The 57,671-nt window shown below is 67.3% G+C and carries 34 protein-coding genes (2 of these 34 only partly in view); 19 read left to right on the forward strand and 15 right to left on the reverse strand.

Annotation, left to right across the window (positions count from 1 at the left end; all coding sequences use genetic code 11):
- Positions 1-102, reverse strand: partial view of an HNH endonuclease gene (locus tag H0264_RS14620; RefSeq protein ID WP_181584465.1) — the 5' end (the start) only. The gene continues 597 nt to the left of window position 1, outside the view; only the first 102 of its 699 coding nucleotides appear in the window; the start codon lies at positions 100-102; the stop codon falls past the left edge of the window.
- Positions 103-723: 621 nt separating this feature from the next.
- Between H0264_RS14620 and H0264_RS14625 the strand changes: the two genes are divergently transcribed.
- The 4 genes from H0264_RS14625 (at position 724) to H0264_RS14640 (ending at position 9,597) form a co-directional block, all read left to right on the forward strand.
- On the forward strand, positions 724-2,703 hold the full coding sequence (locus H0264_RS14625; protein ID WP_181584466.1) for a hypothetical protein: 1,980 nt from the start codon (positions 724-726) through the stop codon (positions 2,701-2,703).
- On the forward strand, positions 2,693-3,613 hold the full coding sequence (locus H0264_RS14630) for a hypothetical protein (protein WP_181584467.1): 921 nt from the start codon (positions 2,693-2,695) through the stop codon (positions 3,611-3,613). The genes H0264_RS14625 and H0264_RS14630 overlap by 11 nt, the downstream gene beginning before the upstream one ends.
- Before the next feature lie 19 nt (positions 3,614-3,632).
- Positions 3,633-9,116 (forward strand): DEAD/DEAH box helicase, encoded by a 5,484-nt coding sequence (locus tag H0264_RS14635; protein WP_181584468.1) that lies wholly within the window; start codon positions 3,633-3,635, stop codon positions 9,114-9,116.
- Between the two features lie 337 nt (positions 9,117-9,453).
- A complete protein-coding gene (locus H0264_RS14640) occupies positions 9,454-9,597 on the forward strand; it encodes a hypothetical protein (protein WP_181584469.1) in 144 nt (47 codons plus the stop codon).
- A 230-nt stretch (positions 9,598-9,827) separates the two neighbouring features.
- Here H0264_RS14640 and H0264_RS14645 read toward each other — a convergent pair whose 3' ends face one another.
- Positions 9,828-11,789, reverse strand: a complete 1,962-nt coding sequence (locus H0264_RS14645) for a UvrD-helicase domain-containing protein (protein WP_244976188.1) — start codon at positions 11,787-11,789, stop codon at positions 9,828-9,830.
- A gap of 268 nt (positions 11,790-12,057) precedes the next feature.
- Here H0264_RS14645 and H0264_RS14650 point away from each other — a divergent pair, with 268 nt between their 5' ends.
- On the forward strand, positions 12,058-13,665 hold the full coding sequence (locus H0264_RS14650; RefSeq protein WP_181584470.1) for a GIY-YIG nuclease family protein: 1,608 nt from the start codon (positions 12,058-12,060) through the stop codon (positions 13,663-13,665).
- A 28-nt stretch (positions 13,666-13,693) separates the two neighbouring features.
- On the opposite strand, the gene H0264_RS14655 is transcribed toward H0264_RS14650, so the two are convergent.
- Together H0264_RS14655 and H0264_RS14660 are read right to left on the reverse strand one after the other, a co-directional pair.
- On the reverse strand, positions 13,694-14,950 hold the full coding sequence (locus H0264_RS14655) for an McrC family protein (protein ID WP_181584471.1): 1,257 nt from the start codon (positions 14,948-14,950) through the stop codon (positions 13,694-13,696).
- Complete coding sequence (locus H0264_RS14660) at positions 14,943-16,829, reverse strand: AAA family ATPase (RefSeq protein WP_220139981.1); 1,887 nt, start codon at positions 16,827-16,829, stop codon at positions 14,943-14,945. Before H0264_RS14660 ends, H0264_RS14655 begins: the two co-directional genes overlap by 8 nt.
- A 15-nt stretch (positions 16,830-16,844) precedes the next feature.
- Here H0264_RS14660 and H0264_RS38250 point away from each other — a divergent pair, with 15 nt between their 5' ends.
- From H0264_RS38250 to H0264_RS14705, 10 genes are all read left to right on the forward strand, one after another.
- On the forward strand, positions 16,845-17,129 hold the full coding sequence (locus tag H0264_RS38250; protein ID WP_220139982.1) for a hypothetical protein: 285 nt from the start codon (positions 16,845-16,847) through the stop codon (positions 17,127-17,129).
- Between the two features lie 253 nt (positions 17,130-17,382).
- A complete protein-coding gene (locus tag H0264_RS14665; RefSeq protein ID WP_181584473.1) occupies positions 17,383-17,625 on the forward strand; it encodes a hypothetical protein in 243 nt (80 codons plus the stop codon).
- 517 nt (positions 17,626-18,142) lie between these two features.
- Positions 18,143-20,857: a phosphoenolpyruvate synthase gene (locus H0264_RS14670; protein WP_231086852.1), complete on the forward strand. Its 2,715-nt coding sequence runs from the start codon at positions 18,143-18,145 to the stop codon at positions 20,855-20,857.
- Entirely contained in the window at positions 20,850-24,275 is a 3,426-nt protein-coding gene (locus H0264_RS14675; protein WP_181584474.1) for an AMP-binding protein, read from the forward strand. Before H0264_RS14670 ends, H0264_RS14675 begins: the two co-directional genes overlap by 8 nt.
- Complete coding sequence (locus H0264_RS14680) at positions 24,272-24,547, forward strand: acyl carrier protein (RefSeq protein ID WP_181584475.1); 276 nt, start codon at positions 24,272-24,274, stop codon at positions 24,545-24,547. Before H0264_RS14675 ends, H0264_RS14680 begins: the two co-directional genes overlap by 4 nt.
- Entirely contained in the window at positions 24,544-25,635 is a 1,092-nt protein-coding gene (locus tag H0264_RS14685) for an SDR family oxidoreductase (RefSeq protein ID WP_181584476.1), read from the forward strand. Before H0264_RS14680 ends, H0264_RS14685 begins: the two co-directional genes overlap by 4 nt.
- Positions 25,632-26,525 (forward strand): nucleoside-diphosphate kinase, encoded by an 894-nt coding sequence (locus tag H0264_RS14690; protein WP_181584477.1) that lies wholly within the window; start codon positions 25,632-25,634, stop codon positions 26,523-26,525. The genes H0264_RS14685 and H0264_RS14690 overlap by 4 nt, the downstream gene beginning before the upstream one ends.
- Complete coding sequence (locus H0264_RS14695) at positions 26,522-27,496, forward strand: ScbA/BarX family gamma-butyrolactone biosynthesis protein (RefSeq protein WP_244976189.1); 975 nt, start codon at positions 26,522-26,524, stop codon at positions 27,494-27,496. Before H0264_RS14690 ends, H0264_RS14695 begins: the two co-directional genes overlap by 4 nt.
- A complete protein-coding gene (locus H0264_RS14700; RefSeq protein WP_181584478.1) occupies positions 27,496-28,128 on the forward strand; it encodes a nitroreductase family protein in 633 nt (210 codons plus the stop codon). Before H0264_RS14695 ends, H0264_RS14700 begins: the two co-directional genes overlap by 1 nt.
- On the forward strand, positions 28,125-29,066 hold the full coding sequence (locus H0264_RS14705) for a UbiA family prenyltransferase (protein WP_231086848.1): 942 nt from the start codon (positions 28,125-28,127) through the stop codon (positions 29,064-29,066). The genes H0264_RS14700 and H0264_RS14705 overlap by 4 nt, the downstream gene beginning before the upstream one ends.
- 6 nt (positions 29,067-29,072) lie before the next feature.
- Here the strand turns inward: H0264_RS14705 and H0264_RS14710 are convergent, their stop codons facing one another.
- Together H0264_RS14710 and H0264_RS14715 are read right to left on the reverse strand one after the other, a co-directional pair.
- Entirely contained in the window at positions 29,073-29,798 is a 726-nt protein-coding gene (locus H0264_RS14710) for an ABC transporter permease (RefSeq protein WP_181585553.1), read from the reverse strand.
- Positions 29,799-29,827: 29 nt separating this feature from the next.
- Positions 29,828-31,105, reverse strand: coding sequence for a glycosyltransferase (locus tag H0264_RS14715; RefSeq protein ID WP_181584480.1), 1,278 nt, complete (start codon positions 31,103-31,105; stop codon positions 29,828-29,830).
- Between the two features lie 118 nt (positions 31,106-31,223).
- Between H0264_RS14715 and H0264_RS14720 the strand changes: the two genes are divergently transcribed.
- From H0264_RS14720 to H0264_RS14735, 4 genes are all read left to right on the forward strand, one after another.
- Complete coding sequence (locus H0264_RS14720) at positions 31,224-33,797, forward strand: cytochrome P450 (protein WP_181584481.1); 2,574 nt, start codon at positions 31,224-31,226, stop codon at positions 33,795-33,797.
- 108 nt (positions 33,798-33,905) lie between these two features.
- Positions 33,906-34,175, forward strand: a complete 270-nt coding sequence (locus tag H0264_RS14725; RefSeq protein WP_181584482.1) for a DUF2277 domain-containing protein — start codon at positions 33,906-33,908, stop codon at positions 34,173-34,175.
- 66 nt (positions 34,176-34,241) lie between these two features.
- A complete protein-coding gene (locus H0264_RS14730; RefSeq protein ID WP_181584483.1) occupies positions 34,242-35,150 on the forward strand; it encodes an RNA polymerase sigma-70 factor in 909 nt (302 codons plus the stop codon).
- A gap of 55 nt (positions 35,151-35,205) precedes the next feature.
- Positions 35,206-35,670 (forward strand): flavodoxin family protein, encoded by a 465-nt coding sequence (locus H0264_RS14735; protein WP_181584484.1) that lies wholly within the window; start codon positions 35,206-35,208, stop codon positions 35,668-35,670.
- Here the strand turns inward: H0264_RS14735 and H0264_RS14740 are convergent.
- From H0264_RS14740 to H0264_RS38595, 9 genes are all read right to left on the reverse strand, one after another.
- Entirely contained in the window at positions 35,656-36,420 is a 765-nt protein-coding gene (locus H0264_RS14740; protein ID WP_181584485.1) for an AAA family ATPase, read from the reverse strand. The two genes, H0264_RS14735 and H0264_RS14740, sit on opposite strands and share 15 nt — an antisense overlap.
- A gap of 58 nt (positions 36,421-36,478) precedes the next feature.
- Positions 36,479-37,522, reverse strand: coding sequence for an FAD-dependent oxidoreductase (locus H0264_RS14745; RefSeq protein ID WP_181584486.1), 1,044 nt, complete (start codon positions 37,520-37,522; stop codon positions 36,479-36,481).
- Positions 37,523-37,616: 94 nt separating this feature from the next.
- A complete protein-coding gene (locus tag H0264_RS14750) occupies positions 37,617-37,880 on the reverse strand; it encodes a GlsB/YeaQ/YmgE family stress response membrane protein (protein ID WP_181584487.1) in 264 nt (87 codons plus the stop codon).
- A 151-nt stretch (positions 37,881-38,031) separates the two neighbouring features.
- Positions 38,032-38,883 (reverse strand): alpha/beta fold hydrolase, encoded by an 852-nt coding sequence (locus H0264_RS14755; protein WP_231086839.1) that lies wholly within the window; start codon positions 38,881-38,883, stop codon positions 38,032-38,034.
- A complete protein-coding gene (locus H0264_RS14760) occupies positions 38,880-40,439 on the reverse strand; it encodes an MFS transporter (RefSeq protein WP_181584488.1) in 1,560 nt (519 codons plus the stop codon). The genes H0264_RS14755 and H0264_RS14760 overlap by 4 nt, the downstream gene beginning before the upstream one ends.
- The gene (locus H0264_RS14765; protein WP_181584489.1) at positions 40,436-41,605 is read right to left on the reverse strand and encodes an FAD-dependent monooxygenase; all 1,170 of its coding nucleotides are present in this window, start codon (positions 41,603-41,605) and stop codon (positions 40,436-40,438) included. Before H0264_RS14765 ends, H0264_RS14760 begins: the two co-directional genes overlap by 4 nt.
- Entirely contained in the window at positions 41,602-42,510 is a 909-nt protein-coding gene (locus H0264_RS14770) for an SDR family NAD(P)-dependent oxidoreductase (protein ID WP_181584490.1), read from the reverse strand. Before H0264_RS14770 ends, H0264_RS14765 begins: the two co-directional genes overlap by 4 nt.
- A 4-nt stretch (positions 42,511-42,514) precedes the next feature.
- The gene (locus tag H0264_RS14775; RefSeq protein WP_181584491.1) at positions 42,515-43,879 is read right to left on the reverse strand and encodes a phthiocerol/phthiodiolone dimycocerosyl transferase family protein; all 1,365 of its coding nucleotides are present in this window, start codon (positions 43,877-43,879) and stop codon (positions 42,515-42,517) included.
- Positions 43,876-57,671: the 3' portion of an amino acid adenylation domain-containing protein gene (locus H0264_RS38595; RefSeq protein WP_420832061.1), read on the reverse strand. It continues 97 nt past the right edge of the window; only the last 13,796 of its 13,893 coding nucleotides appear in the window; the start codon falls outside the window, past its right edge; the stop codon is at positions 43,876-43,878. Before H0264_RS38595 ends, H0264_RS14775 begins: the two co-directional genes overlap by 4 nt.

Here is a 57,671-nt window from a genome sequence, read left to right on the forward strand (position 1 = left end):
CACCGACGCATTCAGCTGCTTCATCGTGAACCTATTGCCGACACCCACGTTGGCGATAAAACTCGCCACCCGAATGATCGACGACGGCTGCCGCTCCGCCATTCCTGCACCATCCCTCCCGCCCGCAGGCGATCAACCGTGTTACCGGCAGCTACCGGCAAGGTAGTTGTACCACATGCGGCGATTGTCTGGCAATGTTAGGCGTATGTTCGGCGCCGTTCGGCAACATAGGTGGCTCTCGTTGGGAGACGTGGGTGGCGGTAGTGCAACCGCCGCCGCGCAGAACGGCGGAAGTTCGGACACGCGCAAGCCGACGCATTAGTTCAGCAGCGGTGCCGACGCATTCCATGCCGGACCGGAAGTCGCTGCACCCCAATCGGATCCAGTGCCGAGCGGTTCTATCGGTGAGCTTCGATGCGATGTCTCAAGCGACCAGTTCGGCCCTCTGTAACGCCCTGGGGCAGCAGGCCGAAAGATCTTGATACTGATGGAGATTCGTGGGAACCATCGGAGGCGGTGGGTGGCTCGAATCGGCAATCGGGGGAAGGGGATTCGCTGGTGCGCAGGCTGTTTCCTGTGGGTGCCGGAAAAGTGTCGGCTACCACAACTACTGTCACCCACGTGCCAAGATCCGCTGATCTGTGCTTGCCACCCGCGTACCTCCGCTGGCAAGAGCGGCTTGTCCGAGAGTTCTTCGAGGGACGGGATGGCCAGCCTGTCGTGATGTTCGTCGACTTCGATGAGCTCCAGCGGTTAGGAGATCCGGGCGAGGACTCGCTGCGCTCGCTGGCAGATGCCGTCAGGTGCGTAGTCGACATCAACCGCGGTGCGTCGATGTTCTCCCAGGTACTAGCCGCCCATGCAGCCTGGGGGGCGGGGGCGCGTGACCAGCCGCCACCAACGCTACCGGTTCTTGTGCTCAGTGTGCTCGCCGCCTCGGAGATGCGAAGCGATGCTGCTGGGGCACGTCACAGCTATTACATTCGACTGGCCCAGGCACTACTGCCGGACGGTTCCGAGGCAGAGCTTGAGACGGTCCGGATGTATCTGCGTGACCGTGGCGCCTTCACCCAGGTAGCCGAGATGTGGAAGCAGATCCACTCCTGGATTGGCGAGCAGGGAGAATCGTTCGGGACCTCGACGATTCCGGAGAATCCGGAGCCGAGTCGCATCGGATACCCGCTGTCGCAGGCGTTGATCAGGCGCAGCGACCGGGCGGTGCTGACGCGGTTCTTTGACCGCATGGACCTGACGTCGGGCGTTGTCCACTCTCCCGACGCGCTGCTTGACCTGCTGAAGGTCTGGACTCACGGTCGCTCGCGAGGCTTCAGCGACCGCTTCCTGGAGGTCCTCGACGACCCGGACATCGTGGACTACCTGCGCCCGCTCATTTACAAGCTTGCTATCTCCTGGGATGGCAAGGTCATCACAGCCGAGGGACTCCGGCGACTGGAGATTCGCCTCACCCTTGACCTCGACCGGCACAGAGCTTGGTGGGTGATCCCTGCTGTGGCTCAGGTGCCGGGGGACACCCTGGCGGGGAAGACCGGCGGTGCGGCATTCAGCGTCAGCATTACGCCTGACCCGTACAGCTCGATGTTTGAAGCAAAAGGGTTGCCACCAGTAACTCCAAAGACCATTACCAATGGCCTGGCGGCGCGTGGCAGCCGTTGCATGGCAGAGTTCCCGCCGTCACAGTTCTTGGTGCTGGCAGATAACGCTGACGCCGGAGGCTGGACTTCTGTCGATGCCATCCAGGCGTATGAGGAACACGTTTTCCTCACCGTGTGGGACATCCAGACGACGGTCGAGCGCGCCTTGAAGGAAGCAGCGGACTCCGGTTGGAAGCGCATGAGTGACCAGATCGCCTCCGAGATACTCCACGGCTACTCCATCTACTACGGGGTCACCTTCTCCGATCATGAAGCGTTGGAGTCGGCGATGCGGCTGCTACCCGCCTCGCTCGCCGCCAAACTCCGCCCTGGCGCCACGGCACGCCCGCGCCTCATCAATGGGTTGCCCCTCCATCGCAAGTTCAGCCGGAACACCTACCTGGCCGGCGGCGAGCCTGACCTGGAATTGCCCGTCGGTGCGGATCCACGCGATGTTGAAGTGGTGCTCGACCAAGACCGGACCCAGCGCTTTCGCGCGTCCGTGTTCCCTATCCCGTTGTGCCGGTCCGGTCCCTACGGGGAAGGCAGCCACTCCGTCAGCGCTGATGGGGAGACGCTCACGTTTGTGGTGCGCCGAAGCGCCGGAAACGCTTACGAACCTCCGGGGGTTGGCAGGCTGTCCTGGAGGAACGGTGATCTGGTGTCATCCGATGAGCGGGGTGCCGTCTGCGGCGCCTGGACAGCCGAGCCCGATGAGCCGGAAATCGTTCTGGTCAGGCGTGGCGCGGTGGAGAACTGGGTGATTGACCGCACCGGACAAGTGGCTGCGCTTGAGGAACCGGCGATGCCCAACTTCGCACCGGGAGTCCCCTTCATGTACTTCGAGGTCCGCCGAGACCGCGGTGCGTGGGTGCTGCAGAAGCGTTCCACCGGATGGCAGGTGATACGCCTGCGGCCAGCGGAACCGGCCTTCCGGGGACTGGGTGCCGACGACCACCGCATCTGGGGCGAAGCTGTCGCCTCGCTCCGATCCACCGACCGGTTATGGGCGTTCTACGTCAGTGCCTGGGAGCGTGTCAATGGACGCTGACCTGTTGCTCACATGGATGAGTGAGATGGGCTCCGGCGACATCCGTGATCTTCGCCAACGTGTCGCGTGGATGGCCCGCACTGCCGACCGCAGCCCGAAGCCATACGAGACAGCCCAATGGCTGCGGGACGTGTCCGCTCTCGGCCATGCCGAGATCGATTGGCAGGGCGGCACGTGGGCGGTCGCACCCGCCGTTGCGGCTCTGCTCCCAGCCACCGGCGGCACAGCGGTGCTTGCCGGAAGTAGACGGATCGGCCTCGTCGAGCGGCTCGAAGAACTGGCAGCTGTAAATATCGAACACCCTGCGAGAAGTAATGACGGACCATTGCCCGTTCCAGCGTCAGTCTTCGTGCAGGCGGACAGCGTCGAGGAATTATGCGTCCTGCTGGCGGAAGCCGGCGTGGAGTACGTCGGATACGCGGCCCGAACCATTGCGAGGGGTCTTCGCCCGATCGCTCGCGGGCGCCCTGCTGGGCCTCCCGCAGAAGGTGACAAGGTCAAGCATTTTTCTTCGAACAGAGACGAGATTCGGGTCCGCCCGGGCCTGTTCATGAGTGACGGACTGTACGAGCTGCAGGTCCATGGACGGCCGAGCTACCGCTACCGCGCGAACGGCAGCTGGTATCACACCGATTACGCCACCGGCACCTTGCTCGACTGCGCCGACCGCGGCATCAATGTCTTCCGCTGGAGACCGGAGCGCGTGGCGGAGAGCGAAGAGATCGGCACGGCGTTCATCGATCGGAGCGCCACGCTGCCGCCGCTGCAGGCCCGCGTGTTGGTGCTCTGCAGCGGTCTGGCCACACAGTACGGCGACCGTGCGCGTACTGCGATCTATCGAAACGTCCCCAAAGACATCGCGCTGCTGGTGGCAGAGTCCGTCCACCAACCGGTATCCATTCTCAGCTGAGAACACCCTGGAGGAATTGATGGCTTCCCTCGAAGACGAGGCACGCCGCGGTCTTGACGTCATAGGCACCTTCGACCGGCTGAGGGAGGCATACTTCCGGTACTACGACACGCCCTTCGGTTTGAACGACGAGCGGCTTCAGCGAGAGCGGCGCGAGCTTTTCGACCGTGACAACGGCGCGTTCCGCATGCCGCTCATCGAACTGCGGCCCGAGTACGTTAGTGCAGAACGGACACTGGCCGAGTCTGCCGCGATCGCTGGCGCGCCGCCGGAACTCGCCGAGTTCGCCAGCTGTGGACTGATCCCGCCCGGGCGTTCGCTCTACCTCCACCAAGAACACGCTCTTACGGCCGGCTTGACGCCAGGACAGAACATGGTGGTAACAGCGGGGACGGGATCAGGAAAGACCGAGTCGTTCTTCCTCCCGGTTCTGGGGTCGCTCCTCACAGAGTCTGCGGGCTGGGGCGGGAAACCGGCATCGTTCGATCCATGGTGGCGCACCGATGGCTCGGATTTCGCCTCGCAGCGCGACGGTGAGACGGGCAGGCCCCAGGCTGTGCGGGCTTTGATTCTGTACCCGATGAACGCTCTCGTCGACGACCAACTGATGCGAATGCGCCGAGCGTTGGACAGCGACGCCGTCCGTGCCTGGCTCGACACGCACCGCCGCGGCCACCGCTTCTACTTCGGACGCTACACCGGGGCGACTCCCGTAACTGGCCAACGGACGACCAAGAACGCACTGAATCGACTGCGCGAGGTACTCCGTACATCCGAACAACGGGGCCTCCGCGCGGAGCAAGTCTCGGCGGAGACCGGTAATGACGACATCCGCTATTTCGTTCCACGACTCGACGGCGCGGAGATGCGTTCGAGGTGGGACATGGCCGATGCCCCACCAGACATCCTGGTCACGAACTACTCGATGCTCAACGTGATGTTGCTCCGTGACAGCGACAGCCACTTCTTCGACTCGACCAGAGCTTGGCTCGATGCCAGCCCTGACCACCGCTTCACCGTGGTCGTCGACGAACTCCACATGAACCGTGGAACCGCCGGCACCGAGATTGCCTATCTGCTACGCAATCTCACGCAGCGGCTAGGTCTGACCGAACGGCCCAGCCAACTGCGCATCCTCGCGGCTTCAGCCTCAATCGATGCCGAACGTGACCAGCAGTACCTCCAGGAGTTCTTCGGAGTCGATGCAGCCAGTTTTACGTTCGTGCAAGGCAGCCTTGCAATGCCCACCTCAGCGGTCACGGGAACAGCCGCGCACGTCTCGGCACTGCTCGCTGCCGAGGGAAACGCGGCAGGCGACCTCGCACGGAAAGAGGGTCTAACGGACACGCTGCGCCGGGCCTTCCTCAACGAGGACGAAGACGGTACCGAAAAGGCGGTAGCACGCTCGCTGAACGACCTTGCACACCGGGTCTTCCCCGGGGAGCAATCCAGCGATTCCGAGAACGCGCTCACCAGAGTTCTCTCCGCGTTGGCCTCCGCCCCGCAAGACACCGACCCCAAAGTGCGGGCTCACTACTTTTTCCGGAACGTGCCTGGAGTTTGGGCGTGTAGCGATCCCAGCTGCTCCGCGGTGCCGCAGGACGACGAGCCGCGGCCTGTCGGTCGGCTGTTTGCCGAGCCCATAACTCGTTGCAGCTGTGGTGCCCGCGTATTGGAATTGCTGTACTGCCAGAACTGCGGTGACGTGCTCCTCGGCGGCTTCACGCCCGAGGGACAGGCGCAGTCGACACGGGTCAACACGCTGCTATTGGCAGACGTGCCCGAGCTCGCCAAGCTGCCGGATCAGGTCAGATTGGAACGCACTGCCGACAACTACCTTGTGTACTGGCCGAACCCGGCCAAAGGTCTGGACGCTCTTGAGCACCACGAATGGACGCGTGACAGCAAACGCGTGCATTACCAATTCCGGCGGAGCGAATTGACACCGGCCACGGGCGGCATCCGCAATGTGGGAACCCCAGGTGGCCACACTGGCTGGACGTTTCACGCAATCGTGCGACCTGAGGCACGCAAGTTCCGCGATCCGGCAACGATCAGCCCTTTCCCGACCCAGTGCCCTTCGTGCGGCGACGATTGGGAGATCCAGTACGGAAAGGGAGGGCAGCGGCTCTCTCACACCGATCCCCTCGCCCAGCGCTCACCGATCCGCAGCATGCGGACCGGCTTCGAGAAGATCAATCAAGTTCTCACGACCGAGCTGGCCACCGATCTTGACGCCGACGACCGCAAACTCATCATGTTCACCGACAGCCGTCAGGATGCCGCCAAACTGTCGTTGGGCCTCGGACTGCGCCACTACCAGGATCTTCTGCGTCTGCTGCTCCAGAGCCAGATGGCGGCGCTGCGTGACACCTCCGCCGACGTGAACCTTGCCCGGGCACACTTTGTCGACGGTGAAAAGTCCCCTGAATCCTGGGCAGCGGTGGACCGGCTTAGGAAGCACGATGCCGTCGTATTCGACCAACTGCGCGACATCTGGGACGGGCGCCCCGGCACCCGCTCCACGGACGAGCCCGCTCTCAGCGCCCGGTTGGAGCAAGGTCCCAGCATCGCGGCGTCATCCGGAGCCATTGCCGCACACCTGCTCAGCATGGGTCTGAACCCGGGTGGCCCACATGCCAGTCTGGCGCACACCTCCAATGGACGGAAGTGGACCAGTCTCTACGACTGGGACGCCACCCCTCCCATGCTGCGCGCAAACCTGTCCGCGGAGCAGGAAGCGCTACGAGCCGACATCAACCACTCACTCCTTAGGGAAGCTCTCGACGGCCTCTTCTCGGGCGCCGGCCGTGACTTCGAATCGCTTGGGCTCGGCTGGCTCGCCCTCAGCGGCGACAACGACCCTATCGACATTTCGCCAACGTCCGCCCTGGCCTACACCCGCGCCAGCCTGCGCGTCCTGGCAGACCTCCGCCGATTCGACGGGCTCCGGTCGCCCCGCGACGAGCCGCCACGGCAGCTGCGCAACTTCTGGCGCGCCATCGAAAGCCACGGCGGCCCAAGTGAGGCCGAGCTGCGCAGCAACTTCCGGGACGGCTGCGGTACCACCGTCCGCGACTACTTGATTGATCCAGACCGTGTCGTCCTGCGTCGTGCAGGCGAGGGGGGCTGGGAATGCGGAACTTGCGGCCGTCTGCACCTGTCCCGTGCCTGCGGCTACTGCACACACTGCTGGCGCCCCCTGCCTGCCGACAGCGTCGCAATCAGGCCGGAGAACGACTACTACGGATGGAAAGCTGTCCGGAACGCCGGACGCTTTCGCTTCAACTGTGAGGAGCTCACCGGCCAGACAGACCGCATCGACGCGCAGGCGCGTCAGGCTCGATTCCAGGGCGTCTTCCTCTCAACGGAGCAGCACGCCGAGGTGCCACTAGCTGACGGCATCGACCTTTTGAGCGTGACCACGACGATGGAAGCTGGTGTAGATATCGGCGCGCTATCGGCGATCGTCCTTGGCAACATGCCACCCACACGATTCAACTATCAGCAGCGTGTCGGACGAGCCGGGCGTCGCGGCAATCCAATCGCCATTGCCCTCACCGTTTGCCGGGGCCGCAGCCACGACGAATACTACTTCGACCAGCCTGACCTCATCACAAACGCCCCGACACCCAAGCCCTACCTCGCGCTGCAGCGTCACGAGATCTTCAGCAGGTCTCTCCACTCCGAAGCTCTCCGCCTGGCCATGCCTGACGTGGAGAAGGCGGCCATCGCCGCGGGTGCAGAGTTCACCACGACCATCAACATCCATGGGGCCTTCGGCCTCGTGGCCGACTGGGCAGTCATAAGGCCATACCTCGAACAATGGCTGCTCGACAACCGTGACCTGATACACCGTACGGCTGCCGCGCTTGCCAATCAGACGCAGCTCTGCCCGGACGCGGCTAACCTCGCGGACAAATGCATCGCTGAGCTCCCCGGCCTGATCGACAAGGCAGCTGGCCCAGGTGCAATGGGGCACGACGAACTCAGCCAGCGGCTCGCGGAACATGGTGTTCTACCGATGTTCGGCTTCCCCAGCAGCGTGCGCTACCTCTACCTCAAGCGACCAGACCGGAGCTACCCCTGGCCACCTCCCGACGTCATCGATCGCGACTTCGCAATGGCGGTTGGCCAGTTCGCTCCGATGAACGAGATGGTGCGCGATAAGCGGGTTCACACCGCTGTCGGCGTGGCTGCATTCGAGCCGCGCGGGCGCCGCCCGCAGCACCCCCGGACGGATGCTCTTGGAATCGACCGACCCATCTACCTCTGCCGGTCCTGCTCCTTCCTTTCCGACGAGGACCTCGGCGACATCGACACCTGCCCACTGTGCGACCACGGCCCCGACGGGTTTTCCCGGATGCAACTTCGCGAACCCCTGGGATTCCGCGCCAAAGACCAAGGAGACTTCGACGGGAACTTCTCGTGGTCACCGCGTGCGATGGCTGCCCGCGCTTTCGCCGACCTGGGTCAACTCCACTCGGCCAGGCCAGGTTTCATATCCGCCTACAGCGGTCCTGGGCGCAAATTCGTGATCAACGACAATGGAGGCAAACTCTTCCGTTTCAAGGCCGCAGTGTCGGACCGGCTCGACTGGGGTGGCTACGTCGCCGTCGAAGCGGTCGAGAAGGGTCTGCTCCCATCTACGGTTGTGACCGGAGACCCGTTGGAAGTCGCGCTGGGTGCCGTGCAACACACAGATTTCCTCTTCATCGGGCCACAGACGGGCACGCTGACGAGCCAAGGATTGCGGCTCAACTTCTCAGCTGGTTTGCAGCCCACTGGCGTCACCGAGCTGACCGACGGACGCCGCGCTGCGTGGTACTCCCTGGCGTTTCTATTGCGCAAGGTCGCAGCAGCCCAGCTCGACATTGAGCCATTAGAACTTGTCGCAGGTATCTACGCGGGCCTGGATAGCAACAACGAGCCCGTGCCGTACGCGTTTATCGCCGACACGCTTGAGAACGGTGCGGGTTTCGCGACGCATCTTGGCGGCGAGGCCGAATTGTCAGCTCTTCTAGAAGCAGTCGAGCGAGACCTCGCTCACCTGGCCGAGGAGAACCACGCCACGTTATGCTCCGCCTCCTGCTACAAGTGCCTGCGCGACTACGGGAACATGTCCTACCACGCACTCTTGGACTGGCGCCTGGCACGAGATCTGCTCAATGTGCTCCGGAATGGCCAACTCGTTTTGGACGAACAGCGACTACAGTCCGCGCTGGCGACGTGGGTGCATGGGTACGGCGCCACGGTGCTAGCCAGCATCCCCGGCGCTGCCCGCTTCCAGCACCCGAGACTCGGCGATCATGTAGTGATCGTCCGTCACGCGTTGGAAGCATCGGAAAGTGATTTCATGACCGAGCGTTTGGCCGAAGCGCTCGTCCACGTCGAGCGTGAGGAAGTGGGCATCGGCGGCATCGTCTTCGTCGACGACATCACACTCGACCGTAATCCCGGGAGAGTCTTCGAGCTCTGCGCAGAGATAGGAGACAGCGTGTAGACCAGTGCAGCGTGCCCGGTGCCAGGGGTTGCAGCCGACTGTGCGATCAGAAAGTATCCACAAACACGTTCTACGTCTCGTAGTTGCGCGTTGTCGGCGATTGTGTTGTCAATCCGGCTTTCGTTGGAGCGCAATGGATTTGCATGATGATTGACAGCATCGGATTGTCTATGGCAGCGAGACAAACAAGTCCTCGGCAGGTTTCTGGTTCGAGTCCAGATGGGGGAGCGGAATAGAGCCCCTGACCAGGAATTATGGTCAGGGGCTCTATTCGTTCATCCCGCTTGCCGGACTATGCGCCAGAAACCCCAAGAATTCGCCGCTGAATGTTTGTCGAATGGTTCTGTCGAAGCTCGGCCAAGTCGAGCAAAGCGTCGCAATGATGATTGCGGGCAGTGGCGTGTTCGTCGGTTGCGCGAGCTGGGTTTGGCAGGTGCTGTCTCTGCGTGGGATCGGTACGGTCTGTCTGCTGCGGGTGTGATGAGCCGGAGGTTCCGGTACGGAAAGGCCGCGAGATGATCACTGTCCTATGGCATCTCGATCGTCAGGACGGGCAGCATTTGGAGGCTGGCCTTTCGACGAAGAGGTCTGTATCGTGCCCGAGCCGCTCGGGTTCCCGACCATCTTCGGCGGCGTCAATTCCCAGAACCACGAGCTACTTTGGGCTGGATCCCACTACGGCACGGGTTGCATCGGGCTGGGGGAGGCGCATCAGTCGGTCAGGTATGCGACCCACAGGAAGTCCCGAGGTCGGCTCATCGCGACCAGGGACTGACGGGCAAGCAACTCGGCGCGGTCACGAGCACCGCCGGTGAGTTCGCTGAGCGGAACGTCGGGCTTTTCGGTGATATGGAAAACAGCAGCGAAGTCCATGCCCTTCGACCGGTGGACGGTGCCGACTTTGATGGCATCGTGTTGAATGCCGTCGTATTTGTCCAGCGGCAGGGGCGACAGACCGGCCCGCTCCAGCACATGCTGATAGTGCAGTGCGTCTCGACGGCCTCCGACGATGACGGCAGCGTCGGAGGAGGAGTAGCCGGACTCGTTGATCGCGCGAACGAGTTCTTCGTCGATCTCGGATCGGCGTACCGACTTCACGACCACTTTGCCGCCGGGCAGGACGACCTCGCTGTCGCGCAGGACGAATCCTGGACCGCCATCGAGGTCATCTACGGTGTTGCTCGCTTCGACGCGCTGGGCGAACCGCAAGACGGCTTCTCGATTGCGGTAGTTCGTTTTCAGGACACGACCGCGGCCACCGGGAAGCGGAATTCCGGCATCGGACAGCTTCCACCCGCCGGCGTACACCTGCTGCTGCCCATCACCGACCAGTAATAGCTGAGCATCCGAGCTGCCACCAGAGATCTGGTGCACCAGCTTCAGTTCCATCAGCGTGAAATCTTGCACCTCGTCGACCACGACCAGGGCGTAGTCCTCGGTGTCGTCGAGCGGACGATCGCGCAACTCGTTGATCGCCTTGCGGATGACGTCGTTGAAGTCGTCGATTCCGCGCTCCTGCAACCGTGCCCGATACGGCTTGTAGAACAACCACCACACGTTCTCTCGTTGTTTCGGTCCGAGAGAGACGCCTTCTCGGCCGGAGCGAGTGACCTCCTTGTAGGCGTCGAGGGTCTCCAGGCCGCGCCCCTTGATGACGCGATCGACCTCGTCCTTCCAGTACTGATAGTCGGTGTCGCGGATGTCGCCGAGTACGTGCCGGGCTCTGGTCCATGCGCGGGCGAACGCGTCCTCGTACGCGTCCTCGTCGCCCAGGGAGTAGGAGACGCCGCGGCGCGTGAGGAATCGTGTCGTCCACTTGTGCAGGCCGATGAACTCGGTACGGTCGAGTGCCTGCGGAGCCAGCCGGGTGAACGCCGATTCATGGTATGCGGGAAGGGTTCTCACGAAGCTGGTGAACAGCAACCGCCCGGGATAGGTCTTGGCGAAGCGCGCCATGCGGTGCAGCGCCACTACCGTCTTGCCGGTGCCCGCGGGACCGCTGAGGCGGGCCGGGCCGGTGAAATTGATGTTCACCAGGCTGATCTGATCGGGGTCCAGGAATGTCATCCACTCCTGGAACGGCCGGCCGAGTACCTTGCCTCGCTCGTCTTCACGCAGCTCGCTCGCCCCGAAAAGTCCTTCCGACACAACGGTTTCCGCGGTCGGGGCGTCGTCTGCGCTGATCCACTCGAACCGGTTGCCTCGGTTCGTGACCGTCGCGGTGATCTCGCGGATCCACCGGGTCGGCACGATGTTCTCGCGACCGAGCAGCATTCGACGCATCGTGGCCTCGTCGACGGACACGAAGGGATCGTGCGCGGCGGTATCCGCTGCGTGCGGCATGAGGAGCACAACTTCGAGCATGTGCGGCACGTACTGGCTGCGCCCGAACACCAACCCGGCGAATACCTCTTCCGCATGCTTGCGAATCCCCCTCAGCCACTGCCGATCCGGCACGCTGTCGGTGAACACCAGGGCGTACACGCCGGTCGGTCCGACCGCGAATGCGGCTGCACGATCTCGGCGGGACGGTCCGCGATCGATCAATACGTGCCAGCGGCTCTCCATCAGCGGAATCGACAGAAACCGGCGTTGCTCAGCGGTCAAAGACGGAATGTCGACCAGCTTCCGCTCAACCCAGGTCCGGCGTCGTTCGCGGTTGATATCGGGCATCAGTTCCCCCTGGATCCTCGAACCCAACTACCGATCAAGATAGCGAACGAGAACCTTGCAATGGGTTGAATTGCACTCTGCTGGTAGGGATTTCAACCAGCTCGTGGTCGGTTCTCGGTCGAATGAGCCGAGCTGTGCGGCAAGGTTGTGGCTGGATGGACTGTTTGATCGGTAGGGTCCCCGGGCGAAGCAGGCGACTTACTCTCGGGATGGTGAAATCTGTTGGGCCGCAATGACAGTGTCGGTGAAGGTTCGTATGCTCGCCCTCATGACTCATGCGTCCGGGGCGGTGGCCGACAACTGGGCTGATTCCCAAAACTTTCTTCCCTCAGTGGATTTCGTCGACGTACGCACGGTGGCCTTGCCGTCGGGGCAGCCGGTGCTCAGCGGCTGGTACCTACTGCGGTTCCAGGACGGCACCTTCTACCTGGGTGAATCGGTAAATCTGCGAGGGCGAATGGCTGGACACCGGGCGAAATGGGGTGAGGAGATCGCTAGCGTGCGGATCTGTCCGCGGGTGGCTTCCAAGCAGGAGCTGAAGCGGCGCGAGCGGATCCTCACACACGAACTCGAGGCGCTGGGTGTGCGGCTGCGGAATGTGGTCAACGCCAGCGTTACCACTGGTCGTAATGCTCTCGACGAACTGCTGCCGGTGGCCGAGCAGGAACGGTGGCTGGGCGACCCGAGAGCCTACAACGCTGCCGATGTGACTCCGCTGAAGGCGATGGCGGCGCAGGAGATTCGGTACTCGACTCCTGCCCGGAAGTACCACGAGAAGCCGGATGCAGTGGGGGTGACTGCGTTGCTGTGGACGTTTCTGGACTCGTCGGTACCCGTGCCTCGGGCGACCGAGTTCCAATACTGGTCGGTCAGCACGGGAACCTACGGAGGCAAGCGCCGATTCTGCGTGAGTGTTGGAGCCATGGAGGTGTTCGTCGTAAACGACGACCTGACAGGTTTCCTCAATGTCCGTCGCAGCGCGCTGGTTCCTACTCTCGAGGCCGAGAGGGAATTCGGGCGCCGTCACCCTCGGGTGCGGCTGCGGCATCGTGCCTATGACGATGCCGGCAGTGATGTCATCTCGATACAGTGTCCGACTCGCGACAGTCTCCAGCGGATCGTCGACGATCCCGCGGTTACCGCCGCGGCTGCGCGGCTGATCCTTGACGTGATGCGCAAGCACTGCTGCTCCTATACCCGTAACCACTGCCCGCAAGTGGTTCAGTCGGTGTATCCCGAATATCCACGACAAACGCTGCCTCACACCGAGACTCCCGTAGATGCTGCGGTCGTAGAGTCGAGGTCGTCCACGCCGCTGTTCCCGGACACAGTAGACAGTGGTGACCACCCGTCGGCAGACGATTTGCCCGTGGTGTCCGAAGCCGACGATCTCGGCGACGTCGTCTGCTATTGGCTGGTGACGCCCGGTTCGAAAAAGTCAGGCCGAAATCAGCTGCGGGACTTCCTGGCCCGGGGCGAGTGGCGGATGGACCCTCACCTTCGCTTCGAAGCCAAGGTGGCCGATATGCTGCCGGGCGAACGTATCGCGGTGCGGACTCGACGCAACACCGGCGACGAGGATGTTCCCTTCGACCGGCGCGGAAATTTGGTGTCGGTCATGGACTTTCACCTGACCGGCACGATCACCGCCAATCCGGGGGACGGCTGCTCGGTCAAGGTGGACTGGGATCGGCCTCCGCGGCGGCCATGGTCATATTTCCTGTACACCAACCAGGATGTCGTGTGGACGCTCGCCCGCGGGTTGCACCCCATCTCCGACGACGTGATCGGCTTCGTGTTCGACGGCAAACCTCAGCAGAACATCGACGTTCTCCGCAACCACCCGTTCTGGGCCGACCGTTTCGGCGACCGGTGACGTCCCCTCTCGGCCAAACCGACGGGCCTCAGCTCGGGTGAATCGTGATGTCGTTGCCCCAGAGCGCCGCACGAATCCAGTCGACTGCCTGGACTGGTTCGGCGCGGGTGTCGATTCCCAGCACTTGGATGGTGCCCAACTGCCGGTCGTTGCCGTTCACCCGTAGCATGCGGCGGGAGCTGCCGCCCGGCTGCGGGTGAACGATCGCGGCGATCGGGGTGTGTTCGGGGCAGTAGCCGGCGATATACGTGAGTAGCTGGTGGACGTCGGCGGCGCTGACGGTGCGGGTGGCGTAATGCTTGTACTTCGCGTCGGCGGGAAACAGCGCCTCGTTCGGTGTGCCGGTGTGCAGTCGCAGCAGCACGTCGGGTCGGAACGGCGGCCGCGAGGATAGGTCCCCGCGGGTTGCGAGCCCGAGTGGTCCGCTCGACGAGATGGCGGTGCCGCCGAGCGGGGCGGCGGCGTCGCTGAGAAGGCGGTGCACGACGGCTTCCCATAGTCGGGGCATGTCCAGCAGCAGGCTGCTGGCCGAATGTCCCTGCTCGGTCAGCAGATTCGTGACGCCGCCCGCGTGCAGGATCAGTCCGGCCCACTGGTGTGCGGTGCAGTAGCGGTGATTGACACGGCTGTAGGTTGCGCGATCGAGCAGGCGGACCGCCTCGCCGGGGAGGGCCGTTGTCGGGAACTCCGTTGCGGTGGTGCCGAGTTGGTGCGCAAGGTGGTCGTCGGTCGCCAAGGCGCGTGCGGCGCGCAGGGCCGCGCCGCAGACGCGGTTCTCCCAGATGTCGATATCGCGGTCGAAGGTGCGCATGTGCAGCTTGTCGACCATGCCATACCGCCTGGTGACCTGGGCTGCCACGTCGAGGCGGCCGCGCAGCACGGCGTCCACGGCGGCGCGGCGCAGGTAGTCGCGGCGCAGACCGTCCCGCAGGAGGTTTCGGCATTCGGCGAGCAGTGCCGCGGCGATGACATCAGTGAGGCCATGTCGACCGGAAGTCCAGCGGTGGATGGCGTCGGCGGGGATGGGCGTGTAGGTGGCATAGCACAGCCACCGCAGCAGCGAAGCCTCGTCGAAGGCGATTTTAGGGGTGATGATCAGGCGTAGTCGATCGAGTCCGAGGACGCCGACAGTCGCACTCGCGGTGAGGCGCCAACCGGTGCGGTCGGGTGCCACGGTGAATCGCTTGGACGCCTGCAGAGCGTGCAACCGCCCGAGGTCGCTGTCGGTAATTTGGTCGGTACGCACCGAGACCGATTCGTATTCGGCCAGGCGTATCTCAATCATCGAGTTCGCCGCTCCCAGTGGTGAACTCGGCGGCGAGGGAGGTGGCGAGGTCATTCACCGCGATCTGCGCGGGCCGACCGGTATCGGCGTCGACCAGACGCCCCAGGATGCGGCGCAGCAGTTCGGTGCGGCCCAGGCAGTAGTCCTCTATCAGGGGGACTATGTCGTGGTAGAAGGCGGCGGCCAGTTCCTCATCGGTGGAAACGGGCTCGTCCCCGCGCAGCAGGTAGGCGTGTCCGATCTGGTGGTCCGCGTCCAGGCACGTGGTGATGCGGGCGTTCAGTGCTTCGAGGAAGGTCGCCAGGTCGAGGGAACCGATACTGCCGGAAAGGGCTTCGGGATTGGGACCGATGTGCAGGAAGGCGAAGCGGCGACGGATCGCGGCGTCGAGGTGACTGACGCTGCGGTCGGAGGTGTTCATGGTGCCGATGATCCGCACGTTGGGCGGGACGATGAATTCGCGCTTGCTGATCGGCAACCGAACGGGAATTCCACGCTTGTCGGGCTCGAGCAGCGTGATCAGTTCGCCGAAGATACGGGGCAGATCACCGCGGTTGATCTCATCGATGATCAGCAGAAAGGTGCGGTCCGGGTCCTTGGCAGCCGCCGTGCACAGCTCCTGAAACAACCCGTCGGACAATACGAGCTGCAAACCGGGGTCAGTGGACAGGTGATCGGGCTTGTAGCCTTCGACGAAGTCCTCGTAACCGTAGGAGGGGTGAAAGGTCACCAGACTGACTCGGCCTGCCGTCAGCATCTCGGAGACCGCTTGGGCACGATCGGGTGTGTCGATCGAGGCCGTGCGACCGTTGGCGGCGAGTGCGGTGTTGAGCGCCAGGCGAGTCTTTCCCGTGCCGGGCGGTCCGTGCAGGATCACCTGGCTCTTACGATCGAGAGCCGCCAAGACTGGAATCACCTCCTCGGGTACGGGAACCGCTGGAAGGCTTTTGGTTTCGAGCAGGTGGGCTGATCCCATGTCGAGGATGGACAGGAAAAGTCTTTCGGGGACCTTGGCGAAGGTCGGGACCCAGCCGCGCTGTGGTTGCGAGAGTTCCTGCGCATAGCTGGTGTCCCAGTCGACGGGCACGACATGCATTGATTCAGTGCGTGTTTCGTCGAATCGATAGCCGCCGGTGACAGTGCCGACGGCGAGTATGTGGGACATGCCGCGATTGGCGACGATGCGGTCGCCAGGTTCAAGGTCACGGAAGGCCAACAGGTTTCGCGCCTTGGCCATGTTGCCGCCGGTGGTTTCGGGCCAGTGCTCATCGAAGGCGTGCTTGAGCTCGGTGTCGCTGGTGTACTGGCTCAGGTCGCCGACCTCGTCCCAGCCGACGCAGATGAATCCTCCTGCGCGGCAGTCTTCCCAGTGGTGGGCGTTGCGGCCGGGTGCGATCTTCCAGACGGTGCGTTTGCTCGAGCGGGGATCGAAGTCCTGGTATAGCAGCAGCATCACCTCGTGCGGATTCCAGTCGCGCAGTTCGGGTTCGCGGTTGACCAGTTCGCGCAACTGGCGGTTCGCCCGCCACGCGGGTGCGTTGGGTTCGGGTGTGCCGCCGAACAATTCGATGAACGACCGCAGGTGCGAGACCGAGAAGATCGGCAGGAAATGCTGCGGGAAGTAGGTGGACAGGGTTTTCGTCACCAGTGCCTGCCCGGATCGCAGGATCTCGAGCTCGTCGAGCGCGGCGAAATCGCTTCGTGAGGCGGCGTCGAACGCGGCGACGAACTGGTCTCGGAGCCGTTTCCAGGCCGTGTCGGCATCGAGACCGTGAAGTGCCGGAGCCAACCGCCATTCGCCCGAATTGTGGCGGTACATAATGTGCTTGGTTGCGCTGCCGCCGCTGATGCTGCCGAGGTTCGGGGTCCAGAACTCCATCAGCTTGCAATACGGGTGGTCATCCCCGTCGCTGCCCATCCCCAGGGCGTATCTGCGGAGCGGCAGGCCCTGCCATGCTTCGAGCGGGAACTGTGCCAGGACCTGCTGGCGCTGCTGGTGGACCAGTGCGAGGTGCTCAGAAGTACTGTGGCGGTCGAATTCTGCGATCGCGGTGTGAAGATCCATGGTTACCTCATCGTATCGATTCTGCGGCAGTCAGCTGCTCATTGGTCAAATCTGCTGAACGGCAACGAAGATGCGATGCGCGACCATATGGCCGAGCCCGGAAGGGCAGACTGAACTTGTCACCTTCGGTTCTGGCTGCCCTTCATCGGGTGATCTCCAGAATTCAATGTGCTCCGAAAGTTGCTGTCCTGGAACTGCTCTGAATCGCCGAGGGGGCCGGGCGTGAGTTGCCACCAGCGCCGGTGACTGGTCCCTGTTCGGCCTTGGCCGAATTACGTTCAGTCACTGCCGGATTCCGCTTACTTTGTTTGAAGACCCTGCCGAGCGAGGTGCCTTCCGCGCCATCGAGATGAACAGGAGTGCGCCCGTGACGGCCGACTCGGCTTCTGGCCATCGCTACGTACTCACCGTTGTCGATCTCGGCGAAACGTGGCTCATCGAGGACACCCTCGGGTGCTCTCTCTCCTACCCCAAACTGGGGGATCCCGCAGAGCAGGCTGCCACGCTCGAAAATCAGCTGTTCAACCACCTACTCGAGTGGTCCTCCGCGATCGCGGCCGCACTCGCGGCGGCGGTCACCGGCGAACCGGGTGCGGATCCGAACAGTTGAGCGCACCGCGATGAGCTCCTGGACTTGTGTCGGTCTGAATCGCTTTCGGTCCAGGGAAGTCGCGGGTCGGGCGGGGTGCTTTGCCCTGGTGAGGGGGTTGGGTCGGCTTGTGGGGTGGGTGATCGTGACGCGGGTTACAGCGGTTGGGAACTTCTCGTGGGTAACCGGGTGGCGTCGGTGGGCGATGACATTAGAGACCGAACGCGTAGCGGAGCCAGCCCATCCAGACGTCCGCCGGGGCGCCGATCAGGTACTGGTAGGCCGCGTTGGAAAGGCCGTTGATGATGTTCATGGGGCTGTCCTTTCGTTGGGGGGCGTGTGGTGCGCTGACGTCTGGTGATCGGGGGTGGCAAATGTGTCGTTACCTGGGGTTGTGGGGTGCGCATGGGTGGGGTGGTTGGGATAGCCCACAGAAGATTGGGCTGTTTCCCAAGTGAAGCATGAGGTATTCAGACAAGATCCTTTGATCTTGTGCAGCACCGGCCGGGGCTCTGGCCGGGGTGATGGGAGAGTGCTAGTGCAGGTGCTTGGTCCGTGGTCGGATGCGACGGTTGTGGGGGAGCTGGGGGGCGGGAAGGCGCGGGGGTTGCACGCGCTGGGGGGATTCGGGTTTCGAGTGCCGGAGTGGGTGGTGCTGGGGACCGACATCTTTGGGGGGTTCGCGGAAGAGGCCGGGCTGGGGGAGGCGCTGGCGGAGTTCGCTGGGATCGAGGACGTGGAGGCGGCTGTCGCGCGGGGAGCGGCGCTGGGGGAAGCCATTGTTGGTGGGGCGCTGCCGGATTCGGTGCGAGGGCTGATTCAGGACGCGTGGGAACGGTTGGGGGACACGGCGATTGCGGTTCGGTCGTCGGTGGTGGGGGAGGACGGGGCGGAACATTCTTATGCGGGGCAGTTCGATACATTTTTGAATGTCCGGGGTGTCGAGGCGACGGTGGCTCGGGTGCGGGAGTGCTGGGCTTCGGCGTATTCGGAGCGGGCGGTGCGGTATGCGTTCGCGCGGGGGGTGCCGCGGGCGGGGGCTCCGGCGGTGGTGTTGCAGCGGTTGATCGCGGCGCGGGCCAGTGGGGTGGTGTTCACCGCTAATCCGGCCAATGGGGCGGGGGATGAGCTGGTGATCAGTGCCGTGTACGGGCTGGGGGAGGGGCTCGTGTCGGGGGCGGTCGACGCGGACTCCGTCATTGTGGACAAGAGCAGTGGGGTGGTCGTCGATCTCGTTGTGGGAGACAAGGATCGGCGGTATGACGCGGTGGGGGCGCAGGGGAGTGAGATCCTCGAGGTGGAGGCCGCGGATCGGGAGCGGGCGGTGCTCGGCGAGGCGGAGATCCGGGAGCTGACCGAGCTCGGGCGGAAGATCGAAATCGACAGGGGCGCACCGCAGGACATCGAGTGGGCCATGGACGAGGACGGGGTGTGGCTGCTCCAGGCGCGAGCCATTACGGCCACCGGTACGGGAGTGCGCGCGGATGCCGAGTTGCGGGGCGCGGGGGAGGAGGTGCCCGAGGGGGAACTGCGAATCTGGGACAACTCCAACATTATCGAGAGTTTCAGCGGGATCACCTCGCCGCTGACCTACACGGTCGCGGCGGATATTTACGGGCGCGTGTATCAGGGGTATGCGGCCTCGCTGAAGGTGCCGGCCGAGCAGCAGCGGGATGTCGAACGGTGGACTCCCGTGCTGCTGGGGTACTTTCACGGGCGGGTGTACTACAACCTGCTGCACTGGTATCGGATGGTGGGGATCGCGCCCGGGTATCCGCTCAATCGCAAGGTGCTCGAGGCCGCGCTCGGGGTGGATGAGCCCCTCGAAGACGAGATCGCGAAGACCTTGCGGCCGTTCGAGTTTCGGAGCAAGCTCGCTCGGCTGCGGTCGCGGACGGTGACCACGGCGGCGTATATACAGCGGCTGCGCGGGATCGATGCCATGGTCGAGGAATTCGCAGCCGAGTTCTATCGTGTTTACGACGAGTACGACGCGCTCGATTACACCACCATGGGGGGAGACGAGGCGTACACGGCCTATCGCGCGGTCGATCGTGATCTGGTCGAGCGGTGGGGGCCGCTCATGGTGCTCGATGCGATCTTGTTGACTACCACGGGGCTCATGTACCTGCTCACCAAGCTGTTCCTGCCCAAGGCTCCGGAGTGGTTCCTGTACGCGGTGGTCGGGCCCGGCGCGGATGTGGAGTCGGCCGAGCCGGCGCGGGCCATGACGGCCCTGGCGCAGACCGTGCGGGCCGACCAGGAACTGACCGCGCTGGTGGAATCGACTGCGCCGGAACGGATCTACCCGCTGCTGGCGGAGGGCGGGCATATCGCGTTCCTGGCCGAGGTCGACGACTACATCGATCGTTACGGCTACCGCAGCCTGGACGAGCTCAAACTGGAGACGCCCGATCTGCGGGAGGATCCGGCGAGCCTGTTCATCATGTTGCGCAGCGCCCTGGGCCGATTGGGCGACACCGTCACCGCGAGCCGGGGTGACGAGGCGGACGAATACCTCGATGCCCATCTGCGCGGGCCGCGCCGGCGGATCTATGAACGGTTGCGCGCCAAGGTGTCCCGGTGCGCGGCGCATCGAGAGCGGCTGCGGTTCTGCCGGACCCGCGCCTTCGGCATGATCAAGCGGATGATTCGCGTGATGGGCCGGGATCTGGTGGCGCGCGATGTGCTCGACGAGTTCTCCGACGTGTTCTACCTGACCGTCACCGAATTGCGCGGCTGCTATGAGGGTTCCGACACCGCTGGGCTGCGCGATATCGTGAGCGCTCGGAAAGCCTTGCGCGCCAGGGATTCCGCGCTGGTAGCCCCGCCGCGGTTCCGGACGCTGGGCGGACGGTTCGGGCGGGCGGGGCTGGCGGGGCAGGGCTGGGTGCCGGTCACCGACACCGCCGCCGCCGAGGTCGGCACGGTGCTGGCGGGCACGCCGTCGGCGTCGGGCGTGGTCGAGGGCGATGCGGTGATCGTGGACGAGCCGCGCGATGTCGCGGGCGGCATTCTCATCGCCTACCGGACCGACCCGGGGTGGGTGGCCGCGCTGCCGTCGGCGGCGGCGCTGGTGATCGAGCGGGGGAGTCCGCTCACGCATGTCGCGATTGTGGCGCGTGAGCTGGGCGTTCCCACCGTGGTGCAAGTCAAGGACGTAACGAAGAAGATCCGGACCGGGATGCGCATTCGTGTAGACGGCGTGAACGGTACGGTGACGGTGCTCCCCGAAGGAGAATCGCATGAGTAATGCGACTTCAGCGAAAGACGTTGGTACGGTGCGCGATTGGCTCGTGAACCCGTCCACCGCAGCCGGTCTGTACCTGGCGGACGAAGCCGACGGGTGGGAGTACCGCAGCTACCGTGAGATCACCGACCAGGTGTGGTCGATCGCGGCGCTCATGCGGGCGCGCGGGGTCGCGGGCGGCGATGGCGTGTGTGTTGTCATGCCCACCGGATTTCCCTGTGTGTCAGCGTTTTACGCGGTGTGGGCGTGCGGCGGGGTGTTCACGCCCATCGCGCCGCCCATGTACGGGGATCTGGATCAGATCGTGGCGCACATCGCCGGGATTCTGGAGCAGGCGCAGCCGACGCTCGTGGTGACCTCGCCGGAGTTCGAGTCGTTCGTGCGGCGGGCGGCGGTGGATTCCGGGTTCGGGGATGCGCTGCTGGTGGTCGACGCGGCAGCCCTCGAACCGGCGTCCGAGCCGCGGGAGCTGGCTCCGGCGGGGGAGGTCGCGCTGTTGCAGTTCACCTCCGGATCCACGGGTGCGCCGCGCGGCGTGCGGGTCAGCTGGCGGAATCTGGCCAATAACGTCGACATGATCACGCGGCTGCTCGATTTCCGGCCGGGTGAGGGCATGGTGTCGTGGCTGCCGCTCTACCACGATATGGGGTTGGTCGGCGCGTTCCTGAATATGGTGACCAATCAGGGGAATCTGTACCTGATGCGGCCGGATCAGTTCGTGCGCGATCCCGTGCGCTGGCTGCGCGCCATGGCGGTCACGCAGCATTCGCCGTCGCCGTCGTTCGCACTCGGCTATGTGGCGCACCGGGTTCGGCCGGAGGAGATCGCGGATCTGGATCTGTCCGGATTCCGGACGCTGGCCATCGGCTCGGAGCCGGTGGAGACCTCCGATTTGCAGTCGTTCGCGAAACTGACAGCACCCCAGGGCTTTTCGATGAGTGCCTTCACGCTGGCCTACGGGCTCGCGGAGGCCACGCTCATGGTGACCTCCTCCGCGCGACAGCAGCCGATCACGGCGCTGCGCATCGACAATCCGAGTCTGCGCTTCGGGCAACCGGTTCCGGTGCTGGAGCAGGCCGTCATCGATGACACGCATCGGGTGGACGGCGCGGGATGGATTACCGGACTGGGCTTCTCGACACCGGAGTGCACCGTCACGGTGGTGGACGACGAAGGGTGGGAGCTGCCGGATGGTGTGCTGGGCGAGATGGTCGTCGTCGGGGATTCGGTGGCGCTGGGGTACTCCGGGGAACCGAGCGCCGGGTCGTCCACACGTATCGAGGACGGTCGCCTCTACAGCGGTGATGCCGGATTCCTCTACAACGGTGAGGTTTTCGTGCTCGGCCGGATGGGATCGAGCCTGAAGGTGCGCGGCCGTTCGGTCTTCATGGAGGACATCGAATCCCGGGTCGCGCAGGAAACCGGGCTCACCAAGGGCAAACTCGCGGCCGTCGGCATCAATGAGGCGGGTGAGCAGGGGATCGCGCTTTTCGCCGAAACCGCTGCCGGAGAATGGATTCACGAGGCGCGCAAGATCATTCGCAGCCACCTCGGCCCGGCGCAGACCGCGCACATCGTGACCGGCCCGCGCGGGCTCATCCGCCGCACCTCCAGCGGCAAGCCGCGCCGCCGCCACATGTGGCAGCTGCTGCGCGACGGTGCGCTCGCCGGAGCGGTGGTGCACGCGGCCGAGGTCGCCGTCGACACCGCTCAGGACAGCGTCGTGACCGCGAGCGGATTCAATGACGCGCCACCTCGACCGGGCATGTCCGCCGAACGCGTACGCCAGCTGCTCGAGTCCGCACTCGACGCCGTGGCGGTGCCCGCCGACGCGGCCGTGCTGTTCGAGGGTTCCCTCGCGGAGGGCTTCGGCAACGAGGGCTCCGACATCGACTTCCTGGTGGTGTCGCCGGGTGACGAGGAGATGCCCACGCTGCCGACGGTCCTGTTCGCCGACGGCCGTCGCGTGGAGGTGCGCACCCGCTCGGTCGGCCAGCTGCGCCGGCAGCTGACGGATGTGGTGACCGCGCCGGATGAGGATCTGCTCAACCGCTGCCAGCGTTTCCTGCGTGCGACCATCGTGCGTGAAGGGGCGGTGGATATCGCGGCCCTGCGCGCATCCCTCGATTACCGCACCTTCGCTGATCTCGCCGCCGACTGGTGGACCGGCCGTGCCGCACACGCACTGCGGTACGCGATCGCACTGCGCGCCTTCGATGCGCACGCGGAGGCCGTCGAGTGGGCCTGCGACGGCCTGCTGCAAGCCATGAAGGGCTGGGCCGCGCGCCGGGGCGAAACCTATATCGAGACCAAGTGGCTGCCCAGCCAGCTCGATCGCATCGGCGCACACGATCTCGTCGACTGGTACCGCCAGGTCGGCTCGGTCGCCACCTGGCCCGAGGATGACACCGAGCGCTGGAAGCAGCTGCTGGACTTGGCATTCGCGCTCGGGGTCCAGGATGTCGCGGACGACCCGCACAAGGTGCTGTTCGCACGGAGGCCGGGTGTGACCACCTGGTCGCTGGGCGGCCGGGTGCATGTGTTGCGGGCGGATTCCGAGGTGTTCGTGCTGTCCGAGAAGGCCGGGCGCGCTTGGCGTTCGGTGGTGTTCCGGCACTCGGTGCGGGACGTGCTGGCGCGGTCCGCGCGGAATATCGGGGCGGAGCTGGCCGAGTTCGTGCGGCTCGGGTTCGTCGGATTGCAGTGGCGCGGTGGGGAAGTCGTCGAACCCGCGCTGGCCATGTGCAAGACCGTGAAACCGTATGCGCCGGTGCCGGGTTCGGCCGCGCCCGCGCTCGGGTTGACCGGGGCCGCGCTCGACGGCGCTATCGCCACGCTGGTGCCGATGTCGGCCACCCGGTTCACCGAATGCGGGCTGAACCTGGTGTGGGCCAATGTGGTGCTGGAGAACGCCAGGGAGGACCTGGTCGGTGCGGTGAAGAACGGGCAGGGCGGGGTCGCCGATATCGCGGCGCACCGGCTCATCGCCATGAGCGTGCGAGTGCTGGTGTCCGCGTTCGGGATTTATCCGCTGCCCGCGGATGTCGCGCCCGCCGAGACGCTGCGCCGGCTGCTGCCGGTCTCGGCCGCCAGCCGCGACGCCATCCTGGAATCGCTGGATGCGGCTCGGCGCGTGCGCTTCTCGGAGGTCATCGCCACCGGTGGTGACACCCTGGCAGCTCTCACGGTGCTGGATGATTTCGTGCTCCTGGTCCGCCGGGTCGCCGGTGGCGCGGACGCCGCGACCGGATTCCCGGCCTCCTTCGACTCCCGCGAGCAGTGGGAGCGCACGCTGTCCATCGGTTACGACTGGCTCCGGATCGCCGGTTACCTCAATACGGATCTGCCGCTCGACGAGACGCGGGATCTGCTGGCCAGCGGCGGACAACAGCCGCATCTGCGGGAAAGTGAGCACTCATGACCGTCGAAAGCCCTGTCGCCGTGCGGATTCGCGGCATTGTCGCGGCCATGGCCCCGCAGCCGCCGGAGAAGCTGGCCGACACCCATCGGCTGATCGAGGATCTCGGGTTCGACTCGCTGCGCCTGATGGAGCTGACCGTGGTGCTGGAACGCAGCTTCGAGTTGCCGAGATACCGGCCGGAGGATCTGATGGGAGTGCTGCGGGTGGGCGAAGTCATCGACCTGGTGACCGGAACCCTCGCGAGCGTGAACTCGGGGGAGGTGACGGCATGAGCGACGCACACCGTGACCTGGTGCTGGTCACCGGCGCGAGCGGCCTGGTCGGGGCTGAGGTCGTGGCCCGGCTGAATTCGGCCGGTCGCTCCGTTGCCGCTGTGCTGCACAGCAATTCGGATCTCACAAGGAATGACGGCACCCCGCTCGAGGTCGATCATCGGGTGCGCGGCGATATTCGCGCTCCGGGGCTCGGCATCTCCGAGTCCGAGGCGAAGGAGCTGGCCGATCGGGTCGGTCTGATCGTGCACTGCGCCGCCACCACCGCCTTCGACGCCACGCCGACGGCCTATGACGAGCTCAATGTCGGTGGTGCGACCCACGCGGTGGAGCTGGCGCTCGACTGGAATGTGCCGCTGGTGCACGTCAGCACCGCGTATGTATGCGGCCTGCGCGGCGGGCTCATTCGCGAGGACGAACTCGATGCCGGTCAGGCGTTCGGAAACGGCTACGAGGACAGCAAGTTCCGCGCCGAGCAGATCGTCCGCGCGGCGAGTGAGCGGGGCCTGCGGTGGGCCATCGTGCGTCCGGGCATTGTCACCGGGGCGCTGGGCACCGGTGCGATCCGCGAGTACAAGAACCTCTACACCGTGGTGAAACTCATGGTGGAGGGCAAGCTGCGCAAGCTGCCCGGCCGTTACGACGCCACCCTCTCGCTCGCCCCGGTCGATCACGTGGCCGAGGTGATCGCCACCGTCGCAATGGATTTCGATGCCGCAGAGGGTCTCACCGTGCACGCCGTGGGTCGCGACACCCTGTCCCTGCGTGAGGTTTCCGACGTCCTCGCCGAGTACCCGTCCTTCGAGGTGGCCACCTACGTCCCCGAATCCACCTTCAGCGTCGACGATCTCGACCCGCTGGAGCGCGAGTACTACCTGCGCATCGGAGCCCTGTACACCAGTTACTTCAAGCGCCGCTTGGTCTTCGACACCAGCACCGCGGACAAGCTGCTCGGTGCACCGTCACCCGAGTCCGGTAAGGAATATCTGCGCCTGCTGCTGGATTACTGCCTGGAGTCGGGATACCTGGGCGCGCCCCTGCCCTCGATCGCCGAGGTGCTCGCCAGAACCGGAGGAGGTGCCGTGTGACGAACGACCCTGTGCACGACCTGCTTTCGGAGCTGACGCCGTCGGCTGTCAAGGCCGACGCCTACACCGGTGACACCTACGTCCTGGAAACCGTCGATCAGCTCGACCGAATCGGTTGCGACGCCGCGAAATTCGCTCGCGAGCACGCCCTGCTGCTGCTCAAGCCGGATGCCGTGGTGGCGCGCGCCATCGAGCCGACCCTGGAGTGGTTGCGCGGCAACGGCTTCCGAGTCGTCGCGGCCCGTCGCACCGTGGTGGATCGGCATCTGGCGCGAGCACTGTGGTACTTCGCCTGGAATATCGCCTCACCCGAACGCCGCCGCCTGGCCGATCTGCTGGTCCGCATCTCTGATGTGCTGGTGCTCGTGATCCACGGCCCGGACGGCGAACTCCCGGTGCAGGCCCGGCTCACCGCCGCCAAGGGCCCCACCGACCCGAGCAAGCGTAAGCCGGGCGAGCTGCGGCACCTGGTCGGCAAGGACAACTACCTGCTGAACCTGGTGCACACCCCGGACGACCCGGCCGATGTGCTGCGCGAACTGGCCATCTACTTCGACGAGCGGGAACGCGCGGCGGTGCTGCGTGAGGTCTGCGCGGGCCAGGACCGCACCGACGCGGCCACCGCCCTCGCCCACACCCTGTATTCCGAGGTTCCGGCGCGCAGCTTCGACCGTGAGGATGCCGTCGACGCGCTGCGAGAAACCCTCGCGGGCGCGGTAACCGACGCGGAACGCGCGCGTGCGCTGGACGCGGCCCTGAGCTCCGGCCGGGAGATCGACGCCTGGTCGGCGATCGTGCTCGGCTCCTATGTGTTTCCCATGCGGGTCGGGACGCAGACACAACTGCTGCGCCCCGTCACCGCGAATGACTGGTTGGAGGGCCGATCGTGATACCTGCCGAAACCGTGGCGGCTACCCATGTCCGCACGATTCCCCGCACACTCGCACACCGGCATTCGGTGGCCGAGGTCTTCGTGACGTCGCTCGACGCCGTCGGTGAGGACGCCTTCGTGATCGGGGCGCAGTTACCGCGCATGCACGGGCACTACGGCGACCACGCCGGCGCGCTCGCCACGCGCCACGACCCCATCGCGGTGATGGAGGCGGCCCGGCAGGCATCCATCGCGCTGACGCACGAGTTCTACGGGGTGCCCGCCGACCGGGCGTTTCTGGTGCGCACCTTCAACAGCACCGGAGCCGACACCTCCGCATGGGAAATCGATTCCGCCCCTGCGGATCTGGTGATGCACGCGCGCGCCCTGCGCAAGCACTACCGCGAGGAGACGCTCCAGGGCCTGGACCTGATCCTCGAGATCAGCTGCGCGGGGGTGCCGCTGTCCACCGTGGACGGCTCCTTCTCCTGGGTGTCGCCGCGCGCGTGGTCGGCCATGCGGTCCGGATTCCGGAAACAGCTGGGGCTCGGGGAATTCGAGGCCGCCATCCGTCCGGCCGACCGGGCCGAGGCGGCCACGGTGGGCCGGGAGAACTGGCGGAATGTGGTGATCGGAGAGCCGCGTTCGGCCGACGGCGTCACCCGCGCGGCGCTGGTCGCCGACACCTCGCACCCGATCCTGTTCGACCATGAACTCGATCATGTGCCGGGCAATCTGCTCATCGAGGCCGCCCGCCAGACCGCGGTCAGCATGATGCGGCCGCAGCTGCCCGTCCTCAGCGTGACAAGTGCTTTCGGGCATTTCGTGGAGCTGGACGCTCCGGCCGAATGCGTGGCGCGCATCGCGGACGAGGGCGTCGGGCCGACCGTCGTGCACTGTGAGATCCATCAGCACGGGGCGGTCGCGGCGCGCATCGATCTCGAATTCGCCGACGACGCACCGGGTTCCGAATCGGAGGTGGTCGATTGATGGGCATCGATCTGCTGACCAGCACTCGCGCCTTCCGGCGGCGACTGGATCTGACGCGGCCGGTGTCGCGTCAGGATCTGCTGGAGTGCCTCGATATCGCCGTGCACGCGCCCAGCGGCACCAATCGGCAGCCGTGGCGGTTCGTGGTGGTGCAGGACCCCGAGCTCAAGGCGCGGATCGGCGAGTACTACCGAAAAGGCTTCGCCGCCTACCTTTCCGCCCGCACACCACGGCCGGATCAGCTGGCGGACCTGTCCTCCGGGCAGTATCTGGCCGACCACATGCACGAGGTTCCGGCGCTGGTTCTGGTGTGCTCGCTGGGCCGCCCGCCGACCGAACCGTCGGCGCTGCGGCTGGCCAGCTTCTACGGGTCCATCTATCCGGCGGTGTGGAATTTCCTGCTGGCCCTGCGTGATCGTGGCCTCGGATCGACCATGACCACCGCGCACCTGGTCTACGAGCGGGAGATCGCCGAACTGCTGGGCATTCCGTTCGAGGAGGTCACCCAGGTGGCGCTGCTGCCGGTGGCGCATCTGCTGCCCGGTTCTGACGCACCCGCGCGCAAGCGCACGCCCGCAGCGGAAGTGACGGGCTTCGACGGATGGCCCGGCGCTGCGGGAGCGGCTCCGTGACCAGCGGAACTGCTACGCGCCCTGCGGTTCTGGTCTCCGCAGGGCGCATAGCGCGGTTCACCAAGGTGATGTACAAGCCGCACTATCTGCTCTACGGCATCCTGTGGGTGCTGGCGTTGGAGGGCACGGCCGCGCTTGTCTCGCAGGCGGATTCCGCGTGGCGGCCCACGGGCGCGACGGTCGCGCGCATTGCGATCGTGGCCGTCGTGCTGCTGTATCTGCGCATGGTCGACGAGCAGAAGGATCTCGAGTACGACCGGGTCAACAATCCGGATCGGCCACTGGTCACCGGTGCGGTGAGTGCGGGCGAATTGCGCACGGCCATGGGGATCATCGCGGTCGGGTCGATCGCGGGGAGCCTGGCGCTGTCACCGTGGTCGGCTGTCATGATCGCCGCCGTGCTGGTGTACGGGCTGATTCTGTGGGGGCTGGAACAGCTTTCGGAGACGGTGCGCACCGATATTCTGCTGAATCTGGTCGTCACCTATCCGGTGCAGTTGCTGGTCACCGCCTATGTGGCGATCTCGGCGATGGACACCGGTGAGGTCGCGGGCAGCTGGCGGATCCTGGTCGTGGCGGTGGTTTTCGCCGGCGCCTTCCTGCAGTTCGAGTTCGCGCGCAAGACGTCCCGGGAACAACGCCCCGGTGAGCTGCTGTATTCGAATGCGCTGGGGACGAAGGGAAGTGTGGCGGTCTCGCTCCTGCTGGCCGTGGTGGCGGTGGGTGCCGAACTCGCGGTGGCTCAGCCGTGGACGCACGACCTCCCGGCCGCTGCGATCGGCTGGATTCCCCTGGCGCTGCTGCTGCTACCGCTCGCGGGCGCATGGCGCTTCCGGAGCTCGGGTGACACCGACTATCCGGTCATTCCCGCCGTGGTGTTCATTCTGACCCTGTACCTGGCTCTCATCGCACAGGCCCTGGTTCTGACCGGAAACTGACCCGGCTCAGCGATGGGCCAAACGCCGGAAAGACACACTCGCACCGGCGAACCCGATGGCGGCCAGGGCCGAGCACCACAGCACGGCCTCCACCCAGCGCCCACCGCCGTTGCCGCCCAGCAGATCCCGCATGGTGTCCACGATGGGCGTGGCCGGTTGATTGTCGGCGAAGCCCCGCAACCAGCTCGGCATGGTGGTGGTGCGCACGAACGCGCTGCTGACGTACGGGATGAAGGTGATCGCGTACGTCATCCCGCCGGCCGCGGCCGGATTGGCGGCAATCATGCCCATTGCCACCGAGATCCACGAGATGGCGAGCACGAACAGCGTCATCAGCCCGAGCGCCGCCAGCCAGCCCAGCGGCCCGGCCTGCGGGCGATACCCCAGCGCCACCGCCACCACGACCGCGATGCCGATGGCTCCCAGCACACGGGCCATGCCCTCGAGTACGTGCCCGGTGAGCACCGCCTGCCGGAACATGGGCAGCGTGCGGAAGCGGTCGATGCTGCCGCGCGTCATATCGGTGGACACCGCGGTGGCCGTGATCGCCGCACCGAATCCGGTGCACAGCAGCATGATTCCCGGCACCACATAGTCGAGATAGTCGCCGCCCACATTGATCGCGCCGCCGAACACATAGGTGAACAGCAGCAGCACCAGGATGGGCATGGCCATGGACAGAATCAGAGTGTCCGGGCTGCGCAGGGTGTTTCGCGCCGCCCGGCGGAACATGACCAGGCTGTCGGTCACGAAGTAGAGGTTCACCGGGCCGCGGCTTCGATGATGTCGGCCGCCCGGTGCGCACCGCCCTCGGGACGCAGGGTTCCAGCGAATTCGCTTACCCGCGTGCGGATTTCCGGTGTCAGCAGCGGGGCCAGGCTCTGTTCCAGGCGTTCGGCGGTCAGCTCGGTGAACTTCAGGTGCGCGCCGATGCCGAGCTTGGTGACCTGCCCGCCCCACATGGGTTGATCGAACGACACCGAGCACACCAGCGTCGGCAGCCCGGCGCGCAGGCTCTCGAACAGCGTGCCGATACCGCCGTGGTGCACCGCCGCCAGGCAGCGCGGGAACACCCGGTCGTGCGCGAAGTCCCCGACCACCCGGACATGTTCGCCCGCATGGGCTTTCGCGATATCGAGATCGCTCCAGCCCGCGCTCACCAGCGCTCGCACGCCCAGCCGGGCCGAGACCTGGTCGACCATGGTCAGCACGGCGGCGGCATCCTTGATCGGCATGCTGCCGAAGCCGAAGAACACCGGCGGCTCGCCCGCGTCGATCCAGCGCAGGATGCCGTCGTGATCGCCGTTCAGATCGCCCACGGCGGCCCGGGTGTCGTCGTCGAGGGTCAGGAACCCGGTGAAGGGCCGTCGCGCGTCCCACTGCTGCGGCAGTCCGGGCACCAGCGCCGGATCGTAGATCTGGATCTCCGGCACCTGTGCGCGCGCCAGCACGGCCGCCGGGCTGGCGAACGACTTGCGCAGCCCCAGATCGGCCCGCAGCGCATTCAAATACGGCAGAAAGGCTATTCGCCGCAGATTCTCCGCGACCGTCCACGTGACCCGATTGACGGCCGCGGGCGGGCTCCAGTGCGCGGGCAGCGCACCCGGGAACGGATAGGCGCTGTTGGCCCGGCACGGGAAGTAGTGCAGGCTGACCAGCGGCACCCCCATCGCCTCGGCCACCGAGCTCGCGCGATCCTCGGTGACGGTGCTGGCGACGATCAGGTCCGCGCCCGCGCACACCTGGACGACCTCGCGGTTCATCTGCTCCGCGTATCCGGCCATCTGCTTGGCCACCAGCTGCATGAGCCGCAGCGTATTGCCCGCCGCGAGCGCCTGCTGCCCGGCCTCGGAGCTGTAGAGCTGCTGAATGTCCGGTCCGCAGGACTGCACCGCGAGGCCGGCCGATTTCACGAAGTCCACCAGGTTGGGCGGCGCGCCGAACAGCACGTCGTGCCCGCGCCGTCGGAGTTCGATCCCGAGAGCGACAACCGGGTGCACGTCGCCTCGGGTTCCGGTGAGCGGAATCGCAATGCGCACGGGCCTGCTTTCTGTATCGGTACAGGACCTATCGACAGTCCGAGGTTCCTGTTACGGCGTCCAGACCATGGAAATGATGCCTTTTCAACCGGTGTACCGCATCGGTACAGTGCGGCGAATGCACATCGCGTTCTTCGCGGATTATCACCCGGACACGCTCGGCGGAGTTCAGACGGCGGTCGACTCGCTGCGACGGGGGCTGGCACGGGCGGGCCATCGGGTCACGCTCTTCGTGCCGCCGCAGGCCGGGGGCGGGGCGGCGAGCGCCGAACCCGATGTCGTGGAGCTGCGATCGATATCGCTGGCGCTCAACGGATTAGCCGTGGTCGCGCCCGGAGCTCGCAATGACGCGCTGGTCGATGCCGAGTTCGCGGCGCGCGGGCCCTTCGATGTCGTGCACACGCACTCCACCTACGGCGTGGCCATCATCGGCATGAAAGCCGCACGGCGGCACCGGATTCCGCTGATCCACACCGCGCACAGCCGCGATGACGCCTTCATTCGGGAGACCTCGCCCGCGCCGTACGCGACGGCGCTGGCCTTGCGCGCGCTGCACGGGCGGTACGTCCCGCACGCGCATCACATGCCGCATCGGGCCGAGAGCCGGGCGGCGCGGCACGCCTGGTGGACCATGAGCGGCCAGGCGCAGGCCGCCGATCGGGTGATCGTGCCGACCCGCCACTTCGCGGACCTCATGGTCGCGCACGGGCTCACCAAACCCATTCGGGTGATCTCCAATGGGGTCGATGACGCGGTGCTGGAAGGGCTCGAACCGCAAGAGCATCCGGTGGACGGGCCGTTGCGGCTGATCTGGTGCGGGCGGCTGTCGGCGGAGAAGCGATTCCTCGAAGCCCTGGACGCCGTGCGGCGCTCGCCGCACAGCACCCTCGACATCTACGGTGACGGGGATCTGCGTGGCGTCGCGGCGGCCTATATTGCCGAGAATCGGCTCGGTGAGCGAATCCGATTGCACGGCAAGGTCTCCAGTGCCGCCTGCCTCGAAGCCATGACGGCGGCCGACGCCCTGCTGTTCCCGTCCAGCGATTTCGAGACGCAGGGGATGGTGCTGCTGGAGGCGGTGGCGGTGGGCCTGCCGGTCATCTACTGCGACCCCGTGCTGGACGAAACCGTGCCAGCGGGCGGCGGATTCCGCAGCGCCGACCACTCCGTCGAGGCCCTCGCGGACGCCATCGCCAAGCTCGCGGCCGATCGCAGCGCTCTCGCGGGAATGCGCGCGGTGCTCGGCGAGCATGCCGGTTCGGTCCGCCAATCCCGCTATACCGCAGCGGTTCTGAAGGTCTACACCGAGGCCGTCGACAAGGCCGCGCAGCGACCGGCCGCCGCGCTGCCGCGCACGCTGTCCGAGATCCCCAGCGCCCCGGGCGGTCTGCCGCTGGTCGGGCACAGCCTGCAGGCGCTGCGGAACGCGCCCGGCTTCGTCACCGCGGTCGGGCAGCTCGGCCCGATCGTGCGAATGCGGTTCGGCCGCAAGACCGGTTACATCCTCACCACCCCGGAGCTGGTGCGTCAGGTGGCCGTGAGCGACGCCGAATTCGAACGGGAGGATCTGCGCGAGGCCATCGAGGATGTGGCGGGCGGATCGGTCAATGTGCTGCGCGGCGCGGAACACAAGCTGCGCCGCCGGATGATCTCGCCGTCACTGCGGCAGAGCCGGCTGGCGGAGTATTCGAAGTCGGCCTCCGACATCGCGAACGCCTGGTCGGCGGGATTGCCCGCGGGCGGGCGGGTCAACCTCATGGACGAGGCGCACGGGCTGGTGCTCGACACCGTGTCCTCGACCCTGTTCACCGCGGATTTCAGCGCGTCGGCCCGGCACGAGATCCGCGACAATATTCCGTGGCTGCTGTCCCAGGTGATCATTCGCACCGCCATGCCACCGCAGATTCGCCGGCTGCGCGTCATCTCCAACTGGCGCTGGCGCACCAAGGCCCGTCACCTGCGCAGGGCCGTGGGCGCGGTGATCGCCGAATACCGCCGCCGCGACGAGGATTTCAATGATGTGGTGTCGGCGCTCATCCGCCACACCGATCCCGAGACGGGGGCGACCCTGTCCGATGATCACATCATCGACGAGGCCATTCTCATGCTGGCCGGTGGTGTGGGCTCCATGGCCTCCCTTGCCGGTTGGCTCTGGCACGAGGTCATGCGCCATCCCGAGGTGGCCGAGCGGCTCTACGCGGAGCTGGACGCCGTGGTCGGGCCCGAGGGCATTCGCCCCGCAGACCTCGAAGCCCTGCCGTACCTCAAACAGGTTGTGGCGGAGACGATTCGCTTCTGGGGTCCGTGGATCAGCGCCGCCAACTCCGTCGCCGATCTGACCATCGGTGAGGTCACCATCCCGGCCGGATCCGCGATCATGTTCAGCCCCTACATGGTTCAGCACGACCCGCACAATTTCCCGCACCCCGAGCACTTCGACCCCGACCGCTGGTCACCCGAGCGCGCCGATGACACCGCCAAGAAGGCCAGTCTCTCCTTCGGCGTGGGTCGCCGCCGCTGCCTGGGTGACCACTTCGCCATGCTCGAGATCGCGCTCGCCTCGGCGGCCCTGCTCGCCCGCTGGCGGCCCGTCCCGGATCCGGACTACACCGTGCGGCCCTCGAACCGGGACTTCGTGCTCTCACCGTCGGCCATCCCCGTCACCCTGCACCCCCGTGAGCGAACGAAGTGAGCGAACCATCAGCACAGCGCGCGTCGCGCACGCACCGACGAGCGCAGCGAGGAGGGGCGTGAGCGGCGGACCGTGACGGATGTCGGAGGGGCGGGCTAGCCTCGGGTCATGTGCCGAAACATCACCGCCCTGCGTGGGCTGGAACCAGCGGCCACACCTGAGGAGATCCAGGCGGCCGCCCTGCAGTACGTGCGCAAGGTCGGCGGGCTGTCGAGCATTTCCGATTCGAACCGCGCCGCCGTCGATGCCGCCGTCGCCGAGATCGCGGCCACCACCACCCGGCTGCTCGAGCAGCTACCCGATCGCAAGGTCCCGCCCAAGACGGTGCCGCCGCTGCGCCGGCCCGAAGTGATCGCGCGCATGCACGCCCACGACTGAGGCCGGCGAGCGCCCATCCGGGGACGGAACCGGCCCGTAGGGTGGGCGGTGGACGGAGGGGGAGCCATGAGTGATGTGATCGCGGTGCGCGAAGGCAGCGACCCGGAGGTGTTCGATCGGCTGCGGCCGCTGCTGTTCACCATCGCCTACGAAATGCTGGGCAGTGCCGCTGATGCCGAAGATGTCTTGCAGGACAGCTATATTCGCTGGCGTGACGTTCCCGCGGATGAGGTCGAGCATCCGCGCGCGTATCTGACGCGGATCGTCACCCGGCAGGCGCTCAATCATCTGCGGACGGTGAAGCGTCGCCGCGAGGATTACGTCGGCAGCTGGCTTCCGGAGCCGATTCGCACCGCACCCGACGCGAGTCACGATGTGCTGCTGGCCGAATCGGTGTCCATGGCCATGTTGCTCGTGCTGGAGACCCTCGGCCCGGCCGAGCGTGCGGTCTTCGTGCTGTCGGAGGTGTTCGGCCACAGCCTGGTCGAGATCGCCGACATGATCGGCAAGACCGACACCACCGTGCGCCAGATCGCACACCGCGCCCGCGAGCATGTACACGCCCGCCGCAAGCGCTTCGACACCGACAGCGACACCAGCCAGGCCGTGATCGGCACCTTCCTCGCGGCCATTCGCACCGGTGACGTGCAGACCCTCATGGATGTGCTGGCCCCGGACGTCGTGCAGATCACCGACGGCGGCGGTCGGGTGCACGCCGCGCGACGCCCGATTCTCGGCGCCGAAGCCGTGGTGAACTACCTGCTGGGGCTGGCGCGAAAGCATATGGCGGGCATGCGGGTCGAGTTCGGCGAGTACAACGCCCGGCCCGCGCTGCTGGTGCGGTCCACGGTGGACGAAAGCCTGGATACCATTCAGGTCATCGAGGTGGAGGGCGGCCGGATCGCGCGGCTGTACGCGGTCCGCAATCCCGACAAGCTCGGTGCGGCCGATGCGGTGCGCACGCTGACGCGGTGACGCAGGCCACACGAAGTCGGTGTCACGGTCGAGAATCGGGCGGTGTCCACGAGATATGAACGCAATCATCGTGTGCAAGTCCGTGTCCCATGGCAATACCCGGCGGGTCGCCGACGCGATGGGGGAGGTGCTGCAGGCCAAGGTGGTCGGCCCCGAGGACCTCGATCCGGCCACGCTCCTCGGCTACGACCTGGTGGGATTCGGGTCGGGGGTGCGTCATCAGGCCATGTACCCCGAACTGCGCGACTTCGTGCGGGCCCTCCCGGACGGACAGCATGGCCGCGCCTTCGTCTTCGCGACCAGCGGTTTCTCCGAAGTGCCGGTGCGCCCCTTCATGAAACCCGTGGTGGATTCGTTGCAGCGCAAGGGTTTCGACGTGGTGGACACCTTCCGCTGCGAGGGCTGGGACACCTGGTTCCCGTTCAAACCGGTCGGCGGCGTCCGCAAGGGTCACCCGAGCTCGGACGATCTGGCGGCGGCCCGGGCCTTCGCGGCGGGGTTGCGCTCACGACTCCAGTAGGTGCCGTAGGAAGACATCCGGATCGTTCACGAACTCGCGGGTCAAGCGCACCGGAAGCGCCTTGTCATAACTGGTTTCGTGGATCTCGCCGTCGTCGTCGAGTTCGAGAATGCTGGCCCCGGGCAACGCCAGCAGAATCGGCGAGTGCGTGGCCACGATGAATTGGCTGTCCCGCGCGGCCAATTCGGCCATGCGCGCCAGCACCGCCATGCACCCGCGCACCGAGAGCGCGGCCTCGGGCTCGTCGAGCAGATAGAGCCCGCCGGGCCCGAACCGATGCGTGATGAGGTCGATGAAGGATTCGCCGTGCGAGCGTTCGTGCGGTGAGACGCCGCCGTAGGAGTTGATGAGCGGCGGACCGAAACTGGGTGCTCTGTCCAGCTCCTCGATCTCGGTGGCCACGTTGTAGTAGGACTCGGCGCGGAGAAAATACCTGGTGCGCGGCCGGCGACCGGACTTGGCGACGATCAGATGATTGCCGAGTTCGGATTCGCTGGCACGGGTGGCGAAGTTGAAGTTCTCGCTGCCGCCCTCGGGGTTGAAGCCGTAGGCGACCGCGAGCGCCTCCACCAGGGTGGACTTACCCGATCCGTTCTCGCCGACCAGGAAGGTGACGCCGGAGCCGAAGTCGACGCCCTTCGCGAGGGCGTTCACGACCGGGAGATCGAAGGGATAACCCGAGGTCGGGGCGTCACGTTCCAGCCGGACACCGCGAATGTAGCCGTCGGCGCGGATATCCCGCCGTCGCATCCCGGTCACCTCCTCGCCGCCGCGTGATCTTGTTCTTCACGGTAGCGGGCGTGCGGGTTCAGCGAGGTCCGGGGCGGGCGACGGGGACCGACAGGTCACGTTCGGCGGCCAGTTCGCTGCGGCGCGCGGCCATGGCGGCCGCCGGATCGCCGCCCGTGCGCAGCGCCTCGAACAGCGCCGCCGCATCGTCGATGGCCTCGCGCGCACCCCGGCCCGCCGCCGGAGTTATGGCGTGGTCGGCATCGCCGCACAGCAGCACCGGGGTGCGCGGCGGCGCGGCATCCCGGAACGGAACATCGCGGGTATTGGACACATGGACGGTGTCGGTGTGCGCCAGCAACGTGTCGATGAGTCCCGGGATACCGGGCGCGGCGGTGCGAACAATGTCGCACCAGGCGTCGACCGGATGAAATCCGATGTCGCGCTGGGCAACCGGCGGCCGGGTGAGCCGGGCGAACCAGAACGCGGTGCCCTCGCTCCAGTAGTGCCCGAAGGTGCCGACCGGCCGCGGGCTGTCGCTGGCGTGGCCGTGGAAATGCAGTACGCCCGCTTCGGATTCCGGCTGCACCGGGGTGGTCGTCGTGCCGTAGCAGACGACCTGGCCCGCGTACTCGGCGATCCGCTCGGGTTCGAGCCGTGCCCGCACCAGCGAGTCGATGCCGTCCGCGCCGATGAGCAGGTCGTCCTCGACCGCGGTGCCGTCGTCCAGGATGGCGGTGGCGGTCTCGGGATCGATATCGATGACGGGCTGGTCGAACCGGATGTCGGCCCCTGCGGCACAGGCGAATCCGGTCAGGGCCGCCATGAGATCGGGCCGCCGGTACAGGCGGTGGCCTGCGCTGGGGATCGTGGTGTCGCGCAGGTGCACCCGGAATCCCGGCACCGGATGCGAGACCCGGTGCAGGTCCTCGAGCGGGACACCCAGACGTGTCAGCACCTCGTGGGCGTGACCGTCGAGCACCAGGAAGGCGCCACTGCCGGATTCCGGACGACGCTCGAAAACGGTTGCGGGGCAAAAGGTTCTGTCTCCCGCGACCCGGTTTCGGGCCAGCGCCCCGGCGAGGACGGTACCGGCGATGCCGCCGCCGACAATGGTGACCATGGCTGCTCCTGACCTCGGACGAGATGGGAAGTAGCCGACCTTCACCGGTGCTTCGACGTAGTGCGGGTTGGGGTTGGACGATGCGGGTTGGGGATCAGACTCTGCTGCGCACGAACTTGTAGATCACCAGAATCACGATCGCGCCGATGATGGCGCCGACGAAGGTGTGCTCCACCGGTGGCCGGAAGTCGAACTTGTGCGGTGCGAAGACCAGGCTGCCGAGCGTGCCGCCGACGTAACCGCCTGCGATGCCGAGCAGAATGGTGGCGATCCAGCCCATGTCCTCTTTACCGGGAACGAGGAGGCGGGCGATGGCGCCGGCTATGAGGCCGATGATGATCATGACGATGATGCTCATGGCGTGCTCCTTGCCTTGCGGGTTCCGCGTTTTCGAAGGTAGCAGGGCTAAGCATCGGTATGAGCGTGTCGCATGACGTCAGGCGCGCCCGCACCCTGATTCGCGGGGCAGCGTGGGCTGCCGTGCCGGTGATACCCGCTGCGGGGCCCGATCATGCGGAGGACAGGGCGGTCAGTTCGCGAATCAGCAGGTCCGGCCGATCGAGCGGTACGCAGGTGCGGCTGTGGTCGGCCCGCACCAGGCGGGCCTTCGGGAAACCGGCGGCCAGCCGCGGCCCGTGTTCCTGCGGCATGAGCTGATCCTCGCGCGCCCACACCACGAGCACCGGGCCGGGGAAGCCGGTGGCTTCGGCCCATCGCCGTTTGTCCTCGGCGGTGTAGCGCTGGCCCAGGATCTTGCCGATATCGCGGCGCACCCCCTCGTCGGTGGCGAAGGGGAGCAGCCAGCGTTCGGCCAGATCGGACGGAATGGGTTGTAGCGCGGTCGGATCGGCTGCGGCGTAGCGGGCGCGCAGGCCCGGATTGCGCAGGGCTCGTCCGGCCAGGGCGAGCGCCCCGGGCACGCGGGCGGCCGCGGCGAAGGCCCGCCCGGCCCGGCCCGGCGGGTAGTTGTCGAAGGCTTCGCAGGCGCACAGCACCAGGCGGGTGATCCGATCGGCGCAGCCCTCGGCCAGCATGGTCTGCGCCGCGCCCCAATGGTTCTGGACGAGCGTGACGTCGTGCAGGTCCAGGGCGTGCAGGAATTCGGCGACCAGTCGCGCCAGGCCCGCGATGCTCAGATCCGCGTCCGGTTCCATGGCGATGCGGTGGCTGCCGAGCGGCATGGTGGGCCGGACGCAGCGGAAGCCGGGCAGTCCGGCCACCACCTCGCGCCACACCAGGGCGTCCTTCATGGCGCCGTGCAGGAAGACCAGCACCGGGCCGGAGCCGCCGGAGTCCAGGTATTCGATGGTGCCCGCCGACAATTGGAGGGATTTCATCTCGGTGGACTGCGGCTCGGTCATGCGGCCTCCTCGGCGAGTGGTTCGGGTGCGGCGGGTGTTTGGCGGCCTTCGCGCCAGGGCAGCAGCGCGGCGGTGAGCAGCGCGCCGACGCCGGTGGCGAGGGCCGCGGCGCCGGCGGTCCAGAAGATGCCGTCCACGAAGGCGTCCCGGACCACGGTGACCGCCTGCTCCCGCAGCTGTGGCGACGGAATCTGCTCGGCCAGCGCCAATCCCGCGAACGGCGACGAATTGACTTCGCGCACGATGTGTTCCGGTATTCCGGCGGCGGATACGGCGGGTGCGATGGCGTGCGCGTAGCTGGAGGACAGCACCGATCCCAGCACCGCCACGCCCAGTGCGCCGCCCACCTCGCGGGTGGTGTCGTTGATGGCGGCGCCGACGCCCATGTCCTCCTCGGCGAGATTCGACATGAGCAGTTCGGTCGCGGGACCCTGCACCAGGCCCAGTCCCGCACCCATGAGAATCGTGGTCGGCAGAATGACCGCCGCGTACGAGGTGTGCGTGTCCAGGAAGGTCGCGACCACGAACCCGCCGCACAGGGCCGCCAGACCCGCCGCCACGGTGGGCGCGGTACCCAGCTTGCGGCCCAGGGCCATGCCGATGGGTGCGCCGATCATGATGCCGACCGCGTAGGGCAGGGCGCGCACACCGGTCTCCATGGCCGAGTAACCGCGCACCGCTTGGAAATACAGGGTGAAGAAGAAGACGAATCCGAACAGCGCGAAGAACGCCACCGAAATCGACAGTGCCGGAATGGCGAAGCGCCGCATCTTGAACAGGCGCACATCCAGCAGCGGAGCCCGCACCCGTAGCTGCCAGAGCACGAACAGCGTCAGCGCGCACGCCGCACCCGCGAAGGCGGTCAGGGTGATCGGCGTGGTCCAGCCGTAGCGGGGCGCCTCGATAATGGCCCACACCAGCAGAGCGATGCCGGCGATCGACAGCACCACACCCGCGATGTCCAGCCGGGCGGGGTCGGCGACCTTGGCTTCGGGCACCCACAGCGCGGTGCCCGCCATCGCGATGGCGGCCACCGGCAGGTTGATCCAGAAGACCGAATGCCAGGTGAAATGCTCCAGCAGCCAACCGCTCACGAGCGGCCCGCCGACAATGGCGATGCCCGCCACCCCGGCCCACACACCGATGGCGATCGAACGCTCCTTGCGATCGGTGAACAGCGTGGTGACCAGGGCGAGGGTGGCCGGGAAGATGGCTGCCGCGAAGACGCCCATGGCCGCCCGCGCGCCGACCAGTTCGGCCAGCCGATCCGAGGTCGCCGCCACCACCGACATGGCGGCGAAGCCGACCATGCCGAGGTAGAGCACCCGGCGGCGGCCGTAGCGGTCGCCGAGCGTGCCTGCCGCCAAGAGGAATCCGGCGAAGGTGAGGGTGTAGGCGTCGACACACCACTGCAGGCCGCTGAAGCCCGCGCCGAGCTGCGTCCCGATGGCGGGCAGCGCGATATTGATAATGGTGTTGTCGATGACCACCAGCAGTTCGGCCAGGCACAGGATGGCCATGGCGGCGTAGCGGGTCGCACCCGCCGGGTTGCTCATCGGGCGACCGTGCGCGCCTGCGTCGGTAGCTGGAATCGCATGGGCTGCATGTTCTGCCGCCGCAGCATGCTCATGGGCGTGACCTGCACGGCGAGGTCACGCAGGCGCACGGCCAGCGGGTTCTGCAATTGCTCCAGTTGGCTCAGGCGGCGTGAGTCCGCGACCAGGCGGCGGGTCCGTTCCCGGCGGGCGTTCTCATAACTGCGCAGTCCCGCACGGGGATTCGTGGCGGTGGCCAGTTCGTGGCCGAGTACCACCGCGTCCTCGATGGCGGAGCTCGCACCCTGGCTCAGGCTGGTGAGCATCGGGTGGGCGGCATCGCCGATGAGCGTGACCGGGCCGTCGCCCCACTGCGGCAGGAAGTTCCGGTCCTGGGCGGGCACGATGACGATGGACTCCTCGGGGGTCTGCTCGATGACCTCGACCACTTCGGGAGCCCAGCCCGCGAATACCGCGGCGACACCGGCCTTTCCGCCGTGCCAGTCCCGGGCGGCGGCGACACCGACATTCCGGGTGCCCCACCAGTAGACCTGGCCGCCGCCGATCTCCATGAGGCCGAAGCGGGTGCCGCGTCCCCAATAGTGGCGGGCCACACCGGTTTCGAGGTTCGGGTGCGAGAAGGGAAGGACGGCCAGCCAGCAGACGTAGCCGTACTCGTTGATCGGTTCGTCTCCGGCAATGCGCGCCCGCACCGCCGAGCGGATGCCGTCCGCGCCGATCAGCACATCGGCGCGCGCGCTGACCCCGTCGCCGAATGTGGCTGTGACGCCGTCATGGTCGTGCTCGTAGTCGCGCAGCGGGCTGTTCCAGTGGATCGGCACCTCTGCGGCCGCGGAGCGCAGCAGCGCGATCAGGTCGTTGCGGCCGATATTCACGATGGGTGCGTTCAGTTCCGCGGTGATCTGCCGGATCGGCAACTCCCGCACCAGGTTTCCGGTGGGTCCGTGAATGGTGAATCGGCGCAGCGGGCTGCCGGTGGGCCCGCCGGTGGGATCGATACCGAGTTCGGCCAGTGCGGCGGTGGCGTTGCAGGCCAGACCCAGACCCGTGCCGGTGTTCCGGAATCCGGCTGTGGTCTCATGGATTTCGACGTCGATGCCGTGCCTGCGCAGGGCGACGGCGGTGGTCAGGCCGGCAATGCCCGCACCCGCGATGAGGGCCTTCACGCGCGCACCTCCTTGGGGGCGGTGACGGCCGGGCTGGTGCGTTCCATGACGAGGTCCAGCAGCCGGTTCGGCAGCAGACGGGTGGCCACCGCCACCGCCTTGGAATCCGCGCCCACCGGATAGCGGGTGCGCGGTGTGCGCGCGGTCAGCGCGTGCTCGACGGCGTCGGCCACCGCCGCCGGTGTGGTGCGGCTGGCCTGGGCGCGTTGGCCGTTCGCGGTGACGAAGGCCAGGAAGCGATCGCGGTAGAGGTCGGCGATCTCGGCGGGCGCGGCGGCCAGCACGCGTTCCGCGCCCTCGCCGAGCTTGCCCCAGATGGGTGTCGCCACCGCGCCGGGCTCGATGATGGACACACTGATCGACAACGGCGCGAGCTCCCGGCGCAGCGCGTCGGACAGGCCGATCTTGCCGAATTGCGCTGCGGCGTAAGCACCGTGGTACGGCGTCGCCAACCGGCCCACCCCCGAGGCCACATTGACGATGCGACCGGCGGGCGCGCGCAGCTCGGCGCGCGCATCGCGAATCCGCAGCAGTGGCAGGAAGGTTCGGATCAGCTGGGCGGGACCGACCAGCGACACCTCCAGTTGGGCGCGCAGGTCCTCGGCCGACAGCAGTTCGATCGGCGCGGCCACGCACACGCCCGCATTGTTGACCAGGCCGGCCAGCCCGGCCTCGCCGACGCGTTCGGTGATCACCTTGTGCGCCACAGCGATCGACTCGGATGCGGTGACATCCAGGATGACCGGCTCGATGCGCGCATCCGCCTGTCGCAGGTCGTCGGCGTCGGTGTCTTTGCGCACGCCGGCCAGGACCAGGAAGCCGCGATCGGCCAGTCGCAGGGCCGTCTCCCGGCCGAGGCCGGTCGACGCACCGGTGATCAGTACCGCTCCACGGGTTTGGGACACGTTGTCAGCCTTTCCGTACGGCCGGTTCCGGCCGGGTCAGTTCACGGGACAGGATTTCGAGCGAATCATCGGCGAGTTGCCGGGCGCGGGCGTCGGAGACCGCGCCCTCGATGTAGGTGAAATTCCAGTGCAGCACACCGTGACTGGTGTTCACGGTGGCCACGAAGTAGCCGCTGATCGAGATGCCGGCAATGAACTGCGCACCCGAAAGCACCCAGTCCCCGGCCTTTTCGGGGAAGTCGTAGCGGCCGATATTGGAGATGCACACATTGCCCGGACCGCGCTGGTCCAGCAGCGCCACCGTGCGGGCCGAGGCGGACACCGACTCCGGCGTGGCCAGGCGCAGCAGGGCGATCAGGGCCAGGTGCTGGCGGAAACGTTTGCGGCGCAGCAGGTCCTGATTGAGCTCGCGGGCGACGTCCCACAGGTCGACCTCCCCGAATCGCGGGAAGGACGGGACCGTGCAGACGTAGGCCCCGGCCTCGTCAGGGCTCACCACGGGGTGCAGTTCGCCCCGGAAGTCGATGGGTGAACCGATGCCGATCCGGCCGTTCTGCCCCGGCGCGACGGCCCGGCCCAGGGCCAGCGCCATGGCGGCGGTCAGCGCGCCGTGCACCGTCACACCCTCGGCGCGGCAGCGCTCGATCAGCGCTTCCAGCTGGTCGCCGGACAATTCGCGATGCCACAGGCGGGTGCGGCGGGAGTGCGCGTCCACCACGGTCTGCGGTTCGAGCCGGCGGGGACGGGTCACCAGCGACACCGCCTGGTCGGCGATCGCGGTGCCGACGGCCCGGATCAGGCCGCGCACACCCTGGAATCCGCTGGGCAGCAACTCCTCCAGGGGCGGCAGGGGCGGCCGATGCGCGGCGGGTCCATCCGGCGGGTTCCCGGCGGCGTACTCGACCAGATCGCGCAGCAGCGCCAAGGCCGTTGTGCCGTCGGCGATCACATGCGAGACCGTCAGGATCAGGTCGTGGTACTCGCCCGGAGTTCCGGGCTGATGGGCGATATCGACGATCCGGGCCAGCGGGCGGGTGCGCCAGTCCAGTGCGGTGCCCAGTTCGGTGGTATCGACCTCGTACTCCCAGGCGTCGGTGGCGGCGGCGGTGGGAGTGACCGTGCGAATGGGGATTTCGGGGTTGTAGACCGGTACGAATTCCGGATTCCTCCCCTCCGCGTCGGCCGCGATGCTCACCCGCAGCAGCGGATGCTCCGCGGCCAGGTCGGCCGCCGCTCGGGTCAGCGCCGATTCTGCCAGCGCACCGGAAAGCCGTACGCGGGCAATAACATTCAAGGGCGAGATCTGATCGGCGATCCAGTACCACCGCTCCATCGGGCTCAGTGGCCGGTGCACCTCGGCTACCGTCATCGGTTGCCCACCTCCGCATTCCGGGATTCGGCGCGATCGAGGACCGCGGCCAGCTGCCGGGCCACCTCGACCACGTGGGGACGAGACATCATGGTCAGGTGATCGCCCGGGACGGCGACCACCTCGAGTTCCCGTGCCGCCCAGCGATCCCAGCCATTGGTGGGACTGTCGAACATGCTGCCCACCCGATGGTGTGCGGCGTGCGCGGCGGGCGGCAGGGCATCGCGAGCCCGCAGCACCACGAGGTCGCGGTCCAGCGGGGTCATCGGATAGCGCACGGTGGCTTCGTAATTGGCGCGGAAGACCCCGTACAGGCGGCGGATCAGCTGCGGTGAGGCGTCACCGCCGACAATGCCGCGGGCAATGGCCCGGGACAGGATCACCTCGAACAGTTCGTCCGAGGTGGTTGCGGTGGTGTCGAATTCCTCCGGGCTCGCCTGCGGGCCGTGGGCGTACCAGAGCAGCTCGGTGAAGAACCAGACGATGAGATCCCGCTCCGGGATCGGGGTCATCGGGGCGTCACCCAGGCAGATGGTGTCCAGCAGCACGAGCTGTGCGAGATCCTGCTCCGGGAGCCGGCGCGCCATCTCCAGCGCCACGTATCCGCCGAACGACCAGCCCGCTAGGTGGTACGGGCCATCGGGGTGGGTGCGGCGGATCGCTTCGATGTAGGAGCAGGCGAGTTCGGTCATATCGTCGAGCGGCGTGGTGCCCGGTTCGATGCCGGTTGCCCGGATACCGTAAACCGTTCGCCCGGCCAGGTTTTCGGCCAGCTCGACGTAGCAGAGCACATTGCCGCCGATGGGGTGCACCAGGAACACCGGTGCCCGGTCCGGATCGCCGGTGCGCAGCGGCACCAGTGCATCGAAGGAGTCTTGTACCCCGCCTGCCCGCACCACGGTCGCCAGTCCGGCGGCCGTGGGGGTGGAGATGAAGGTCTCCAGCGGAATGTCCACGCCCCAGCGGTTGCTGATCGTCATGGCCGCGCGCATGGCTCCCACCGATGTGCCACCGGCCTCGAAGAAGCTCGTATCCGCGGAAAATGCGGTGGCACCGGCGAATTCGGCGAGCACCTCGGCAATGGCCCGCTCCTGCTCATCGGCGGGTGCGCGGCCCACGGCCGGCTGCTGCCGGGCCTGGACGGTGGCCGCCGCGCGCAGGGCATGATCGTCGCGCTTTCCGTTCGGCAGGACCGGTATCGCCTCGAGCCAGTGATAGCGGGTTGGAATCATGTAGTGCGGCAGTACTTTCCGCAGTTCGGCGGAGACCGTCGAGGGCTCGGGACGATCCGCGCCACCGACCAGGAAGGCCGCCAGCACCGCGTCGATCCCATCCCGCTCCAAGGGCAGCACCGCCGCCGACTCGACCCCGGGCACCCGCGTCAAGGCGAGTTCCACCTCGGCACACTCGATCCGGTAACCACGCACCTTCACCTGGGTATCGCCGCGACCGAGCCACACCAGCTCACCGCCCGGCAGCTCGACCCCGAGATCGCCGGTGCGATAGAGACGTTCACCGTTCTCGGTGGCGATGAACCGCTGTGCGGTGAGCGCGGCACGGTTCTCGTAGCCCTGTGCCAGGCAGGCGCCGCCGAGGTAGATCTCCCCGGTGACACCCCGCGCCACCGGTCGCAGCTCTGAATCGAGCACCCGCACCCGCACCCCGTCGATGGGGCGGCCGATAGGGGGCAGCGCCGGATATCGGTTCGGCTCCCCCGACATCGAATACGCCGTGGTGACATGGCATTCCGTCGGCCCGTACTGGTTCTCCAGCACCAACCCCGGATTCGCCGCACACAGCGCCCGAATCTCCGGCGTGACCCGCAGCTGATCCCCCGACGAGAGCAGCGCGGTCAGCGTGGTCGGGAACTCGCGTGTGGCAACGGCGGCCTCCGCCAGCCCCTGCAAGGCCACGAACGGCAGATGCAATCGCTCCACCCCGCCGTCGATCACCGTGCGCAACAACGCAACCGGATCGATCCGCCGCTTCTCCGAAATCAGTCGCAGCGTCCCGCCCCCACACAGTGTGGAGAAGATCTCCTGCAATGACACATCGAAACCGAGCGGCGCGTACTGCAACGTCACAGCGCCGGCGCCGGTCGCTGCCCGCAACTGCCAGTCGACGAGATTCGCCAGCGCCCCATGGCGCATGACGACACCCTTCGGCGCGCCGGTGCTGCCGGAGGTGAACAGCACATACGCGGCCGAATCCGGATGCAGCACCGGAGGAATCCACTCCCGGGCACCCGCGTCGCCTGCTGCGGGCGCGGTGGGCGGCAGCAGGTCGGCGGTGCGGGAGATCACGTGTGCCGGTGTCGCCTGCGCGAGTACCGCTGCCCGGCGCTCGGCCGGATAGCTGGGATCGATCGGAACCAGGGCGGCCCCGGCGCGCATGATGCCGAGGACGACAGCCACGAGTTCGGGGGAGCGGTCCAGCCGGACGGCCACGCGGTCGCCGGGTTTCACGCCGTCGGCGCCGAGACGCGCGGCGATGAGCTCGCTCGTGTCGGCGAGACGGCGGTACGTCCACGACTCGCCATCGTCCACCAGCGCGACGCGTTCGGGGTGTCGTCCGGCGGCCTGCTCGACGAGGCGCACCACGTCGGTGGCTCGCGCCGCGTCCAGGTCCACCGTCTGCTCGGGCGAGCGGGCCAGCGCTGCCAGGATGCCGCTGAACAGCTGGGCGTACTCGTCGCACTGGGCGGCGGTGATCCCGTCGTCGCCGGCCGAGACGCGCAGCACCAGATTGTCGCTGCGAGGGTCGACGGCGGCTGTCACCAGCAGGGCGAAGTTCGTCTGCTCGTCGATATCGACGCCGGTGATCTCCACCTCGGGGACGCCGACCAGTTCGGCGAAGCCGTGGTAGTCGACGTAGTTGAAGGCGGTGTCGAACAGCGGGCCGCCGTGGTCGGCGATCATGGCGCGCAGCGGGAATCGGCGGTGCCGGTGGCTTTCGCGCAGCTGCCGATCGACGGCGCGTGCGGTGTCGGCCCAGGTCGCGGCGGTGCTGTTCGGGTCGAGACGCAACGGCAGGGTGTTGAGGAACAGGCCCGCGACCTGATCGCCGCCCGGCCGTGCGGGCCGGGCGTGCGTGATCACGCCGGTGAGCACGTCGGTCGCCCCGGACATGGCGCGCACGGTCAGCAGGTGGGCGGTCGCCAGGAGGGCCTTGGGCGCGAGGCCCTGCACGGCGGATGCGGTTCGGACGGCTCGCCGCAGCCAGTGCGGGAGCACCAGCGTGCTCGTGCTGGGGCCGGTTTCGTCCTGGGGCAGGTACGGCCGGGCGGAGGGGATGGTGCCGGGTGTGGCGTCGGCGAGCAGTTCCTGCCAGTACCGGCGGGCCGCCGGATCGCGTTCTGCCGCCTGTTCGTCACGGGCGTACTCGGCGAGTAGAGCCGGTGTGTGCGAGGCGGATTCGATTGCGGGGACCGGGAGGCCGATGCGGTGCAGATAGTCCTGGAGGAGTTCGCGGACGAGGGTGGCCACGCTCCAGCCGTCGAGGATGGCGTGGTGGAAGTGCAGGGTCAGGGTGACGCCGTCGTCGGCCGGGGTGACGTGAAGATGATGCAGGGGTGCGGCATTCGGCACGTAGGCGTCGAAGTCGAGGTCGTCCTCGGCGCCGATGGTGAGCGCGTCCGGCACGCTGTGGTGCACCAGCTGTAGCGGGATGGAGCGGCCGGTGAGATCGAAGTCCGAGCGCAGCGCCGGATGGCGTCGCACCAGGGCGGAATACGCCGCCCGGAAGGGTTCCCGCTGCCAGGGCAGACGTAGTCGGTAGCGGAAAACGTCCTGGTAGAGGGTGGATTCGCCGTGTTGCAGGCTGTGGTAGAGCATGCCCAGCTGCAGGGCCGTCGCTGGGAAGGCATCGGCCACACCGGTGAGGGAGGCGCGGTCGATGAGCGGGACGGTCTCCAGCGGAGCGGTCACCGCCGGACCCGCGGCGATCTGCCGGGTGGCGGCGCGGGCCAGGTCGGCGATGGTCGGGCGGGTGAAGAGCTCGTCCAGGTCGACGTCCAGGCCACGCTGTTCGGCGGCGGTGCGCAGTCGCAGCGCGAGAATGGAATCGCCACCGGCGCTGAAGAAGTCGTCGTGCACGCCGATGCCGGCCGGATCGCGATCCAGCACCTGCGCCCAGAGCCGCACGAACTCGCGCTCGATCTCGGTGCGGGCAGCCACGATTCCCGTCGTCGGTCGATCGGCGGCAGGCAGGGCCTTGCGGTCGACCTTGCCGCTGCGTGTGAGCGGCAGTTCGTCCAGGAACTGGATGCGCGACGGAATCATGTAGGCGGGCAGGAGCCGTGTCAGATGTGCGGTCACGTCCTCGGCCCTGGCGGTGCCGACCACATAGGCCACCAGGCCGATCCCGCCGTCTGCGGTGCGCTCGTCGATCACGACGCTCGCGCGCACGCCGGGGCAGGAACCGAGCCGATTCTCGATCTCGCCCAGCGTGATTCGGTTGCCGCGCACCTTGACCTGGTCGTCGAGTCGGCCGAAGTACTCCAGGGTGCCGTCGGCCAGCCAGCGGGCCAGATCGCCGGTGCGGTAGCGGCGGCCGCCGGGGGCCGTCGAATCCTGAACGAAGGCGGCCAGAGTCTGCTCGGGTTGCCCCAGATAGCCGCGGGCCACGCCGATTCCGGCGATGTTCAGTTCACCCGGCACTCCGATCGGGGTGCGGCGGCCGCGTGAATCCAGCACGGACAGTGCGACATTGTCGATCGGACGGCCGATGGGCACGGTGTCGATCCAGTCCGCGCCGGTGGGCGGATCCCAGTGGGAGACATCCACGGTGGCCTCGGTGGGGCCGTAGAGGTTGGCCAGCCGGATATCCAGGCCCAGTCGTGCGCAGAGCTTCCGGAAGCGGTTCACCAGAGCCGGAGTGAGCGCCTCGCCGCTGCACACCACCAGGCGCAGCGACGCGAGATCAGTGGCCGAATCGGCGGTTTCGGTGAGGTGATCGAGGAACGGCCCGAGCATGGACGGTACGAAATGCAGCACCGTCACGCCGTGGCGGCCGACGGCCTCGGCCATGGCGCGCGGATCGCGCTCGGCGCCGGGAGCGAGCACCGCGGCGCGGGCGCCGGTCATCGCCCACCACAGCAGTTCCCACACCGAGACATCGAAGGTGGCGGGTGTCTTGTGCAGCACCACATCGGCTTCGGTGAGCCGATACCGGCGCTGCATCCATTCCAGCCGGTTGACGACCGAAAGGTGCTCGATCATCACGCCTTTGGGGGTTCCGGTGGAACCGGAGGTGTAGATGACGTAGGCGAGGTCGGTGGAGCGGGTGGTACTGCGCACCGGGGCTTCGGTGTGCAGCGCCGGATCGGGGTCGATCCGGCGGATCCCGAGTTCGGTTGCCAGTTCCTCGAATTCGGGCCCGGCGATGATCATCCGCGCACCCGATCCCGTCACCAGCTCGCGCACGCGCAGTTCCGGGTGATCCACGCCGATCGGCACATACGCGCCGCCGGCCATGAGCACGGCGTGCACGGCGACCACGGATTCTGCGCTGCGCGGCAGGATCACCGGAACACTCTGCTCCGGGCGCAGGCCCGCATTGCGCAGGGTGGCGGCCAATCCTCGGGCCCGAGTGCCGAATTCGGCGTAATCCAGGCTCCAGGTGGTGCCGTCGGGCCCGTCGCCGACCAGCGCGGTCAGGTCGGGTGTGCGTTCGAGCTGCGCGGCGATCAGCTGATCGACGGTGGCATCCGGATCGAGCGGTTGGCACGGTCCCGTCTCGAAGTTCGCGATCTGTTCCCGCTCGGCCGCCGAGAGCAAGGCCAGCTCACCGACAGCACGGTCCGGTTCGGTCAGCGAGGCTTCGATGAGCGTGAGCACCTGCCGCAGCGCGGTGCGGAACGGGAAGTTCTCGTCGAAAACATCATCGGCATAGAAGATGTCGACATCCAGCGACCCGTCGCGCTCGTAATCGCGGGCCACGATATTCACCACATCGAGGGAGTAGCCCGCCGACAGCAGTTCGGCCTCGCCGCCGATGGCCTCCGAGCCGGCCAGATCCGGCACTGCCACATAGGAATACGTGACATCGAACAGCGAACCGTTCGTGAAGCCGTTCTCCCGCAGCGCACTGTGCAGATCACCGGCCGGGAAACGCTGGTGCGCCTGTAGTTCCCACACCGCGCTCGCGGCACCCGCCGACAGCTCCAGCACCGGCCGATCCTCATCGACCGGAATCCGCAGCGGCAGCATGTTCACCATGTCGCAGACGGTGCGGAACTCCTCCGGCGTCTGCCGGTTGAGCATCGGCACACCCAGCACGATGTCGCCGTCCCGGTGAATCCGCCGCAGGTACGCCGCGATAGCCGTTGCGGTGTAGGCGAATACGGTCCGCCCCGTAGCGCGAATGCGATCCACCGCAGCCTTGTCGAAATGCAGGCTGTGCTTGTGCCGCCGATGGGTGGCCACGGTCGCCGCACGGGCGAACAGCGCCGGTTCGACCCCGTCCAGCTGCGCGAGCAGACTCGCGCGATCCTTGCCCCATTCCTCCGAATCCCGGTAGCGCTGTAGCTCGTTCACGATCTCGAGATAGCCGGGCGAGGGCAGCTCGGCGGCGGCCGAACCGAGGTAGTCGGCACACAGCTGCCGGATAACCAGCGCCGAGGACCAGCCGTCCGCCACCGCATGATGGAAACGCCCGTACAGCACGAAGGAATCGGTGTCATCGACGAGGATCACCAGCTCCGACAGCGGACCATCCAGCGGCAGCACCGCATCGGTCCGCCGCCGCATCCACTCCTCGGCCGCGCGCCTCGGGTCGGATGCACCGGTGCAATCGACGATCTCGACCGCCGGAACCTCCGGGCTGATCCACTGCGTCATGGCCGCCGCATCGACCCGCATACGCAGCGCCTCATGCCGTTCCGCGCTGCGCCGGACACACCCGCGCATGCGCTCGGCATCGAGCGCGCCCATGATGCGCAGGTACCCGCCGACCTGCGTCAGCGGCAGATCCGGATAGCGCAGCCCCACCGCGACGATGTCGGTCTGGTAGCGGGTGAGCGGCCAGGTCGGCGGCGGGGCGATTCCGGGGTCGCCGACTACACCGTTCTCGGCGGCCTGCAATGGATCCCGGCCAAAAGCATGCCGGGATGACGAGGGTGTGGCGTGCGGGGAGGACGAGGGTGTGGCGTGCGGGGAGGACGAGGGTGCCGCCTGGCCGGATGACGAGGGCGGGAGGGCGGGGGGCTCCGCGTCTATGAGTGCGAACATCTCCTCATCGGTGAGAGCGGGGGTGTTGCTGCCGCTCAGTGCGGCCGTGGTGGTGCCGAGGAGGCCGGGGGCCACCGTGTTCAAGGCTTGCGCGAGGCGTTCGATCGCCTCGGCCAATTCCGGCTGTTCGGCGGGTATGTCGCCGAGGTCGTCGCCCAGGTCGTCCAGGTGATCGGTCAGGGCGGCGATCTGTGTGCGGACCGCTTCCGTGGGATCCGGTGGAGGCGGGGCGATTTGGGTGCGGATGTGCTCCGCGAGGGCGACCGGGGTGGCGTGGTCGAAGACGACCGTGGTGGTGAGCTGCAACCCGGTCGCGGCCTGTAGCCGGTTGCGGAACTCCACCGCGCCGAGCGAATCGAAGCCGAGATCCTTGAACGGGGTGGACGGGGTGATGGCTTCGGGGCCGTCGTGACCCAGTACGGCCGCGGCCACGGAGCGCACGGTGGCGAGGACGACCTGTTGCTGTTCGGCAGCCGTGAGTCCGGTGAGACGCTGCGCCAGCCCGTTCGACGAATCTGACTGTGCCGCAGCCGATGCCGACCGACGGGTGGCCTGCACCAGGCCGCGCAGGATGGACGGGATCGCATTCGCGTCGGCGTCGGCCGCGCGCCGCAGGGCCGCGAGATCGAGGCGGGCGGGGACCATGAGACCGCGGCCGGTGGTGAGGGCGGCGTCGAACAGGGCCAGGCCCTGCGCGGCGGTCATGGGGACGAAACCGGAGCGGCTCATGCGGGCGCGGTCGCGCTCGTCCAGGTGGCCGGTCATGCCGGTGGCGTCGGCCCACCAACCCCAGGCCAGGGACAGGGCGGGCAGGGAACGCTGGCGGCGGTGCTGGACCAGTGCGTCGAGGAAGACATTGCCGGCGGCGTAGTTGGCCTGGCCGGGGGAGCCGAGCAGGCCCGCCGCCGAGGAGAAGAGCACGAAGGCGGCGAGATCCAGGCGCTCGGTGGCGCGGTGCAGGTTCCAGGCCGCATCGACCTTGGGGCGCAAGGCGATTGCCAGCTGCTCCGGGGTCATGGCGGTGAGGACGGTGTCGGACAGGACGCCCGCCGCGTGGATGACCGCGGTCAGCGGGTGCTCGGGGGCGATATCGGCCAGCACCGCCTCGAGGGCCGCCCGATCGGAGGTGTCGCAGGCGGCGATGCGCACCTGCGCCCCCAATTCGGCCAGCTCCGTGGCCAATTCGGTGGCCCCGTCGGCGGCGAGGCCACGACGGCTGAGCAGCACCAGGTTTCGGATGTTGTGCTCGGAGATCAGGTGGCGGGCGAACAGCGCGCCGAGAACGCCGGTGCCACCGGTGATCAGAACCGTGCCGTCCGGATTCAACGCGGTGGGCAGGCGCAGCGCCAGCTTGCCGGTGTGCCGGGCCTGGCTGAGGTAGCGCAGGGCCTCCGGTGCGCGCCGCACATCCCACACCGAGACTGGAAGGGGTTGCAGCGTACCGGCTTCGAACATGGTCAGGAGCTCGGCCAGCATTTCCTGGACCCGGTCCGGACCGGCCTCGAACAGATCGAAGGCCCGGTAGCGCACACCCGGATACTGCGCGGCGATCTGCTCCGGGTCCCGGATATCGGTCTTGCCCATCTCCAGGAACCGGCCACCACGCGGCAGCAGCCGCAGGGACGCGTCCACGAATTCCCGTGCCAGCGAATCGAGTACGACATCCACGCCCGCACCGCCGGTGGCGGACAGGAACCGCTGCTCGAACTCGACGGTGCGGGTATTGCCGATGTGCTGCTCGTCGAAGCCCATGGCGCGCAAGGTGTTCTGCTTGCCCGGGCTGGCCGTGGCGTACACCTCCACGCCCCAGGCGCGGGCCAGCTGGATCGCCGCCATGCCCACACCGCCCGTGGCGGCATGCACGAGAAGCGTTTCCCCGCTGCGCAATCCGGCCAGATCCCGCAGACCGAAGTAGGCGGTCATGAACACCGCCGAAGTGGTGGCCGCCTGCTCGAAGGTCCAAGCGTCCGGGAACCGCCCCAGATACCGCTGATCGGTGATGACCTGCGGGCCGATGCCCTCGAAGATGCCCATCACCCGATCACCCGGCCGCAGTCCGGTCACATCGTCGGCGACCTCTACGACCACACCCGCACCCTCACCGCCGATGTCGGCGCGCGGGTCGGCGTACACGCCCAGCGCGATCATCACATCGCGGAAGTTCACGCCCGTGGCGCGCACCGCGACCCGCACCTCACCGGCCGCGAGCGCCCGATCGACTTCGGGCCATTCCTCCACCGACAGCCCGGCCCCGTCGAGCGTCCCGCGCCCCCGCGTGCGCAGCCGCCAGCGCGGTTCCGCTGTCGCCCCGATATTCCCGATCAGATCGGTGTCCGCACGCACCAGACGCGGCGCGAACGCCAACCCGCGCCGCACCGCCAACTGCGCTTCACCACTGGCCACCGACGCGGCGACGGCGTCCTGCCAGACCTCCGGAGCATCGGTGTCCACGAGGAGAATTCGGCCGGGATTCTCGGTCTGCGCCGACCGCAGCAGCCCCCAGCCGGGCGCGTGCTCCAGATCGAGGACATCCTCACCCTCGGCCACCGACACCGCGCGGGCGGTCACCACGACCAGCGTCGACGAGCTGAACCGTTCGTCGGCCAGCCATTCCTGAACACGCGACAGCAGCGTGGCAAGTTCGGCGTGCACTGTTGCGGCCATGGCCGGCTCGGTGTCCACTACGCCGGCCGCAGGGGATTCCATCCCGTAGCGCAGGACGGTGATCGGGCGGGCCGGGATGTCGGCGGCGAGGGGGAGCTCAGCCCACTCGCGTGTGTTCGGGGCGGCGCCGGTGATCTGCACCGGCTGCCAGTCGACGCCGTGCAGGCCGTCGCGGGCGGTCGTCGTGTGTGCGGCCAGCTGGCTGCGGGAGATCGAGCGCAGCACCAGGGCGTCGATGGCGGCGACGGGTGCGCCTGCGGCATCGAACAATTCGAGTGCGACTCGCTCCTCGCCGCGCGGGAGGATGCGCACGCGCAGGGCCGTCGCGCCCACCGCGTAGACGGAGACGCCCTCCCAGGAGAAGGGCAGGCGGATGCGGTCCGGGTCGCCGGTGCTCAGCTGACCACCGAAGCCGAGTGCGTGCAGGGCCGCGTCCAGCAGGGCCGGGTGAACGGCGAATTTGTCCGCGCCGGGAGCGGATTCGGGAAGGGCGACGTCGGCGAGCACCGTGTCACCGGTCCGCCAGGCGGCGCGCAGGCCACGGAAGGAGGGCCCGTACTCGTACCCCTCGTCGCCCAGCCGGTCGTAATGGCGGGAGATATCGATGGATTCGGCAGTCGGCGGCGGCCAGGCGCCCAGGGTCCCGGTGGGGGCGGCATCGGCGGCGACAGCGCCCTCCGCGTGCCGACTCCACGCGGCCGAATCATCCTCTGCCGGACGAGAATAGATGCGAACGGGCCGAGCGCCGGTGGCAAGCGGCTCGGCCACCACCACGCGCAGGGTGAGTCCACCCTGCTGCGGCAGCACGAGCGGCTCGCTCAGCACGAGTTCCGCCACACGCGGATGCCCGGTCTGCTCACCGGCATACAACGCCAGCTCGGTGAGCGCGGCACCCGGCAGCAGCACGGTGCCGTGCACCGCGTGATCGGCCAGCCAGGGATGGGTATCCAGTCCCAGCCGCCCGGTGAAGGTCACCGCTGCCGATTCTGGATCATGTAGTGCCGCAGCGAGAATCGGATGTCCGAGCGGCGTGAGCCCCAGCCCCGCGCCGTCGCCGGAACCGCCGTCGTCGGTGATCCAGTAGCGCTTGTGCTGGAAGGCATAGGTGGGCAGGGCGATTCGCCGAGCACCGAGCGCGGACAGTCGTGCGCTCCAGTCCGGTGTGAGTCCGCGAACCTGGGCCTGCCCGGCGGACAATAGGAATCGCCGCATCCCGCCGTCGTCTCGGCGCAGCGATTCCACCACCGCGGCTTCCGCGCCCCAGCCGGCGATGTCCAGGGTGTCCTGAATCGCGGTGGTGAGCACGGGATGCGGGCTCACCTCGAGGAACGCGCGGTACCCCAGCTCACCCGCGGCCCGCACGGCCTCCTGGAAGCGCACCCGCTGCCGCAGATTCCGATACCAGTACTCAGTTCCGAGCTCGCCGGTGCTGATCCGCCCGCCGGTCACCGTGGAGAAGAACGCCACATCGCTGACCTTCGCCTGCACCCCGGCCAGCTCGGAATGCACTGCCGCACTGATTGATTCGACATGCGCCGAATGCGAGGCGTAGTCCACCGGTATCCGCCGCACCCGCAGCCCGCGCTCCTCGCCCACCGCGACCAGCTCGTCGCACGCGCCGGAATCACCCGAAACCACCACCGCGGCAGGACCATTGACCGCCGCGACCGACAGCCGCCCCTGCCACGGCTCGATCAGCTCGGCAACCTCATCGGGCGTGAGCGCCACCGACACCATGCCGCCGCGTCCGGCCAAGGCCGTGATCGCCCTGCTGCGCAACGTCACCACTCGCGCCGCATCCGCCAGACTCAACGCCCCCGCGATGTACGCCGCCGCGATCTCCCCCTGCGAATGCCCGATGACAGCCGCCGCCCGAACCCCCATCGACTCCCACAGCTTCGCCAGCGAAGTCATCACCGCGAACAGCGCGGGCTGCACCACATCCACCCGCTCCAGATCCGCCGCCCCCGCCCGATTCCGCAGCACATCGGTCAAAGACCACTCCACATGCGCCGAGAATGCCCGCTCCACCTCCGCGATGTGGTCGGCGAAAACCGGTGCGCCGTCCAACAACTCACCGGCCATCCCCACCCACTGCGACCCCTGCCCGGGAAATACGAACACCGCCCCGCCAATGGAATCGACCGCCCGCGCGGCCACAACCTGCGCCGAGGGTTCCCCGGAGGCCAATGCCCCCAGCCCACGCCGCACCTCTTCCCGATCCCGCCCGACCACCACGGCTCGATGCTCGAACCGGGCCCGCCCGCCGGCCAGCGAATACGCCACGTCGAGCGGCTCGAGTTCCGGCCGCCGCTCGAACCACTCCGCCAGCCGTGCGGCCTGATCGGCCAGCGCCGCCTCGGTCCGCGCCGACAGCGGCAAAGCAACCGCCGGGAGCTCAGCGTTCTCCGGGAGCGGGGTGCCGTTGATTGCGACCCGCCCGCCACCGGGCGCACCGTTGGCGGCCACGCTCCCGTCGAGCGAGACCGCTCCGGTCGAATCTGCGCCGTTGGGCAGCCCGGTGCCCTTGTCATTCCGGCGAGCTGCCAGGTCGGAAGCCATGGTGGCCGAAGGCACGTCGTCGCCGGGCGCGTGCGAGTCGGTGGGGGTGGGCGCTTGCTCCAGCACCACGTGGGCATTGGTGCCGCTGATGCCGAAGGCGGAGACGCCCGCGCGGCGGATGCCGGTGGGGGATTGGGGCCAGGGCATGGTTTCGGCGACGGGCCGTACGGTGCCGGAAGACCAATCCACCTGGGGTGTGGGCTCGTTCAGGCCGGGGATGGCCGGGACCACGCCGTGGCGGATGGCCTCGACCATTTTGATGACGCCCGCGACACCCGCCGCCGCCTGCGCGTGGCCGATATTGGCCTTCATGGAGCCGAGCAATAGGGGCTGGTCGGGGGAGTGGGCTTGGCCGTAGGTGGCGAGCAGGGCATCGGCTTCGATGGGGTCGCCGAGGCTGGTGCCGGTGCCGTGGGCTTCGACCACGTCGACGTCTCCGGGGGTGAGGCCGGCGTCGGCCAGTGCGGCGCGGATGACGCGCTGCTGGGCGGGGCCGCTGGGGGCGGACAGGCCGTTGGAGGCGCCGTCCTGGCCGATGGCGGTGCCGCGGATGACGGCGAGAACGGGGCGGTTCTCCCGCTGGGCGTCCGAGAGGCGTTGCAGGACAAGGACTCCCACGCCCTCGGAGACGCCGAAGCCATTGGCGGCGGCGGAGAACGGCTTGCACAGGCCGTCGGGGGCCAGCGCGCCGAGGCGGGAGAAGCCGACGAAAATGCTGGGGGAGCAGGCCACGGTCGCGCCGCCGGCCAACGCCAGCCCGCATTCGCCGGAGCGCAGCGCTCGCACGGCGAGATGGATGGCGGCCAGCGACGACGAGCAGGCGGTGTCGATGGTGGCGGCGGGACCGTTGAGGCCCAGCACATACGAGATGCGGCCGGACGCGACGCTCACCGTGGTGCCGGTGGTCAGGTGCCCGGCCAGCCCGCTGTCGTCGCGGTAGACGCGCGCGCCGTACTCCTGCGCGCCGACGCCCATGTAGACGCCGGTGTCGCTGCCCGACAGCGACTTCGGGTCGATGCCGCCGTTCTCCAGGGCCTCCCAGGTGGTTTCCAGCAGCAGCCGCTGCTGCGGGTCCATGGCGAGGGCCTCGCGCGGGCTGATGCCGAAGAACGCGGCGTCGAAATCGCCCGCGGTGTCCACGAAGTGGCCGCGCCGCACATAGGTGGCCCCGGGGCTGTCGGAGTTCGGATTGGTGAGGGCGGCCATATCCCAGCCGCGATCGGTGGGCAGGTCGGCAACCGCGCAGCGTTCGCCCGCGACGAACTCCCAGAGTCCGTCCGGCGAGCTGATCCCGCCCGGGTATCGGCAGCCCATGGCCACGATGGCAACGGGTTCGG

It is taken from the genome of Nocardia huaxiensis, assembly GCF_013744875.1.
Lineage (GTDB): Bacteria > Actinomycetota > Actinomycetes > Mycobacteriales > Mycobacteriaceae > Nocardia > Nocardia huaxiensis.

Excerpts from the sequence above, each read along its gene's own strand:
- H0264_RS14655 (WP_181584471.1), bottom strand. The coding sequence starts at position 14,950 with ATGATTGAGATACGCCTGGCCGAATACGAATCGGTCTCGGTGCGTACC.
- H0264_RS14675 (WP_181584474.1), top strand. The coding sequence starts at position 20,850 with ATGAGTAATGCGACTTCAGCGAAAGACGTTGGTACGGTGCGCGATTGG.
- H0264_RS14735 (WP_181584484.1), top strand. The coding sequence starts at position 35,206 with ATGAACGCAATCATCGTGTGCAAGTCCGTGTCCCATGGCAATACCCGG.
- H0264_RS14745 (WP_181584486.1), bottom strand. The coding sequence starts at position 37,522 with ATGGTCACCATTGTCGGCGGCGGCATCGCCGGTACCGTCCTCGCCGGG.
- H0264_RS14650 (WP_181584470.1), top strand. The coding sequence starts at position 12,058 with ATGACTCATGCGTCCGGGGCGGTGGCCGACAACTGGGCTGATTCCCAA.
- H0264_RS14750 (WP_181584487.1), bottom strand. The coding sequence starts at position 37,880 with ATGAGCATCATCGTCATGATCATCATCGGCCTCATAGCCGGCGCCATC.
- H0264_RS14710 (WP_181585553.1), bottom strand. The coding sequence starts at position 29,798 with ATGTTCCGCCGGGCGGCGCGAAACACCCTGCGCAGCCCGGACACTCTG.
- H0264_RS14700 (WP_181584478.1), top strand. The coding sequence starts at position 27,496 with ATGGGCATCGATCTGCTGACCAGCACTCGCGCCTTCCGGCGGCGACTG.
- H0264_RS14645 (WP_244976188.1), bottom strand. The coding sequence starts at position 11,789 with ATGCCCGATATCAACCGCGAACGACGCCGGACCTGGGTTGAGCGGAAG.
- H0264_RS14720 (WP_181584481.1), top strand. The coding sequence starts at position 31,224 with ATGCACATCGCGTTCTTCGCGGATTATCACCCGGACACGCTCGGCGGA.
- H0264_RS14625 (WP_181584466.1), top strand. The coding sequence starts at position 724 with ATGTTCGTCGACTTCGATGAGCTCCAGCGGTTAGGAGATCCGGGCGAG.
- H0264_RS14660 (WP_220139981.1), bottom strand. The coding sequence starts at position 16,829 with ATGGAGTTCTGGACCCCGAACCTCGGCAGCATCAGCGGCGGCAGCGCA.
- H0264_RS14760 (WP_181584488.1), bottom strand. The coding sequence starts at position 40,439 with ATGAGCAACCCGGCGGGTGCGACCCGCTACGCCGCCATGGCCATCCTG.
- H0264_RS14775 (WP_181584491.1), bottom strand. The coding sequence starts at position 43,879 with ATGACGGTAGCCGAGGTGCACCGGCCACTGAGCCCGATGGAGCGGTGG.
- H0264_RS14740 (WP_181584485.1), bottom strand. The coding sequence starts at position 36,420 with ATGCGACGGCGGGATATCCGCGCCGACGGCTACATTCGCGGTGTCCGG.
- H0264_RS14730 (WP_181584483.1), top strand. The coding sequence starts at position 34,242 with ATGAGTGATGTGATCGCGGTGCGCGAAGGCAGCGACCCGGAGGTGTTC.
- H0264_RS14640 (WP_181584469.1), top strand. The coding sequence starts at position 9,454 with ATGGTTCTGTCGAAGCTCGGCCAAGTCGAGCAAAGCGTCGCAATGATG.
- H0264_RS14725 (WP_181584482.1), top strand. The coding sequence starts at position 33,906 with ATGTGCCGAAACATCACCGCCCTGCGTGGGCTGGAACCAGCGGCCACA.
- H0264_RS14680 (WP_181584475.1), top strand. The coding sequence starts at position 24,272 with ATGACCGTCGAAAGCCCTGTCGCCGTGCGGATTCGCGGCATTGTCGCG.
- H0264_RS14685 (WP_181584476.1), top strand. The coding sequence starts at position 24,544 with ATGAGCGACGCACACCGTGACCTGGTGCTGGTCACCGGCGCGAGCGGC.
- H0264_RS14635 (WP_181584468.1), top strand. The coding sequence starts at position 3,633 with ATGGCTTCCCTCGAAGACGAGGCACGCCGCGGTCTTGACGTCATAGGC.
- H0264_RS14630 (WP_181584467.1), top strand. The coding sequence starts at position 2,693 with ATGGACGCTGACCTGTTGCTCACATGGATGAGTGAGATGGGCTCCGGC.
- H0264_RS14755 (WP_231086839.1), bottom strand. The coding sequence starts at position 38,883 with ATGACCGAGCCGCAGTCCACCGAGATGAAATCCCTCCAATTGTCGGCG.